A 48,327-nucleotide genomic window follows, 5' to 3' on the forward strand; every position below is an offset into this window, starting at 1 on the left:
AACTCAATACAAATCCTTCAAACCTTAACCCTAAAAGCCAAGATCTTCATCGTGTATCGCGTCGGGATGCTGCGTATTCTATACAGTTTTTAAACCAGCGCAACCCCTGAAAGCATTTATTTTCAATGGATGTGCTTTTTTTCGTCGATTCAGCCTTGAGCGTTCAACAAATGAACGTAAATTGATTATTCTTCAAACTAACCATAAAAAAAGTACACGCGAGCATGTACTTTTGGAGCGAATTGTATCTCTTGATGCTTTAGTGAATATGATAGTTACCCCTTACATCAATGACTTCTCGAATCATTTGTTGTCTACCCACATAGCTTTCCCCAAAGAAAAATACTTTTGCCCGATATGGGAGTCTTGACATGACCATGCTCGACAATTGGTAATTTTCAACAACATCTAATTTATCTAGATAATAATGCGCTAATAAATACTGTTCTTCTTCTATAGCGACTGGATCTGTGTCAAATAAAAAAGTGATAAGCCAATTGAGGTGTTGTTGATCAAATCCCATGGATAGCTCTCCTCTCGTTGTTTTTATTTACTAAATCATCGTATTACTGCATGAATATCTTTTTTACTGAATAAAGCTTGTCTAAATGTTATGGATAGATGTGAGGTTCTCCTTAAACATGCTGTTGAATTTTTTGTTTAATCTATTTATACCGTAGTTTTTTAAGTTGTACAGGATTTATTTGATCTTTAATCAGGCAATAAAACTGATTTTATTTTCAGTTTTGTTGGGCTTATTTTATGTATTTATGCTCAGAAACAAAGTGATACTCACCATAGTCGTACAGGTCATATTCATAATTTAACAAAGTTTTCACTTATATATAAATAAAAAGCAGACTTATCGTCTGCTTTAGATAACACTTGAAAAGTTATTCTGCTTTAGTCGGTAAATGTGACTCGAGCAATCGCTTTTTTGCCTGCCTGAATGATATAGGTCTTGTTTTCTTTGACAGAAAAATTGGCATCAATCACATTCCAATCTACTTTGACTGCCCCACGTGCAACAGCATCTTTAGCTTGAGCTGCATTTTTAGTCAGACCTGCCAAACGTAAAATAGAGGCGATAAAGATTTCTCCACCAAATTCACCACGAGAAATAATCACCTCTGGAGTATCTTCTGGAATTTCCCCCTCGGTAATAATATTTCCAGCACCTTTATGTGCATTGGCAGCTGCTTCTGTCCCATGAAAACGCTCAACCAACTCAACCGCAAGAATCTTTTTCAATTCCTGTGGATTACGACCATCAGCCATTTCTTTGAGCAGACCTTGAATCTCATTCATTGACTTGAAACTGAGTAATTCGAAATAACGCTCAATCAAGGTATCTGGCATCGAGAGGACTTTTTGATACATCGCACCAGGTGCATCAAATACGCCAATATAATTGCCCAATGATTTGGACATTTTATTCACACCATCCAATCCTTCAAGAATTGGAACCGTGATACACACCTGTGATTCTTGCCCATAGCGGCTTTGTAAAGTGCGACCCATGAGCAAGTTAAATGTTTGGTCTGTTCCACCAAGCTCTACATCTGCTTCGAGTGCAATCGAATCGTAGCCTTGAACCAGTGGATATAAAAATTCGTGAATGGCAATCGGCTGATGGTTGTTATAGCGCTTGGTGAAGTCATCACGTTCTAGCATGCGCGAAACCGTTTGCTGACTCGCTAATTGAATCAGATCAGCGGCCGATCTTTGATTAAACCATTCGGAGTTAAAACGAACTTTGGTTTTATTTGGATCAAGAATTTTGAAAACCTGTTCCTGATAAGTTTTGGCATTCGCCTCCACCTGTTCACGAGTTAACGGCGGACGTGTCGCACTTTTACCCGTTGGATCGCCAATCATGGCAGTATAATCACCAATCAAGAATGTCACTTCATGACCTAAGTCTTGAAAAGTTTTGAGCTTGTTGATCAATACTGTATGACCAAAATGCAAATCTGGTGCAGTTGGATCAAAACCCGCCTTAATTTTTAAAGGACGATTTTCCTTGAGTTTCTTAAGCAGATCCTCTACAGAAATAATTTCATGAGTTCCTCGTTGAATGAGGGCAAGCTGTTCTTCAGCAGGCAAGAAATTTGACATCACAAAACCTAAACACATCAGTTATTCAATTTGTGCGATATACTAACACTTTTTCAGCAGATTGCAGGCGAAGTTACTCATGACATCGATCTATATTGGGGTAATGACCGGTACCAGCATGGATGGGGTCGATTTCGTTGCTGCCTCATTTGATCCCTTACATCTTCATGCGACTTTAACCATTCCTTTTGAACCAGAGTTACGTGATGAATTAATGGCACTGACCCTGCCAGGGGATAATGAAATTGATCGAATGGGTAAAGCCGATGTAACACTTGCCGAGCTGATTGGTCATGGGATTAATGAGCTGATTGAAAAGAATCATTTGGATCGTAGTCAAATTAAAGCAATCGGTTCCCACGGACAAACGATTCGCCATCGTCCTGAACATGGATTTACCTTACAAATTGGCGACCCCAATATCATTACTGAAATTACCCAAATTCCTGTAATTTCTGATTTTAGGCGTCGGGATATGGCTGCGGGCGGTCAAGGTGCGCCATTGGTTCCTGCATTTCATCAAGCGATTTTTCAGCATTCCAGTATTCATCGTGTGATTTTAAACTTGGGCGGTATTGCCAATGTCAGTCTGCTTCCCGCAGGGCGACCAGAAGCCGTTTATGGTTTCGATACAGGTCCTGCCAATATTTTAATGGATGCATGGTGTGAGCGTTATACAGGCCATCCTTATGACGAAAATGGCAATTGGGCGGCTTATGGTCATCCCATTCGCGGTTTATTAGAACGCTTGCAAGCGCACGAGTTTTTTTCAAAAGAGCCTCCAAAAAGCACAGGACGTGAAGACTTTAATATTGACTGGCTAGATGATCAGCTTGCAGATTGGCGTAATGATGAAATGGAATATGATGAGCTAGAAGATACCCCTGAAAATGTACAAGCAACCCTGTTGAAACTCACCACACGCGCGATTAAAAAAGCAATTTATCGTTCTGATTTAGATACTGGTGAAGTGTATGTTTGTGGTGGAGGCGCTTATAACTCACATTTATTAGAACAACTTCGCTGGCGTTTACGCAAACATAATTGGTCAGTGCAAAGTACCAGTGTACTTGGATTATCACCAACATGGGTAGAAGCGACCGCATTTGCATGGCTTGGCATGCGCTTTATGAATCAACAAAGTGGTAACTTGCCTTCGGTTACAGGCGCTAAGGATTTTAGAATACTAGGAACAATAACCAGTGTTTAAATTGTTTGATGATTTGATTACGATCGCATAAAAAAATCCCCTATTGGGGATTTTTTATACATCAAATTTTAGATCGAAAATGAAGAACCACAACCACAGGTTGTTGTAGCATTTGGATTTTGCACGATAAAACGTGAACCCTCTAGGCCTTCAAGATAATCTACGACAGAACCAACAAGATATTGATAGCTTAATGAATCGACCAACATGGTGACATCGCCATTTTCAAACTTGGCATCATCTTCATTAGCACTTTCAGCAAAATTAAAACCATAAGAAAAGCCAGAACAACCACCACCTGTCACGTAAACACGCAGCATTAAATCCTGATTCCCTTCGCTGTCACGGAGTTGACGCACTTTTTTGGCAGCATTATCTGAGATAACAAGAGTTTGGGCATTCATGATGGGTATTCCTCAACCTAAATCTGATGTCTTATAAAGAAAAAGACCATATACAGTATAACATACACAATATATGGTCAGTTCTGGAAGTTTAAACTTTATTCAGAGTATTTGTATCAGGATTATTTATAATTCTCGTCCTGTAATGCACACTCAAAGTTTTTCGGATTTTCCTTACAACGGAATTGCCACAATAGTTTCATCATACGCTTATCATAAATCCCTTTTTTGGTCAGGTTTATACGCGATTCACGCATCAACTTTTGATAGCCAGGTTTATCTGCTTCAGGAACATCCATCCAGTACTTTTGAGGAATATCAGCCTTCATTTTACCTAAAATAGTAAAAGAACGCGGCAACTGGGTTTTAACCCAATCGCGTGATTTTTGACCAAATCCAGCAGGGAATTTATCGGGACGAATAATGAGATTTCCTGTGACCTGTAAAATAGGATAATTAACGATCGCGCCTTTGGTTCCCAAACCTTTATGCAACTCTAGCGCTTTAAAAGCTGCGGCTGGCGCCCCAATAATATCGACCTGATGGTTATTAAATTTTGCTCCAAAATTAGTGACATCCGCACTGACTGCTTGCGCACCAATTTGCTGAACCATTATTTTTTGTGCTTCATCGTAGTCTAAAACTGCAATTTTTTTGCCTGCGGCTTTGGCAACTGTATTGATATTGCGGTCATTAACCAATAAATACGCGTCACCAATAGGAATAACGCCAACGACTTCATATTGACCCTGAGTCATATATTTGGCAAATGTAGGACTAGATAGCCCCTGCATGATCTTCACTGCAAGCTTGAGATCTGTAATTGCTCCAATTGCATCAAGTGAACCCGTAAATGCATTAAATTGGCGACCACGTAAACCTGTGATACTCACTCCATCACATTTACCCGCTTTAAAATCATCCGCAATTACACTTTCATTCTGGCTGACTTTTAGCTCAATATCAGCCCCCCAGTTTTTAGCCGCGAGCTGATAGTCTTTCATCACACTATAAACGTCGCCATTTTTTCCGACCAAATCGAAAACACAAATGGTTTGCTTGGCCTGCACCCCCATTGATGCTGCAAATAAGCCAGTTGTGATTGCGAGCGTTTTTGTCCATTTCATATGCGTACCTTCCATTATTACCTTTGTTCTTTTTCTGATTGATAAGCATGCAAATGCAACCGCGCACTTTGTCATGTTTCAGTCCAGTTAAAATCTATAATTTCACATTTGTAATAAATAACATGTTTAAAACCATCTCTGGTTTCTAGTGTCACTCATCCATGTGAATTGTATAATTTGGTTTTAGATTATCAATTTTTAAATCTGCATCAATGGCTCAACTGACAGTATTTTAGAAATAAAAAAACTCGGAAATAATTCCGAGTTTTCTTAATCAAATCAATATTATTCGCCAGCCATTGAACATTCAAAATTGGCTTTATCTACTGAGCAACGCGCTTTTTTCAATACAGACATCATACCCGCATCGTACACACCGCGTTTCGTCAAATCGATACGACCGTCACGAAGAAGTTTTTGATATTTCAATTTGTCTTCTGCGGTTAGATTCATCTTGTATTTAGCAGGAATTTGCGCTTCAAGACGATTGATCATAGCAAAGCTTTTCGGTAATTGTTTAGTGAACCAATCACGAGATTTTTGACCAAAACCAGCAGGGAATGCATCAGGGCGAATCACCAAGTCAGCAGTAACATGCAGAACTGGGAAATTCATCATCGCACCATTCGTTCCTAACCCTTTATTTAACTCAAGTGGTTTGTAGGCATAAGCTGGTGCACCCACCATATCAACCTGACCATTGTTAAATTTTGCAGCAAAGTTAGAAATATCTGATAAAACCGCTTGAGCACCTACACGTTGAACCATGATTTTTTGCGCATCGTCATAACCCAATACTGCAAACTTTTTACCTGCTGCTTTTTCTACAGAGTTAATGCTTTTGTCACGTACGAAGATAAACGCTGAACCAAGAGGTGCAATCCCTGCGACTTCGTATTTTTTACCGCCTAGATTTGAAGTTAATTTTGCTGCATTACGCGCATCAAGCACATAAGTAATTGCACGTTGTGCAATCTGGTTATTTGGAACACCACCCAAAGAATCGATTGAACCTGCAAATTTATTGTATTGGCGGGCACGCATAGCGGTCATGCTTACTGCATCACATTTACCCGCTTTAAAATCATTATCTGCAACCGCTTCGTCCTGACGCGGAACCAAAGTAATATCAGCACCCCAGCCTTTAGCTGCCAATGCCCATTCTTCCATCATTTTATAAGACTCGCCCGATTTCCCTAGCAAGTCGAATACACATACTGTTGCGGCTTGAGCTGTTACCGAAAAACCAGCTAAAGTAGTTGCGGCCAGAGCAAATGCAATTTTTTTCATATTGTTGTTCCTTTGTATGTAGCAAATTTCCAGTTAGAAGTATCCTTACACGGCAAATATTAATCGGGTTATTTAAAAAAAAATAGAGTATTTACTCCACTTTTTGTGGAAAAATGAATATTTATTGTACAAAATCGTGAATGAATTCTTATTTTTGGTAATAATCACTAAAAAACATATGAACAAAAGATTAAAATATAAAGAGTTTCCTTGAACTATATTTTTTAATGTACGAAGAAAACTCTCAAGTCATTTTACTCTGGCTGTCTTATTCACCGCCAAGGGAGCATTCAAAATTGGTACGCTCTACAGTACAACGTGCCCGTTTGAGTACTGTCATCATATTTGGATCGTAAATCCCTTGTTTTGCCAGATCAATACGCCCATCACGTAATAATTTTTGGTATTTGACTTTTTCGTCATTACTTAAATTAATTTTGTATTTATCTGGGATACCTGCCTCTAAACGGCGAACCATTGCAAAATTTTTCGGTAATTGATTAAGAAACCAATTACGTGATTGTTGACCAAAATTGGTCGGAAATTTATTTTGTCGAATAATCAGATCGGCTGTAATATTTGCAACTGGAAAATTGATCATAGCGCCATTACTGCCTAAGCCCTTTTGAATTTCCAGAGGTTTATAGGCATAGGCGGGTGCAGGGACAATATCAACTTGTCCACTATTAAATCTGGCAACAAAGTTAGAAATATCAGACGCTACAGGCACAGCCCCAACACGTTGACTCATAATTTTCTGCGCTTCATCATACTGCAAGATCGCAATTTTCTTACCTTTGGCACGCTCAAGATTATTCACATTACGATCACGTACAAATAAATAAGCCTGACCAATTTGTACAATCCCTGCAACTTCATATTTGTCACCATCAATTGTCGTGGTAAGTCGATGATTATTGCGTTTGTCCAATACGAAGGTAATGGCTTTTTGTGCAATAGAGTTATTTGGAACTGCACCAAGTGCGTCGACTGAACCTGCAAATTTGTTATAAGGGCGCGCACGCATTGAGGTGATGTAAACGCCATCGCATTTACCTTCACGAAAATCTTTTTCAGCCTGTGCCTCATCCTGACGTGGAATAAGATTAATATCTGCATTCCATGCTTTGGCAGCCAATGCCCACTCTTCCAACATTTTGTAAGAGTCACCTGCCTTTCCCAACAAATCAAAAGCACAGACATTAATTTGGGCATGAGCCGTCGTGATACATCCCAACAACATTGTTGTACCCACGATCGAAAGTCCTTTTTTCATCATCGTATTCCTTATCCGACTTGTTTTTGCTTAGTTTTTGTTCTGTACTTATTACTATAGTAAGCTTGAATCAATAAAAATAGAGTTTTAGCTCTATTTAAACTAAAATCCTGTAAATTTTCTGACGAAATGCATGGGTTTTTAGACACAATTCATGTTTTTTAAAAGAATCAATAAACAAGTAAAACTTTGTCTTATTTTGCATATCCCTTTAAAATAACCCCCTTTCTTTATGATGTTGCGTGTTCATTTCCATGATTCAGCTTGAACAGTTTTCAATTCGCCGCGGCGGACGTGTTTTATTTCAAAAAGCATCGATGCAACTGCATCCAGGCTGGAAAATTGGTTTAACAGGCGTAAATGGTGCAGGAAAATCCACTTTATTTTCAGCATTATTGGGTGGGATTGAAGCAGATAGCGGTAGCTTAAGTCGTCCGAATGTGTGGACAGTGGCACACATGGCACAAGAAATTAAAGCCTTAGACATGAAAGCGCTTGATTTTGTGTTATCAGGAGATGAAGAATATTGGACGATTCAAAATCAACTTGATGATCCAGAACAATTAAATAATGATCAATTGGCTGATTTATACAGCCGCTTTGATGAAATTAATGGCTATTCTGCCTCAGCTAAAGCCTCTCAATTGATGGCAGGTCTGGGTTTTTTTGAACATCAATCACAATTAGATGTATCCAGTTTTTCAGGCGGCTGGCGTATGCGTCTCAATCTGGCACGTACTTTGATGAGCCGTTCAGATTTATTATTGTTGGATGAACCGACCAACCATTTGGATCTTGATGCGATTTTATGGCTAGAAGACTGGCTAAAGAGTTACGAAGGAACTTTGGTTCTCATTTCACATGACCGTGATTTTTTAGATGCGATCACTGATCATGTTTTACATATTGAAAATCAAGAACTTACACTTTACACAGGGAACTATTCAACCTTTGAAACAACGCGTGCCGAACGTTTAGCCCAACAACAACAGGCTTTTGAAAAACAGCAGGAAACTCGCGCACATTTACAAAAATATATCGATCGATTCAAAGCTCAAGCCACCAAAGCGCGTCAAGCTCAAAGTCGGATCAAACAACTAGAACGGATGCAAGAACTTGCACCTGCGCATGTAGATACCCCGTTTACCTTTAGTTTTCGTGAACCAACCAAAATGAGTTCACCACTTTTGGCATTGGAACATGCTGATATTGGCTATGCAGCTAAACTCATTGTGACCAATGTTAATTTACAAATTACACCCACCAGCCGAATCGGATTGCTCGGTATGAATGGTGCAGGAAAATCAACGCTCATTAAATCTTTGGTGGGCGATCTTCCACTTATTCAAGGGCAACGCTACGCATCAGAATTACTCAATATTGGTTATTTTGCGCAACATCAAATGGATGCATTGGATGGCAATGCCAGCCCGATGCTACAACTGTCACGCATTGCAGATAAAAAAATCAGTGATGCGACTTTACGTGCATTTTTAGGCAGTTTTGGTTTTAGTGGCGAACGCATGGACACGCCAAGTGAAAGCTTTTCGGGTGGCGAACGTGCGCGTTTAGCATTGGCACTGATTGTCTGGCAGCGTCCTAATGTTCTTATTTTAGATGAACCAACCAACCATTTAGACTTAGATATGCGTCATGCTTTAACCATGGCATTGCAAGACTTTGAAGGCGCGGTGGTTTTGGTTTCACATGAACGTCAATTGATTGCCAGTGTTTGTGATGAACTGATTTTGGTTCACAACGGTCATAGCAAAAGTTTTGACGGCGATTTAACCGATTATGCCAACTGGCTGCGTCAAGCGCGTAATGAAATGATCAAAAAAGGACAGCAACCTGCTGCGCCTATTGTTTCAGAAGTGATCGCGCAACCCGCAACGTCTAAACTCGATAAAGAAGCCTTACGAAAGGAAGCTGCTCAACGTCGTGAGCTAACTCGTCCTATTCGTAAAAATATTGAGAAATGCGAAAGTCAGATTGAAAAATTTCAGCCACGTTTAGCTGAAATTGAAGCATTACTTGGCGATAGCTCACTCTATGAAGCCGATCGCAAAGACGAGTTACTCAAACTCATGAATGAGCAAACTGAACTTAAACAAAAACTGGAACAAGCTGAAGAACAATTATTGGAACTGCTGATGCAACTAGAAGAACTTGAGGGTTCTTTTGGCGAATAAAAAATAAAAGTCGGGTTGTAAAATTTAAAACATTACAGCCCGATACATTTTATTGCTTAGCGTTACATCTCAAAAGCTGATCAAGCCCAATTCGACTTTGACAATATGCTCTTTTAATTAAGAATTTTTATTAAAAAAAATTAAGATACTGATTTTTATAAAAAATAAAACTTAACAAAGCAGCATATAAAGCTGCTATTTTTTGATTAAAACACTATAAAGCCTTACACAAGCACCGCACAGGCCACTCAAAAACTGAATTACTCTCATTTGCAAGGCACAGCATTGACGCTGTTTTAAGTTTGATTTACTGACTTGCCTACTTGATACAAAGATCAAGTCAATAACATGAAACATCATGAAAATATGAGGGATAATCTCATGGCAACTATCAATGTACAAGATATTCAACATCATGCCGAAGTGGTCGGATCAGATCATCAACATGTCGGAACAGTCGATCATTTAGATGGTCAAGATAAGATTAAACTGGCAAAAAATGATCAATCAGCCAATGGTCAGCATCATTATATTCCAACTCAATGGGTACAGCAGATTCAAGGTAATCAGGTAATACTCAATAAAACAGCTGATCAAGTTTTCCAGCAGTGGCAATAAACTCAGTTGCAGGAAGTTATAATGAATATGGAAATTCAAAAAAAACAGGCGCTTTGTGCGCCTGTTTTTTAACCTGACTTCTATAGTAAGATTAGGTATCAATATCCGCATTTAGTGCATTTTCTTCGATGAAGGCACGACGCGGTTCAACATCATCACCCATCAAGCAACTGAACATTCGATCTGCTTCAATCGCATCATCAATGGTGACTTGCAGCATATTGCGGTTTTCAGGATCCATGGTCGTTTCCCAAAGCTGCTCTGCATTCATCTCACCCAAACCTTTATAACGCTGGATCATCATCCCACGGCGTGAATCCTGCAAAATTTGCTGCCAGACTTGATGGAAATTATTCACATTAATCTTGCGCTCGCCTTTTTGCAAATACGCGCCTTCTTCAAGCAACTTAAACCAGCTCTTGGAGTTTTTCAGTAAACGCGCATATTCTGCCGAATTGAGCAAACCTGCATCTAACAGATAATGATGCGGCAAGTTATGTACATAGACAGTGACACGTGGCCAGCAGTGAATCGATTTTTCACCTGCGGGTGTTTCTCGCTCAAAGCTTTCCAGACTAATCTCTGGTCGTAAACTTGGCTGTAGTTTTTCAATGGTTACGCGTAACTGATCAGCCCATTGTTCCACATAAGGACGATCCTGACTCTGATCCGCCTTAAATGGTTCAACTTCTAACAGTGCATCTAACAAACTCGCAGGATAACGCTGAGTGAGGCGCTGTAAGCTCTTTTGAGAAACCTGATAATCTTCAATTACTTTTGCCAAAGCCTCACCATTGATGGCAGGTGCATCAGCACTGATATGCAATTCCAGATCATCAATCGCATTGGAAATCAGGAAACTTTCTAAGGCTTCATTATCCTTAATATATAGTTCCTGCTTACCTTTTTTCAGCTTATACAGCGGTGGCTGTGCAATATAAATATGACCACGCTCTACCAGTTCTGGCATTTGACGGAAGAAAAATGTCAACAATAGCGTACGAATATGCGAACCATCAACATCAGCATCGGTCATGATGATGATTTTGTGATAACGCAATTTATCAGGATTATATTCTTCACGCCCAATGCCACAGCCGAGTGCAGTAATCAACGTGCCAACTTCCTGACTAGAAATCATCTTGTCAAAACGAGCACGTTCTACATTCAGAATTTTACCTTTGAGTGGTAAAATTGCCTGCATTTTACGGTTACGACCTTGCTTGGCACTTCCACCCGCAGAGTCACCCTCGACCAGATAAAGTTCAGACAAGGCTGGATCTTTTTCCTGACAATCAGCTAATTTACCTGGTAAACCTGCAATATCAAGCGCACTCTTACGACGTGTCATTTCACGTGCTTTACGCGCTGCATCACGCGCACGAGCAGCATCGATAATCTTACCCGCAATAGATTTAGCTGCTTGTGGATTTTCCAACAAATATGCTGAAAATTCCTTATTCATTGCTTGCTCAACCGCAGGTTTCACTTCACTAGATACCAATTTTTCTTTGGTTTGTGAAGAAAACTTAGGATCAGGCACTTTCACCGAAATAATCGCGGTTAAGCCTTCACGAGCATCATCACCTGTCACATTGACTTTTTCTTTCTTGAGAATATTTTCATTTTCAAGATAACTATTTAAACCACGAGTCAGTGCTGCACGAAAGCCTGCCAAATGCGAGCCGCCATCTTTTTGCGGGATATTATTAGTAAAACAGCGTACATTTTCTTGGTAGCTGTCATTCCATTGCAACGCGACTTCAACACCAATTCCATTGTCTGCATCAGCAGTAAAATGAAAAATCTCGTTTAAATGGTTTTTACCTTCGTTAATGTATTTGACAAACTCAGACAAACCACCCACATAGTTGTAAATATGCTCTAGATTAATCCGTTCATCACGCAGGATGATTTTTACCCCTGCATTCAAAAATGAAAGCTCACGTAAGCGACGCGCCAAAATTTCGACATGGAAAACGGTTTGGCTGAAAGTTTCAGCGCTTGGCCAGAAACGCACAGTGGTTCCTGTCGTCGTGGTTTCACCTATAATTCGCAAAGGATATTGTGGATCACCATGCTGATATTCTTGCTCATGGATCTGACCCGCACGATGAATCGTCAATTGTAATTTTTTGGAAAGCGCATTTACAACAGACACACCTACACCATGTAAGCCACCTGAGACTTTATAACTATTATCGTCAAACTTACCACCCGCATGTAGAATGGTTAGAATCACTTCTGCGGCAGAAACACCTTCTTCAGGGTGAATATCGGTAGGAATACCACGACCATTGTCGGAAACACTGACCGATTCATCTTCATGAATGGTGACAATAATTTCATCACAATGACCCGCTAAGGCTTCATCGATTGCGTTATCGACCACCTCAAAAACCATGTGGTGCAAGCCTGTCCCATCATCTGTATCACCAATATACATGCCTGGACGCTTACGAACTGCATCTAAACCACGCAATACCTTGATACTAGAGGAATCATACGCCTTTTCATGTGATTGTTCTGTTGGAGAGGCAGATTGAGACTCTGAACTCATGGTTTCTCCCTAGCAAATTATGGATCGATCCCCAGAGGGGAAAAAATCATATGGGGACAGCACAAACCTGACCATGTTCCACATTGAACAATTGATAAGATACAGCCAGATCTTGCAGGTGCTGTTGTACAGCCTGTTGATCTAAAGTGGTAATGAAAACTTGACTACCTAACTGGCTTAATCGTTCAATTAATCGCCGCTGTGCGGCATGGTCTAATTCTGCTGTCAAATCATCTAATAATACCACAGTTTCCTTATTACTCGCATGTAACATTGCAATCTGTGACAGTTTTAAAGCCATCATCAGGAGCTTTTTCTGCCCCCGTGATAGCACATCATCCGCATCGCCCAATGGGGTTTTTAAACGCAAATCGGCACGATGTGGACCATATTCGGTGTAGCGTCGTTCTATATCTTTTTGATGATATTGAATCAAATCCTGCAACAGCCCATGTTCTTGATGGAATCCCGATTGATAATCGAGTTCAATCGATAATTCAGGCAAAAGCAGGTTTAAATCTTGTTGTAAAAACACCTGCCATTTTTCAATAACCACTGTACGTTGTGTATGTAAAATTTCGCCGTACAGTGCGAGTAATTTATTCCAAGGTTCAAGCTGTGCAAGCGAAACTTGTCGTGAATTTTTAAGTAAGCTATTACGTTGCTTTAAAGCACGCGAATACTGCTGCCATGTCGCATAAAAATCAGGTTCCACGTGAAACATCAGCCAGTCTAGCATTTGTCGTCGTGGTTTAGCTCCATGATCCAAAATATCTGTACTTTGTGGATCGATATGTTGTAAAGGAAGTAATTTTGCTAATTGACCTTGCGTTGCCACGGGATCGCCATTCACTTTAATCAACTGCTCGCCCGTGGCAAGTTTACGCATTCCTACTTTTTCAGTCGTCGACTGAGCAAAAACAATCGCATCAGGCGTACCATGTTGAATGTAATGTTTGGGTGTATAGGTACGAAAAGAGCGTCCAGTCGATAGCAAATGAATTGCTTCTAGCACTGAGGTTTTGCCCGAGCCGTTAGCGCCATAAAAAATATTAAACGGCTGCAACCCAGAAAGTGCAACCGTTTTTAAATTGCGCACACGCTCTATATTTAAACGTGTAATGTGCATCTGATCATCAGTTCTTTAGACACGCATCGGCATAACAACATAAGTCTGATCCGTATGAGTAGGATCCTGTACCAAGACCGATTGATTCGCTTCTGACATCGTCATACTTACATCATCACCATCTAATACACTCAATACATCCAGTAAATACTGGGCATTAAATGACATTTCCATAGAAGTGTTTTGATATTGAATGGCTAAATCTTCAATTGCCTCATCCTGTTCAGGGTTATTGGCACGAAGCTGTAATACATCAGGATTAAAGTTTAAGAAGACACCACGTAATTTTTCATTACTTAAAATTGCGACACGTTGCAAAGATTGTTTAAATACATCATGCGCAATTTGTGCGTGTTTATCACCACCACGAGGGATTACACGGCGATAATCTGGGAATTTACCATCAATCAACTTCGTGGTAAAACGAACTGTAATGTCACCCTGTTCTTTATCACGACTTGGTGTGGTAATCGTCACATTGAGCAATTCACGGCCAATCAGCAAACGTAATTGTTCATCTTCAATACTTAATAAACGCTGCAATTCACCAACCGCTTTACGAGGCACAATGGCTTGTACCAATTGAGTCGCATTAGAAGAAGCTAAAACTTCACACAGAGCCAGACGATGACCATCTGTAGTCACAGCACGTAGTTGATTTTCATCAATTTCTAGTAAAGTTCCAGTCAGATAAAAACGGACATCCTGAACTGCCATAGCAAAAGCAGTTTTTTCAAATAGGCGCTTGAGTTCACGTTGAGTGACCTGAACCTGTGTACCCTGACTATTTTCAGTATTGAGTAAGGGATAATCTTCTGCGGGTAAAGTACCCAACACAAAACGGCTATTGCCTGATTTTAAAATACAACGCTGGTCTTCTGTAATTTGCAGATCAATCAACGCCGCTGATGGTAATGATTTACAGATATCCATTAATTTACGTGCTGGAACTGTCGTTTCACCCGCTTGTAAACAAGCCCCTTCAGCCAATGTGGTACTGGCAACAAGTTCTACTTCCAGATCAGAACCAGTAATGGTCAAAGCCTGATCAGTCGCCTGAATTTTAACGTTTGAAAGAATATTTAAGGTATGACGACGCTCCACCGCTCCTACAACGTGGGACAGAACATTGACTAAACTTTCTTTAGCGATTTTCAAACGCACAATTCATTCCTCTAACAACTGAAGGCAATTATTTCATTTTTTAGCTGTGTACTATGCGGGAGTTGATACGACTTTGCAACTGCCCTGATGCTTAACTTTGCAGTAAACGCAACAAGTTTTTATAGTCTTCATTGAAGATCGGATCTTCATCTTTCAAACTTTGTACTTTTTCACAAGCATGCATGACCGTACTATGATCGCGTCCACCAAAAGCCATACCAATTTCAGGAAAACTATCCCCTGTTAATTCACGTGCCAATCCCATCGCCAGTTGTCTTGGTCGTGCATAAATTCGGGTACGTTTTGGCCCAATCAATTCTTTGAGCGGAATACGGAAATATTCACTGACCACACGCTGAATATTTTCCACACTAATGGTTCGTGCACGAATGGCTAGCACATCTTTTAAAGATTCTCTTACCACATCCAGATCAATTTGCGATCCCTTAAAACGGGCAATCGCCACCACTTTATTTAAAGCACCTTCTAGTTCACGAACATTAGCTACAACTTGTTGAGCAATAAACAAGGCACAATTACGCGGCAGATCTACACCACTATTTTCTGCTTTTTTGAGTAAAATCTCGATTCGGGTTTCAATATCTGGTGGTTCTACTCCAACAGAGAGTCCCCATGAAAAACGTGATACCAGACGTGGATCTAGCTCAGTTAACTCTTTTGGATAGCGATCAGAGGTCAGAATGATTTGTTTGGATTCATCCAATAACGCATTAAACGTATAAAAGAACTCGACCAGACTGGCTTCTTTACCTGCCAACAAATGAATATCATCGACCAAAAGCAAATCTAAAGAACGACAATTTTTCTTAAATTCTTCTACTTTGCCTTTTTGCAAAGAGGATACAAAATCTTGCACAAAACTTTCAGCAGTCATATACATGACCCGTGCATTCGGCTTGGCTTGTAATAACGCATTACCAACAGCTTGCATCAAGTGCGTTTTACCCAGACCCGTCGGACCATATAAAAATAATGGATTATGCTGCGATGCCCCGAGCTGGGTTAATACCTTACGACAAGTTTCTGCCGCCATCTGGTTAGAGCGACCTTCAACAAAAAGTGAAAAAGAAAATAACGGATTAAGTAAACGTTTTTTTGAATTCAAATTTTTAGCAGATGCCATTGGCGGTGTTTCAACAACATCTTTCTTAACCCGAGTCGGAGCCGCAACCGTATTTAAGGCAGCAGTGGTCGTCGCTGGTTGTTCTGTTGGGGATAAAATTGCCCCAGGACGTGAATCAACCAAAATATCAACCTGACGAACGCGCCCTTCAGATAACTGTTCAGCCAAAATTGAAATCAGTTCAAGGTGGTGTTCCTGAATATAACGTGTCCAATAAGGATTTGGCGCATATAAACGTAAGGTATCCTCCGCTTCCTCGGCAACCAAAGGGCGGATCCACATCGCAAAGACATTATCAGAGAGCTCTTGTCGCAAGCGATTTAAGCAGTCTGTCCACAGCATGTGATTCCCCTATCTCTTTTTTAAATTCAAAAAACAATATACACCCCCTTCCCAAACAAAGGGGCTGCCATTCTACCCAAGTTATCCACATCTGTCATGAACGAAACAAGTTGTTTTGTTCAAAAAGAGTGCTTTTGCTGTTTAAATTTAAATTCAAACCCACTGTGGATAAGTTTAACCACAAGCTGGGGATAGTTTTAAGCAACAAGTTATCCACAATCTATAAGTTTTATAAAAACAGAGTTATTCACAACCTAACAAGATGATTTTTAAATTTAAAGTTCGGGTTTCCACAGAAAAAACCGACCCTAATAAGAATAAATTTAAATTTTAAAATTTGAATTTATTTAATAGCATCCATGTTGCTGTGGATAATCTAGCGAGTTATGAATTTAAATTCAAACAATCTGATGATACTCATTGTTGCTTTTAAAATTGTTGATAAATATGAGAATAAGCTGTGGGTATCAAAAAAACAAGAATAAATTGAATGAATTAGATTGTGTATATTTTTTGTAGGCATGTTTCCATATTTTTATTCAAACTCATGGGTCGATCTACAAAGAGACTGAATAAAATGTAAACTTTTTGATTTTTCATTGACAGCGTGCGCGTTGCACCATAAAATCGCGAACCTTTACAGAAAGATCATATTTTGGGAGTTTCGATATGAAACGTACTTTTCAGCCCTCTGAACTAAAACGTAAACGTGTTCATGGTTTCCGCGCTCGTATGGCAACTAAAGCTGGTCGTCAAGTATTGGCTCGCCGTCGTGCAAAAGGTCGTCACAGCTTAACTGTTTAATTTATTTAAATCGTTATTACTACACGATCGGGTGTTATGACACTTTATAGCTTCGGTACAAATGTACGCTTACATTGCGCTGCTGATTTTAAAGGTGTGTTTGATGGTGCGCTTTTTAAAGTGCATCAACCCCATTTTTTATTTTTGGCAAAACCTTCTGAACAGTCTAAAAGCCGTTTAGGATTGGTTGTTGCCAAAAAAAAAGTGCGCCGTGCGCACGAAAGAAATCGAATAAAACGACTTGCACGCGAAAGCTTTCGTTTGCATCAACAACAATTAGCACTTATTGATATTGTTGTAATGCCAAAATTAGGCATTGAAGCGGTATCTAATGCTGATCTGGCTCAGCAACTTCAATTGGCTTGGCATAAATTAAACCGCCTTGCTCATAAGCATCAAAACACTGTCTCTTCCTCACTTCAAAAATAGAGATGACCAATGGTATTTATCCTGCATTGGTTGATTCGATTTTATCAAATTGCCTTGAGTCCTTTGTTTGGACCTCGTTGTCGTTATATGCCAACCTGTTCGCAATATGCACTGGAAGCAGTTCATACACATGGTGCAATGAAAGGAAGCTGGCTGGCGTTTAATCGTGTCTGTCGATGTCATCCCTGGGGGGGAAGTGGGTATGATCCTGTACCTACTAAAGCAATTCGTTTTATTTCATTTCAGCAAATAGATTCTCAAAAGCCTCACGTTGCTGTACCCTTTCGTGAGCGTTTATTAAACCAAAATCACTTTAACCACTTGGGATAATTGATATGCAACAATGGGCCAGGTTTGCGATTCTCGGAGCCATGTTTGTCACCGCATATTTGCTAATCTTGGCTTGGCAAAAAGATTATGGTCACAGCACAACTTCAGCTCAACCTGCGCCTGCCGCAGTCGTTGCATCTCATGAAGTTTCTGCGGACCTGCCGAATAGCCAGGCTACGGCGACATCGACAGATGTGCCACAAGCAAATATTGCGACACAGCAAGTTACAGATGCGACAGCACCTGTGAGTCAACAGCTTATTTCAGTACAAACTGACCTTTATCACCTCTGGATCAATCCTAAAGGTGGTGATATTGTGCGTATTGAATTACTCAATCACGATAAAGACAAAAACAGCGACCAGCCTTTTGTGATGCTGGAAAGTGATGCCAAACGCACTTATGTGGCACAATCCGGTTTAATTGGATTGAATGGCCCAGATAGTAGTCGTCAAGGTCGTCCGCAGTATGAAGTTGAAAAAACAACTTACACATTGTCAGATGCCAAAGACAGTCAAAATAAAGAAGGTAAAGCTGAAAAAGTTCTGACTGTACCTATGGTCTATAAAACGGCTGATGGTGTTGAAATCATCAAGCGTTTTACTTTCAAACAAGGTGATTATCCAGTTAATGTGAGCTATCAGGTTGTGAACCGTAGTGCGCAGAATTGGCAAGGTCAAATGTTTGGACAAATCAAGCGCGATAACTCTGAAGATCCAGGAAAATCTGATCAAGGTATCTTTACCTTAGGTACTTTTCTTGGGGGTGCATGGGGAACGCCTGACGAGCATTATAACAAGCTAAAATTTGCTAATTTCTCTGATGAAAAACTAAATGTGGATGCCAAAGGCGGCTGGGTCGCGATGGTACAACACTATTTTGTCAGTGCATGGATTCCAGGACATTTTGGTGATCAGGCTTATACAGCTAAGCTAGAATCACGAAAATCTGCCGATAATATGAACCTAATTGGCTTTACCTCACCGACAATTAATGTCCCTGCGGGTAAAACCATGACTGTTGATGCAACTTTCTACTCTGGGCCAAAAATCCAGTCAGAGTTGAAAGATCTGGCAGTTGGTTTAAATCAAACCGTTGATTACGGTTGGTTATGGCCGATTGCGAAACTATTGTTTTTAGGTTTGCAATTTTTCCATAGCATTGTGGGTAACTGGGGTTGGTCAATCATTCTTTTGACCATTTTAGTAAAGCTTATCTTGTGGCCGTTATCTTCAAAAAGCTATCGCTCAATGGCGAAAATGCGTGTCATTGCACCTGAAATGCAACGTATGAAAGAAGAGTTTGGCGAAGACCGTATGCGTTTCTCTCAGGAAATGATGGCGCTTTACAAACGTGAGCAGGTGAATCCGCTTTCAGGTTGTTTGCCCCTTCTGCTGCAAATGCCTATTTTCCTTGCTCTGTATTGGGTACTCATGGAAAGTGTGGAGTTACGTCACGCACCGTGGATGCTTTGGATTCAGGATTTATCTGCGATGGATCCATGGTTTATCTTGCCACTTTTGATGGGCGCGACCATGTTTATCCAGCAAATGCTGAACCCACAACCTGCGGATCCAATGCAGGCTAAAGTGTTCCGCCTGATGCCGATCATTTTCACTGTATTTATGCTGTTCTTCCCATCGGGCTTGGTGTTGTACTGGATCGTGAACAACAGTATTACGATTCTTCAGCAATGGTTTATTAATAAAAACGTTGCTAAAAATCGTCCAGCGACGCCAGAAGCGAGTTCTTAACTCACCTTCTGAGTTACAAAAGCTGATAAAATCCGCTCAAGATGCTAATCTTGAGCGGATTTTTTATTTCTGTTTTCTTGCAATATTTAGGTTGTTGTTATGCTTGCACAAACCACCATTACTGCTATTGCTACCCCTCCTGGTCGTGGTGGCGTGGGTGTGATTCGTCTTTCTGGCCCTAAAGCTTTTGTGATTGCGCAGGCTTTAACGGGAAAAACCTTACCTGAGTCACGTATGGCAGGCTTTCGCCAGTTTTACGATGCTGATGGTGAAGTGATGGATGAAGGTTTGGTGCTATGTTTTCCAAATCCACATTCATTTACGGGCGAAGATGTGGTGGAGTTACAGGGACATGGTGGACCTGTCATTCAAAATGCATTACTGGGTCGCTTATTTGAATTAGGTGCAAAAGCCGCGAAAGCGGGTGAGTTTTCCATGCGTGCTTTTGAAAATGGAAAACTGGATTTGGTACAGGCGGAAGCCATTGCAGATTTGATTGATGCGACTTCACAAGCTGCTGCACGTTCAGCGGTGCGTTCATTGCAAGGTGCTTTTTCGAATAAAATTAATACCGTTTTAGAAAAATTAATTCATTTACGCCTACATGTTGAAGCGGCGATTGATTTTCCAGAAGAAGAAATTGATTTTCTGGCAGATGGTAAAATTTTGGCTTTGCTCGATGAGGTTAAACAATCAGTTCACGCTGTACAGCAATCTGCACGACAAGGTCAGTTGTTGCGAGAAGGCTTACAAGTCGTAATTGCGGGCAAGCCTAATGCAGGTAAATCAAGCTTACTCAATGCTTTGGCGGGCAATGAGCGTGCGATTGTGACTGATATTGCAGGAACCACTCGTGATGTACTGCATGAAAAAATTAGCTTAAATGGCTTGCCGATCACTTTGACGGATACTGCGGGATTACGTGAAACAGGTGATATTGTCGAAAAAGAAGGGATTCGCCGCGCGATTAAGGAAATTGAACAAGCAGATCTGTTGCTGTTGGTTTACGACTTAAGTCATGGTGATGATCCATTACAGCTTGCTCAGGAATATTTCCAAGATCATCTTGATCCTAAACGTTTAATCCTCATTGGGAATAAGTCTGATTTGCTGGAGCAGACAACATTTGATGATCAATATCAAGGTTTTCGTCATGTTAGGGTTTCGGCCAAACAGGAAACTGGCGTAGAAGGACTCATAGAGACGATTACAGCGCATGCGGGCTTTCATCCAGAGGAAGACACCTTTATTGCCAGAACTCGTCACTTAGACGCAATGAAGCGCACTCAGCACTATCTAGATGAGGCACGCGAACAGCTTATAGTTTTCCATGCAGGTGAGTTGGTCGCTGAATCTTTACGTTTGGCGCAAAATGCATTGGGTGAAATTACAGGCGATTTTAGTGCGGATGATCTATTAGGTAAGATTTTTGGTTCGTTTTGTATTGGAAAATAAAAAAACACTCATGATCTTTCGGTCATGAGTGCGTGGAGAGTTTCGGAATTTATTCAGCTTAAACCTAATTTTGACTCGGTTACGTATAATTTATGTGAAAACGATTTTAATTTAAAAAATCTATCTTATAAACATCGCTAAGTTCATAAAAAATGTTTCACGTGAAACATCTGACTCAAGGTCTAAGATTCAAAGAAAATATAACAGAGCTGGTCTGTGTTTCTTTTACAATACAGCTTTGTTTTGGTTGAGTACGATGCAATGTATAAAATTTTACTGGCAGCTTTAATAAGTACATGGGCTTTTTCAAGTCAAGCCAGTGTGGAAAGTGTGCAGATTCAACTCAAACAAAAGTATCCCAAGTTAAATATTGAAAATATCCAGAAAACCGAAATGCAGGGCCTATATAGCGCGACACTGGATAATCAGATTATTTACGTCGGTGAAAATGCAGAACATATCCTAATTGGTTCTATGATTCGCTTAAAAGATCAGCATAATTTAACAAAGGATCTGGTGGTAAAAAACAAAACGATTAATTGGAATCAGTTGCCTTTGCAGGATGCAATTAAAACTGTAAAAGGGAATGGCAAACGTCAAATCGCGATTTTTTCCGATCCCAATTGTCCGTATTGCAAACAATTAGAAAATCAGCTCGATCAACTGCAAAATGTCACGATCTATACCTTTATTTATCCCATTCGCAGTCAATCGGTACAGCCTTCCAAACAAGTCTGGTGCGAAGCAAACCGTACTTATGCATGGAATAATCTGATTCGTAAGGGCATTGTTCCACAAAGTACAGTTCCCTGTGCAAATCCGATTGATCGAAATTTAAAGTTAGGTCAAACACTAGCAATTGAAGGTACACCAACTTTGATTTTTTCTAATGGATTTAAGGCGGCTGGCGTGGTTTCGGCTGAACAAATAGAATCGTTGTGGAAAGAATTTAAACTGAATTAAGCTACAAATTTCGTTTTCAATTCGAAAGGCTGATATGTCTATCAGCCTTGAATCAAATTTAAAAGATGAGTAATTTTTGTAGAGAAATTACCACCTTTATTTATATCTAGAGAAAATTTAGGCAGTTTTTTTGCTAATCAGATTATAAATAAACAGAATAATAATGGCGCCTACAACCGAGGCGATAAAGCCCGCACTGGAGTTTTCGGGATAAAGCCCTAAGGCGCGTCCGCCATAAGTTGCCAAGAGTGAACCTGCTATTCCGAGTAATGTTGTGACAATGAAACCTGCTTTATCTTCACCTGGATGAATAGCACGGGCGATTAAACCTGCAATAAAACCGACGACAATGGCAACAATAAATGACCACATAAGACGTTCTCCTTGTTTTGCTTATTCTGGTTTTACAAGTACTTGTTTTATTATAGTGAACTGTTTCAAATGATACTGATAGTCGATGATTGCTAAATCATGTTGCGTTTTTGTGCCATTTTTCCGATAAGGAATCTGCCATAAAAAATGACGCAAAACGCGCCATTTTTTGGTTACAGACCAATTTCACCAATGAAGGGTAAGTGGCGATATTTTTGGTCATAATCCAATCCATAACCCACAATAAAGCGGTCTTCAACCTCAAAGCCTAAAAACTTAACTTCTAGTTCAATTTCACGGCGAGAAGGTTTACTTACCAATGTGCAGAGTTCGATAGAATTCGGTTCACGAGTCTGTAGTATCTCCATGACCTTACTTAAAGTGTTACCTGAATCAATAATATCTTCGACCACCAACACATCTTTACCGCGAATTTCGCCATCAAGATCTTTTAAAATTTTAACGTCGCGACTCGAAGTTGTACTGCTGCCATAGCTGGAAACGGTCATAAAATCCAGTTCATGTGGTTTTTCGATGGCTCGGCATAAATCTGCCATAAAAATAAAGGAGCCGCGTAATAAACCAATCAATACCAGATCTTTTTGGCTATTGGCATAGTGAGCATTAATTTGTTCACCGAGTTGTTTGACTTTGGCTTGAATGTCTTCAGTTGAGATCATCACGCTCATTGCAACGGTCATGGGGTAGATACCTAAAACGCAAAAGTTAAAAATAAAAAAGGTGTTGACCTGCAACACCCTGAAATCTTCAATTCATCTGTAAATTTTAAAACAAAAAAGCAGATGATGCATCCCTTCTCAAATGATTAACTGTAACTATGGCTTCTTTTTGACAGGTTGATCACGCTTTAACATTAAGCCACATGCCACAGTTAGAATCATCCATTTCAGCCACGGTCTAGGTTTCACTTTTGATTTATTCGGTTTTTTGGTAGGCACATTGTCCATAAATATAAGTCGCCTCGATATTACGATCATCGCCCATAGTAAACAGCGCAAACAAGGCATCATCTAGAGATTTCGCGCGAGATTGACGCAGACTTTGCAAAGCGGTGGCTTTTAAATTCAGTACGACAAAATCTGCTTCTTTACCGACATTAAAGTTACCCAATTGATCTTGTAAATCGAGTGCTTTTGCACCGCCTATCGTGGCATGGTAAAGCGCTTCATAAGCAGATAGTTTATCGCCTTGTAGCTGTTGAACTTTATAGGCTTCACTTACGGTTTGTAAGAGATTAAAAGATGTACCGCCGCCAATATCTGTACCCAAACCAACTTTAACGCCTTGTTCCCAAGTCTTTTTCAATGGAAACAAACCACTACCTAAAAATAAGTTTGAGGTCGGGCAAAAGGCAATGGCTGAATCTGTTTGATGCATACATTGCCATTCATCTTGTTCTAAATGAACACAGTGCGCAAATACAGAACGTTGACCTGTCAAACCATAATGATGATATACATCGAGATAGCTTTTTTGTTCAGGATAAAGTGATTTTACCCACGCAATTTCATCTTTATTTTCACTTAAATGGGTATGCACATAGACATCAGGATATTCCTGTTTGAGTTGACCTGCTTTTTCTAATTGTTCTGGCGTCGAGGTCGGTGCAAAACGTGGCGTAATTGCATATAGAGCCCTGCCCTTACCATGCCATTTTTCAATCAGGGTTTTAGAGTCGTCATAAGCGCTTTGTGGCGTGTCACAAAGACCGTCTGGCGCATGACGATCCATAAGGACTTTACCTGCAATCAAACGCATCTGGATACGCTCTGCGGCTTCAAATAAGGCATCAACGGATTCAGGATGAACTGTACAAAATACCAATGCTGTCGTTGTTCCATTTTTTAACAGTTCTTGCACAAAAAAATGGGCAATGTTTTGTGCATATGCTGGGTCTTTAAACTGAAGTTCAGTTGGGAAGGTATAAGTATTTAGCCAACTGAGAAGTTGTTCACCATACGCACCCACCATTTCAGTTTGTGGATAATGGATATGGGTGTCAATGAAGCCGGGTACGATCAGTTGTTCAGGATAATGTTGAATTTCAATATTTTCAGGAAGATGAGGCTGTGCATCTTGCCATGTGCCAAACCATTTAATTTTACCATTTTCGCTAATAAGAACGCCGTCCTCAAGATAACGAACCTGATCAGGAATTTGTTGAGCCTGCTTAACTAAAGACTGGATATCTAAAAAACGACCACGAACAATGGTGGTTTGAGCAGAAGATGACATCTAAAAACCTATAACTTGTAATTTTTTCGATTGATTGTAACGTATTTCCTTCGCATTGCAGTGTTTATATGAAAAGCAAAACAAGGATTATCGAGAATTAAAGATAAGAGATTTAAGGACTCAATCAAGAGTCCTTAAATCTCGGCTTTTTTTCTGGATAAGATGCAAGGAACTTGCCAAACTGTATAAATTTAGTTCAAAACCTAGGTGATATGTCAAAATTTAACAATATTTCAGCATTTTATGATCAAGAAATTAAATCTCTGATTTTTAATCATGCATCGCTTTTTCAACGTTTAAAAGTATTACGCACCATCAATGAACACTGTTATCTGAGTGCGGGTGTGATTCGGCAATTGGTATGGTCTGAATTGCATCATCATCAATATGATATTGAACAGTCGGAAATCGATATTATTTTTTATGATTCCGATGCAGATGTGCAGCATGAGCAACACATTCAACAGGCCTTGCATAAACAATTTCCTTTAAATGACTGGGATGTGGTGAATCAGGCATACGTACATCAGTGGTATTTAAATGAAAATGGAAACAAGATACAAGCTTACACCTCATTGATTGATGCACTCTCGGCATGGCCCGAAACAGCAACAGCAATTGCAGTGCGCCTCACTGAAAATGATCTGCTTGAAATCATTGCACCCTTTGGATTAACAGATTTATTCGAGCTAAAACTACGTTGGAATCCACGTTTGGTTTGCTATGAGACTTTTTTACAGCGAGTAATACAAAAACAATGGCTTCAGCGTTGGCCAAAGCTTAAATTGATTGAATCTTTCAAATAAAAAGCCCTTTTATCTTGCTGACAAAAGGGCTAGATCAATCAGAATCGAGATTAAGATTGAGCTTGTTTTTTATTGTGGCGAATCGATAACCACGCGGTAATACCGAGCACCAATACGATAAAGCTCAAGGAAATCCAGATTGGCATATGGAATACATCTAGCATCAACATTTTAAAGCCGATAAATAGCAAGATGATGCCTAAACCATAGGGTAGATAATGCATTTTTGATGCTGTTCCTGCCAATAAAAAGAACATGGCACGCAAGCCCAAAATCGCCATCAGATTTGCCGTAAGGACAATAAACGGATCGGTTGTGACTGCAAAAATTGCGGGAATAGAATCTACCGCAAAGATCACATCAGAAAATTCAACCAAAATCAGTACAATAAACAATGGAGTTGCCCAAAGAACGCCTTGCTCTTTCACAAAGAAACGATCACCTTTAAAACTTGGTGTGATACGCATGTGTTTACGTAACCATTTCAGAAGTGCCATTTCTTCGATATTCGGGGTTTCTTCGCCTTGACCTTTTAAGAATTTAAAGCCTGTATAAACTAAAAAGGCACCGAAAATATATAAAATCCAAGAAAACTCCTGAACAAACCATGCGCCAATAAAAATAAAGATTGTTCTTAAAACAATCGCGCCCAACACACCATACAGAAGGATTTTACGTTGTAAGGATGGTGGAATTGCGAAAGCAGCAAAAATCATCAACCAGACAAAAACATTATCAATCGCTAATGATTTTTCCAGTAAATAACCTGCCAGATATTCCATGGTTTTTTGATTGGCAATAGCCAGCCCTGCTGTTTGTTGCAGGTATAGCCACAGTCCACCTGCAAATAGCATGGCGACTGTGACCCACGCCACGCTCCAGGCTAGTGCCTGTTTAATGGGTACAGATTGGTCTTTTTTTTGTTTAAAGCCAAGAAAGTCGATCAATAACATCGTAAAGACGATGCCAAAAAAGACCAGATAAAGCCAAATATTACCGATAGAGTCCATAAATCTCTCCACATCTGGCAATTGGCCATAAAAAAACCTTGACCTGTTGCCAGATGAATATAAAAAACATCTGTATCAACATGATCAAGGTCTTGCCTACATCAAATTATATTTGATGCTCAGATACCGACTTTTTGCAAAGTGTACTGACGATATCTGACACGCTATAAAGTAATTTTACAGATTACATCTTATAACGTTTGGAGGAGGCTACTCCCCTTGTCTATAAATTGGGTTTTGGATCAAATCCAAATCTGCGCTTAGCATCGCATATTTATGTTGTTTAAGCAAATCGGATCTGTTTTTCATCTTGCATATATCTAAAAAAGCCATTAAAACATTTAGAAGGTCATTGGCAATAAATAGCACAATCAATTGTGAAACAGTTGCATGTGCTGAGGTATTGAAATCATGAAACAATCCTAATTTTCATTTGATAATCATCCTTGCCCTGCGGCAAAACCTCAAAGTAAATAGTTGACCATGATCAAAATACTTTCAAAAAATCACGATGCTAGATCATTCCTCAAAATATAGCCATCAGTATCCTTTATATTATAAATCTATTCAGATCTGCGGGTTAAAACGATAAATTGACATACACCATATCACGGTAGGTACCTGCTGGAACCTGTATTGACGGACGATCTTCTAGTCTGACCGAAATGATGTATTTATTATCTTTGTGGGTGTTGGCAGTCAGTGGAACATTCCATAAATTATCCACGGGACCTGCTACGGTTAAACGTGTTCTTAATTTATAAGGGCCGTTGGTCACAAAACTTGAACCATCTGTGCTACGCAAATTCATACTATTAAAACGAATGGTGTAGGCACTATCACAATTGACATGAAATGATGTCGCAGCTTGGCTTTGATAGTAACTTCCCAAACGCATGCGTGGTTCGGTAATTTGTCCCATAGAACATTGGCCTGCATAGAGGCTGCCTAAAGCACAATATGCAATGATGCCAAGTAATATTTTCATTGCCTTTCTCCTTATTTACAAGTCAACTCAATGACTTGACGGGATGTGGTGGTACTGGTTTTTTCTGAAATTTGTAATTGGCTATGACAAGCCTTGTCTCCTTGAGTACTGAGTTGATAGGTTTTGGGTAAAAGACCGTACAGATAAACGTTACCTTGTTGGTCGACTGGATATACTTGATCTGTATTTTGATCCAGATAAACAGGCGTCGCTCTGGAAAGTAAATTTCCATTTTTATCGCGTAATTTTACGATCACTTGTTGGGTATGAGTAACTGGAAAATCAATGTAATAGCCGCGTTGATTCAGTGCGACCATTTTTTTGGATGAGTAATCAATTTTATCTTCAATTGGAAGTTGATCCTGATCAAAAGATAAATCGTAAGAAATATAAGGCAAAATATCATGGATAAAGAAATAGCCATTTTTATTGGTTCGACCAACAGGAGATAAAGAACGCATCACATCAACATCTTTATAATCACCAACTTTGACCAATGCAAAGGCGCTATCGACAGATTTTGTCAGATTTACCTGATTATTCAGCCAAACCAGTGCGCCACGATACGATACGCGTGAATCATAAGAGTCAGAGTTTTGAGTATGTTGTAAAGTCAAATCACCAATATCAGTTTTAAATAAACCAAATCCGTTATAAGTCATTTCACCATCACGACGTTCTGCACCTACAGAATAGTCAAAGCCTGTCTGTTCAGGTGAGCTTTTCGCAAAGGTTAAACGTGTATCACCATCAGTGGTTTGATCTAGATAAATATTTTTATTGTCATCCCAATTGAAAATAAGGGAGAAAAAAGCGCCAGAATCATTAAAATCCCCAAAATCTTTAAAATAGGACGCAGTAAAAGATAAACGTCTTGAAAAGCTTTTTGAGATTCCTACTGTTAATAATTTTGAGTTATTTCTAGGAACCTCATCATCTGGGTAATAACGCCGTTCCACATAGTTCAAATTAACACTATTGACATAAGGCACTTTAAAAAAAGATAAATACGCCAATGAATCGATACGAGGGTTTCGAAAATCTTGAGTATATCCAAGTGATTGATAGTCTTCAGAAGAATAACGAGTGCTCAGTCCCATCGAAAAGCTATTAAAACTATTGCTTACAGAAGCACCTACTGAATAACCATCATTTCCATAAGCAGAACTTCCTGCTGCATTTACATCTAACAAGGCATAGCGCCCTAATGATTGTGTCCACATCAATCCTAGATTTTTTACATCATCACTATATGATCCATTAAAACCGAGGGTGGTATTGGTGCTAAAGCCACGGCGATAATAGACATTGGTAAAGAAATCACGATAGTCATTACTGTCATAATCGTAATTAAAACGTAATTTACCTAGAGAGACGTTATATTCATTTAGTCCAACTTTGAGTAAACGATTGTTAATCAAAACAGGAAAATTTTGCACTGAGCGATTGCCTAAAATATCTTCAACGACAATTTGGGCATTGCCTGCTTGTTGGATATTTGCACCCGTTTGTAAGGTATAGTCTCCAGGTGTCACATTTTGTCGATAGATACTCACGCCATTTATATATAAATCAATGGTTGAAGGAACAATTGCACTTCCTCGTAAAATAGGTGTGTTCCAGTAAATAAAATCAGAACGTTCGCTAAAATTGGTCCCGAAGCTAATCCCACCGAAGCGAAATGAATCAATCAGTGAATTATATATACTAGTATTATCACCCAGCGTCAGTCTGGTAAAATGCTGAGGAAAATCTATGCTCAAAGAACTGTTTAAACGAATCACTCCTGTACTATCATCGTCTGCATCATTTTTTCTATAAATCAAAGAGTTATTTAACAACCAATAATCTTTGAAAATCCCTAGTTCGTAAAAATTATTAAATTCATAACCTTGATCAAATTTGTCATAAAAGAAGTCATAATTGAGAAATGCTCCCAAAGACGCTTTGTCGGGTTGTAACATGCTATTTTGGTTAGAAAAACCGAGAAAATATTCAGCTGGAAAATCAATTTTGAGTGATTGGCTGGCATTATCAAAACTGGAATGGATTTGATCATTACTTACTAGACAATATTGTTCTTTAGTGGCGTGTTTTTGTAATAGAAATACTTTTAAACTAAGTGAATTAAGAATCTGACATTCAACGTAATATTGATTATCCTGTTGTAAAACTAAGGCCTCTGTATTCCGATCGAGTCCATTAATCCAGAGATTGGATAAAATGACATTGTCAGCCGCATGGAGATGTGTAAATGCACATATTAAGCAGATATGTGCAGAAAGTGTCGATATTTTCATACAGATCACTCCTTAAGACTATATTCATAAGGCTGATCTTGTTTGTCTGTCAGAACGAGAAGTTTATAATGGTTATTATTCAGATTAATTTTTTCAAAATTAAAATCTTGTGCTGTATTTGGAAGTAAATATTTCATTTGACTTAAGTTTGCAACTTCTTTTTTTGAAGCATCTACCAACGTCAATTTTAAAATCTGAATATGTGAAGGAGAATTATTCTTAATATTGACGACTAAATTGTTGTCAACCGTTTTCGGTATGACATTTATATTGACTGGATTGAGCTTACCCACAAATAAAGGGACAGAAATATTAAATAAAAACGTTACCGAATCAGTGTCAACAGGTGGAGCCACTTCTTGAAAAATAATACGCCAGGTTTTTTCCTCATTTGTGGTGATTCCTGCTAAAGGTTGATTAAATCCAACACGAATGACCTGTTTTGAATTAGGAGCAATAATAAAGTTTTTGGGGTTAATAATGATATTGGGATCTGGTTCATAGACATCCTCTCCTTTGTCATTTTGTGACCATTTCACGGCGGTTGCTTCAAAGGTTTTAGTGTCCTCCATGTCTTTTGAGTCCATGGTGACCGTTGCGCTACGTTGCTTGGTTTTATCTGTAATATAGAGTTGGATTGGACTAATCGATAAACCTGCCCATACCATATGGATATACCCACATAAACCAAGTATTAATATTAAAAATTTTCTTTTCATAACCCACCCGTGTATTATTTATAAGTAATTAAATTTTGTATTCAATGATATTTTTTATAATGTGATTGGACTTGAAGTAATGAAGTTGGCTCCATTGCTAGAATAGAACCAACTTTTTGAAACAGTAAATGAATTAGAAGTAAACTGAAATGTTATATTTGTCAGTATAAGTTCCAGCGGGTTTGCTAATACCTAAAGGACCAGTGGTTTGTACTGTGATGCTATAATCATTAAGTGAAGAAGTACCAGCAGTCATTGGTTCATTATATTTGACTGCACCGAGATTTACGTTATTGGAGCCACGTTTAGTAGTGACTGTAGTCGGAATAGAATAAGTTCCATATTTTAATGCAGAACTGTTAGTTCCTGATGTGCGATTATCGGTATCAACCAATAGGTTATATGCTGCATTGGCACCCACACTAAAACTGCCAGTACCAGCGCCCGTAGTACCATTTAGGGTGATTTTGGTAGTTACATTTTTGAGTTCGCATACTTTTGGAATTGTGATTTCTATAGGAATAGACTTGCTTCCACAGAGTTCTGTACAGCCTTCAGGGTGCTGCGAACCGCCTCCACCACCCCATAAGCTCGCCGTTTCTACCTCTGCATGAGCAATACCAACCAATCCACCAAAAGCCATAACTGACAATATTGTTTTTACAAGCTTGTTCATAACGTATCTCCCATCTTTTATTATTAAGATGCTGTTTGTTATTTATAAATTTACAATTATGAGATCTGAATTTTTTGAAAAAATCTTCTATTCACAACTGTTCTTTAATCATAGTTTAATCACAATAATAAACAATAATGTGACTTATTTCACATAAAATTAAATTTTTAAATTTTTTATTTAGTTTAAGCTGTTGTTATTTAATATGTTTGGATTTTAATCCAAGTCAATTAACCCCTGAAATAAATCTGATTAATTTATTCATAAAAAATAGTTGATTTTTCATTAAAATAAAAATTATTTAAAATTAATAACTTAATATCATTAAAAAATCAAATATTTTTATATTTTGATATAAATTGTTACGTGTTATGAACTTTATTTGCGAAATTGTATTTATTATTGTCATTTATACTCAAAAAATATTTTTTTTAATCTCTATATCTATAAAAGAATGGATATTTCCATTATATTGCGTTTTTTATATTTACAATTGAATCGATGCTTAGTTTTTATTTAATAGATATTATATGAATAATCACATTTAAAAAATCTTTTTTATAGCTTTTTATTTTCTAAATTACTGGGATTCAGGTCAATATTTAATAAAATATGAATTAAAAAATATTGATTTAACTGATCAAATTCAATCTATTTATCCCTCAATAATATTGATAAAATTAAGACATTAAGGAAGGAAAAAATTAAAAAGAGTCCAAAAAAGGACTCTTTTTAATGGTATAACTTGAGCAAAATTTATTTTAAGGTATTTAGAAGTTTCTGATGTAAGCCCCCAAAGCCGCCATTTGACATAATCACCACAGCATCACCCTCACCTGCTTCGTTCACAATACGATTGATAATTTCGTCCAATGAACGACTGACTTGAGCATGATTGGTCGCAGCTTCGACCACAGGTTGTAAATCCCAATCCAGCCCTTCGGGTTGATACCAAATGACTTCATCAGCCAAACGTGCTGAATGTGCAAGCCCTTCTTTATGGCTGCCCATACGCATGGTGTTGGAACGTGGTTCAATAATTGCCCAAAGTTTACGTTCGCCCAAACGTTTACGTGCGCCGTCTAGCGTGGTTTCAATTGCGGTTGGATGATGGGCAAAGTCATCATAAACTTCAATTCCACGAACTGTTCCAAGCAGTTCCATACGGCGTTTCACCCCTCCAAAATTAGATAAGGCATGACAAGCTTGTTCGATACTGACACCGACGTGTTGTGCAGCAGCAATCGTCGCTAAAGCATTGGCGACACTATGTTGGCCTGTCATATTCCATTGTACTTCACCTTTGACCACACCGTGTTCTAGTACTTTAAAATGACTGCCATCCGCGCTAAGTTGTTCTGCACTGAATGCAACATCAGGATTATTGTTTAAACTGGTACGGACAACTGGTGTCCAACAGCCCATATCTAGCACCTGATCAATATTGGTTTCAGTAATCGGTGCAATAATACAGCCCTCACTTGGAATGGTACGCACCAAATGATGAAATTGTTTCTGAATAGCGGCCAGATCATCAAAAATATCGGCATGGTCAAATTCAAGATTATTTAAAATCGCGGTCTTTGGATGGTAGTGAACGAACTTCGAGCGTTTATCAAAGAAAGCCGAGTCATATTCATCTGCTTCAACACAGAAATACTGACCTCCACCCAAACGCGCGCTTTCGCTAAAACCAAGTGGTACACCACCAATCAAGAAGCCAGGATTGAGTCCCGCCTGATCCAATACCCAAGCTAACATCGTGGTTGTGGTGGTTTTACCATGCGTCCCTGCAACACCCAATACATGTTTACCTTGTAAAACATGATCAGCCAGAAACTGTGGACCAGAGATATATGGCAGACCTTGGTTGAGCATATATTCAATCGCATCAATGCCACGTTTCATTGCATTGCCCACAATCACCAGATCAGGATGTGGCTGTAAATGACTGCGATCGTAGCCTTGCATGAGTTCAATGCCAGCATTTTCTAATTGGGTCGACATGGGTGGATAGACATTGGCATCTGAACCCGTAACTTTATGTCCCAAATCGCGAGCTAAAAGTGCCAAAGAACCCATAAAAGTGCCACAAATACCCAAAATATGCAGATGCATAACTCGTCTACTCCACTGCCCTGAGCTGGCCTTTTATTTATATACGCCAACGTCAAATATCAATTCAAATTGACAGCAACGATAACAAGGCTGCCTCTGAAAAGATAGTCATAAATCATGCTATTCGGGTGTTTTGCTGTTGCTTTTGAGTGAAATGACAATGATTAAATTTTGATGAAAGAATTATTTTTTTAAATTTACCTTTTATAATTAATTTTACTGTTCTCATACTGATTACGGTTTATTGTGATCAAGGATATTCATTTGAATCCAACATTTATTGCGCTTGGCTGTTTAATTATTTCAAATTGCTTTATGACCATGGCGTGGTATGGACACTTAAAATTTTTACACCATGCGCCTTTGTGGCAAGCGATACTGTTTGGTTGGCTGATCGCACTGCTGGAATATAGCTTTATGATTCCTGCAACACGATATCTGGATCAACAAGGTTGGACACTAGGCGAAATGAAAATCACCCAAGAAGTGGTGACACTGATTGTATTTGTTCCTTTCATGCTATTTTTATTCAAACAACCCTTCAAACTGGATTATTTATGGGCGATGTTATGTTTGATGGGATGCGTCTATTTTGTGTTTCGTGGGCAATAGAGTTTTTTTAGTTTAATTTTTTAACAAATATCTACTTTTTCTCTGCTGAGGCTTCTCTCATCTAATTTGTAATATCGTAAAAACTTAAAAGTGGAATTTACAGTGAGATGAAAACACAGTCTTTGATTGCAGCATTAATCCTGACCACAGCTTTATCAGCGTGCGCTACACATGATGTTCATTCTCCTTCAGTTGCCCTACAAGGAAAATGTGATCAAAAATTTAACTATTCGATTCAGAGCACCCGATTTGACGAAACTGCACAACAGATTTCACACGCGACAGGATGTTTTATTCAGACCGACCTAAGCAAAACTGCTGATATCCAAACCCAGCCGGTTCAAGGTGAGTTTAGTCCTCGTGAAGCGATTCAAAAAGCGATTACAGGCACGTCTTTAAAAATCGTTCAACAGAGTGCGAATCGTATTGTCATTCAATAATTGAGATCTCTATTTTAAAAATCAAGAAAGCCCGACATCCTGTCGGGCTTTCTTATATCTTGCTTCTAGGTATAACTCCTGTTGTACCTCACGATCCTGATGGAAGAACTTATAATTTTTTGTTTTGTGTTCTGGAACTTCCTGTTCCTGATAAAACCAATCATAAGACAAAATAAAAAACAGACATAGAAGCAATTTTCTGAGAATTTCGTCAGTAAATGCTTACAGCACTCTATCTCCAAGTTCTGAAGCAATCAGCCATATTTTTTTGCTTAATTTTGCTCAAAACCCCGTAAAAGTATCAAACTTGATCAATTCATATCAAATTATTCCAGAGTTTTGGAGCTGTTGAAAAAAAACGCTATAATGCCGCCCATTCTCTTTTCTTTCTTGGTGTAAGCCGAGATCTCTATTTTTATCTTTGATACTTTGGAAATGCCAATGAACGCGGTCGCAGCGAAAGATGCTCAACCCTTAGTCGGAATTATTATGGGTTCTCAATCGGATTGGGCAACGCTAGAACATACTGCCAATATGCTCAAACAACTCGGTGTGCCTTTTGAGGCTGAAGTTGTTTCGGCACATCGAACACCCGATCGTTTATTTGAATATGCAGAAACCGCGCGTGAACGTGGCATTCAGGTGATTATCGCAGGTGCTGGCGGCGCGGCGCATTTACCAGGCATGTGTGCAGCCAAAACAGATCTGCCTGTACTTGGGGTTCCTGTAAAATCTTCGATTTTAAATGGTGTTGATTCTTTACTTTCAATTGTACAAATGCCAGCGGGTATTGCTGTGGGAACTTTGGCGATTGGCCCTGCGGGTGCAACCAATGCTGCGATTATGGCGGCACAGATTTTAGGTCTACATGATCCTGAAATTGCTAAAAATGTGGCTGATTTCCGTACTGCGCAGACCGATAAAGTCGCAAGCAACAATATTCCTGGTCAAGTATAACGAGGCAATCATGGATAAAACCATCGGGATATTTGGTGGTGGTCAATTGGGTCGCATGATGGCTCAAGCTGCATTACCATTAAATATTCAATGTACTTTTTTTGAAGCCCAGCAAGATTGTCCAGCCGCGGCGCTTGGACAGGTTTTTTCAAGTCAGGCAGAACATGGTTTAAGTGCTTTTATTCAAAGTGCCGATGTATTTAGTCTTGAGTTTGAAAATACGCCGCTTGAAGATGTGGATGCTTTAAATCAGACTAAAGCGATTTATCCACCGCGTCAGGCATTAGCGATTGCCCAAAATCGACTCTCGGAAAAGACCCTATTTAATCAGCTTGATATTCCAGTTGCACCGTTTAAAGCGGTCGATAGTCTAGACTCACTGAAACAAGCTGTGTCCGAGCTAGGCTTGCCGATTGTATTAAAAACCGCGACAGGTGGTTATGACGGTAAAGGACAGTTTGTTTTGCGTGAGCAAGAACAGCTTGAACAAGCTTGGGCTGAACTGGGGCCAGCAAAATCATTGATTGCTGAAAGTTTTGTGACTTTCTCGCGTGAAGTGTCCATTATTGCGGTACGTGGACAAAACGGTGAAGTGAAAACTTGGCCTTTGGCTGAAAATCATCATCATCATGGGATTTTATCACATTCGATTGTGCCTGCACCGAACAGCATTGATTTGCAACCTGTTGCACAGGATTACATTACTCGGCTACTGAATCATCTAAACTATGTCGGTGTATTAACACTCGAATTGTTTGTGACAGAACAGGGTTTATTTGCCAATGAAATGGCACCTCGTGTGCATAATTCAGGGCATTGGTCGATCGAAGGTTCGGTGTGTTCTCAGTTCGAAAATCATATTCGTGCTGTAGCGGGCTTGCCATTAGGTTCGACAGATGTCGTGCGTCCAACCGTGATGGTGAATATCATCAGCCAACATCCAAAATCTGAGGATGTTTTAGCTTTAAATGGTGCGCATTTGCACCTCTATAATAAGACAGAGCGTGAAGGCCGCAAACTTGGTCACATCACCTTAATGCCAGTAAATTCTGCTGATTTGGTGAGTTTATGTCGCCAATTGGCTCAGATTTTACCTGAACCATTGGCACTTAAAGCCGATATGGCATTTCAAATCAGTTGAGTTTTAGCTATAAAAAAAGCGATCAGTTTTCTGATCGCTTTTTTATTGATCTTATTTTAAATAGCGCTTATTCCTATCTGACCTTTTATCTCATTCTTCTGTTCAAATGGCGTTAAATTGTCTATTTTTTAACATCATTTCTAAAATAAAAAACGAAATAGTTTCGGCATAAAAGATTAAAAAATTTGAATTCAAAATATGGATATATTTCATAAGTTATTTTTTGAATTCAAAAAACATGGGTGAGTTTTGAATTTAAAAATAAGTCGCTCAAAGTTTTTAACTTTAAATTCAAAAACCAGAATAAACTTATCCACAGGTTGCTTATTGAGCTTTATTTGAATTTAAAATTTATGAAAAGGATATAAGTATCATTTGAATTCAAAGATATCTATCCCTATAGAAGATTTTTATTGATATAACCTATTATTTATATTAATAAAAATTAGAGCTGGAGAGGTGTAGTTTTTACTTTTTAAGCAAATCTATGGATATTTTGAATTTAAAATAGGCGCTGTGGATAAGTTTGAATTTAAAATGACATGGTGAATATGAATTTAAAACCAGAAGAATGAATTCAAAGTTACGAATCTTATCTGTCATCACACCATCTAAATGCTAAGGTAAAATCAAATTTTGAATTCAAAAATGGTGATGATAACAATGCGACGTTTGTCTTTATTCTTTTCTTCTTGTTTTTTTCTTGCTGCTCAAGCCCAAGCTGAACTCATTATGAATGGTGCAACGATTTCTGCAACAACAACTACACCAGCATCTAGCGGTTTTTCACCACAAAATGATTTCCAAAGTTGTATTGCCAATTTGCGTTCACAGGCGATTGCTTCAGGTGTGAGCGCAGCAACTTATGATCGTTATACACAAAATTTGAGTCCTGATTATTCAGTGATTGATAAATTAAATTATCAGCCTGAATTTTCAACACCAATTTGGGACTACCTTTCTGGCTTGGTGGATAATGAACGAGTACAGTTAGGCCAGCAGAAAATGGCACAGTATCGAGATGTTCTTAATCGTGCCTCACAAATCTATGGCGTGCCGCCAGAAACGATTGTTGCTGTTTGGGGAGTAGAAAGTAATTTTGGTGATATTTCTGGGAAATATCCGTTACTACAGGCTTTGGGAACATTGAGTTGTGAAGGTCGCCGTCAGAATTATTTTAAAGGTGAATTTTTTGCCACCATGCGAATTTTACAGCGTGGTGATTTGACTGAAAATCAACTAAAAGGTTCGTGGGCTGGGGCGTTTGGACATACTCAGTTTATGCCATCAACCTACGAACGTTTAGCTGTCGATTTTGATGGTGATGGTCGTCGTGACTTGGTATCAAGTGTGCCTGATGCACTCGCTTCAACAGCTAACTTCTTAAAACAAGCGGGTTGGCAAACAGGAATGCCATGGGGCTTTGAAGTCAAAATTCCAGACAGTATGTCAATCAGTGGAGAAGGGCGCCGTAATAAAAAGCCATTAAGTAGTTGGGAACAGCGAGGTCTCACTCGAATGGATGGATCACCTCTAATACAGGGAAATCTCACCTCATCCACACCAGCAGGTCTCATGACACCCGCAGGAGAAAATGGTCCAGCTTTTCTTGTATTTAAAAACTTTGATGCGATTTATAGTTACAACGCTGCCGAAAGCTATGGTTTAGCCATTGCACATTTATCAGATCGTTTAAAGGGTGGCGGTCCTTTTATTGCTTCATGGCCAACGGATGATGCAGGAACTTCACGTGCCGAACGCCGTGAAATTCAACGTTATTTGGTCAGTCGTGGTTATGATATTGGTGAAGTAGATGGTTTAATTGGTGATAAATCTCGTCAAGCGATTCGTAATGAACAAACACGATTGGGTTTAAATCCAACAGGACGGGCAGGGCAGCAAATTTTAAAAGCAATTCGTACTCAACAAGCTGTGAGCATGATGCAGTAGTATTTTTGAGAGTATGTCTTATGAATAAAAGGTCTGCGGATGACCTGTAGACCTTTTATTTGATTAAAATGAAAGTGATTATTCGATCGGAGAATCATCTAGTTTGACAGCTTCCAGAATATCCATGATTACAGTAGTCACATCCTGACTGAGTTCACGGTCATTAAAAATCTCATAAGCTGTAATGGTGACATCAGTATCACTTGGCAATAATTTTTGTTCTTCTTCAATCAAATGTTCAATGGGTAACAGTGTTTGTTTGACCTCTAAATGTAAAATATCTTTAAATTCGACATTTTCATCCTCAAGTTCAATTTCCTGCTCATTAAAATAAGGCAATAAAATCGAATGGAGATAAGGCTGAATCTCAATGATGTCAAGGATTTCGATATCCCGTGTTTGCTCAATCGTACTGATTAGATCATTCACTTCAATCAAGATATGATAATAACTCACGTCGATCTCCATTACCTGTTCATTAGACTAATCTAGCACAATAGCATGAATCTGAATGCTATTTCGATGATCATATTGAAATAGCATTCTAATAACTTAACTTCAGCACAGAATAAAATAAAAAATTGGTTTTATTAAAATAAATTTTAAAACCCTAATTCAATTATATTCTAACAAATTATATTAATGTGGAAGCATGGCAAGATCTGCGGGTTGTAGTTTAAAACTTTGCATATCTTGTTGTTTTAAAATAGGATACATTAAGGCTTTCGGGTCTTGGTTATGCCGAAGACCCAAAGCATGACCTAACTCATGTGCTAAGGTTAAAATTAAATCTTGCTGCGATTCAAATTCATAAATATTAATGTGTTTTCCATCAAATTCACCTTTATGGAATAAACGACCCTGAAATTTGTGGTTATAAGTTTGAATGTTCTGATTGACTTGCTGATTGATCTGGTTGACTGAGTCGACATTACGATTAATATGCTCCACATTAAAATTATGGGTATCAATTGCCTGCTGCAATTGTGCTTGTTGCTGTTGTAGGTTTTGTTTTTGTTGATCCAATCCTATGCGCTGTTCAGGCGTCGCGCCACCATTTTGATTGATTCGCTGAACCATTGCATTATATTGTTCAAGACTGTTTTGAAAATCAGCTTTTTGCTGATCTAATGATTGCAGCGAACTATTCAACTGTTGCTGTTGGTGTTGAAGATGCTGTTGTTCAATTGAATGAGATTGCTGTTGTTGCTTAATTTCTTGAAGTTGTTCAAGACGAAGCTTGGTTTCAGCTTGTCGTGCGTCGTATATAAAGTTTATATCAAGCTGCGCATTAGGATCATAAAGAAATAAAGATTTCCCAGTGCCATTCTGCCAGATAGAGCTGGCTTGTTGACTCAAGGCGATAATTTGTTGTTCATTTAGACCAAAGCGTGGATCAACTTGGCCAATTTTATAGTGAATTCTTGAATCAAAAGGTTGCTGAGTTATCGTCTTTTCTTTTTTTAGATAGAAAAAGAGTATACATAAAATTGAAATTAAAATGAGCCAGCGCATCTCTCAATGATTCTTTAAAAGTAAATATTATGAGAGTTTTATAACCGTTTTTTTAAAGTTTATTCAATCACTTTAATGGATGTTATAAAAAAACCGCGCTTTCGCGCGGTCTTTTTAAAGAGACAAATTATTTTTTGTCATCTTTTACTTCTGTGAACTCAGCATCTACAACGCCATCGTCCGCTTTTTGTTGTTGACCTGCATCACCACCTTGGAATGCATTTGGATCAAAACCTTCTGCGCCGCTAGCACCTTGTGCTTGTTCATAAGCACGTTGCGTGATTGGCATCAAGATGTTTTGTAAAGCTTCAGTTTTCGCTTTGATGTCATCCACATCGTTTTCTTTAGTCGCTGCTTCAAGTTCAGAAACCGCAGTTGCAATGGCAGTTTTCTCATCTTCAGTGACTTTATCACCCAGATCTTTGACTGCTTTATTTGAGCTAGAAACTAAAGCATCCGCTTCGTTACGTGCTTTTGCTAACTCTTCAAACTTACGGTCTTCTTCAGCATTCGCTTCAGCATCTTTGATCATGGCTTCGATTTCAGCATCAGACAAACCTGAGTTTGCTTTGATCTGGATCGATTGCTCTTTACCAGTGCTCTTATCTTTAGCCGATACTTTCAAGATACCATCCGCGTTGATGTCGAACGATACTTCAATTTGCGGTACGCCACGTGGAGCGGGTGGAATATCACCTAGTTGGAAGTTACCCAACAATTTGTTTTGTTGAGCCATTTTACGTTCACCTTGGTAAACCGAAATGTCCACCGCAGGTTGGTTATCTGCTGCTGTAGAGAACACTTGTGATTTCTTCGCAGGAATCGTGGTGTTCTTCTCAATGATCGGAGTTAATACACCGCCCATTGTTTCGATACCAAGTGTTAATGGTGTAACGTCTAATAATAGAACGTCAGTTTTGTCACCAGACAATACTGCACCTTGAATCGCAGCACCAATTGCAACTGCTTCGTCAGGGTTCACGTCTTTACGTGGCTCTTTACCAAAAAATTCTTGTACTTTTTGTTGTACAAGTGGCATACGAGACTGACCACCAACCAAGATCACGTCAGAGATATCAGAAGTCGAAAGACCCGCATCTTTAAGCGCAATACGGCAAGGCTCAATTGTACGAGCAACCAACTCAGCCACTAAACCTTCAAGTTTTGCACGAGTTACATTGATCACTAAGTGTTTAGGACCAGTTGCATCAGCCGTGATATATGGAAGGTTGATTTCAGTTGCATTGGATGAAGAAAGCTCAATTTTTGCTTTTTCAGCCGCTTCTTTCAAACGTTGTAATGCAAGTGGATCATTTTTCAGATTTACACTTTGCTCTTTTTTGAATTCTTCAACCAAGAACTCAATCAAGGCATTATCAAAGTCTTCACCACCCAAGAAAGTATCACCATTGGTTGATAACACTTCGATTTGTTGGTCGCCATCCAGATCTGCGATTTCGATGATTGATACGTCAAATGTACCACCACCTAAGTCATAAACCGCAATTTTACGGTCGCCTTCTTTTTTGTCCATACCGAACGCAAGTGCCGCAGCCGTTGGTTCGTTGATGATACGTTTAACATCAAGACCTGCAATTTTACCTGCATCTTTAGTCGCTTGACGTTGTGCATCATTAAAGTAAGCAGGAACGGTAATGACAGCTTCAGTAACCGTTTCACCTAAGTAGTCTTCGGCAGTTTTTTTCATCTTTTTCAAGATTTCAGCAGAAACCTGTTGTGGAGCAAGTTTCTTGTCGTTGACTTCAACCCAGGCATCGCCATTATCTGCTTTGATAATTTTGTAAGGGACAAGGCCAATATCTTTTTGTACAGCTTGGTCTTCATAACGACGACCAATTAAACGCTTGATCGCGAATAATGTATTTTTAGGATTCGTTACGGCTTGGCGTTTTGCACTTTGACCGACCAAGATTTCACCATCTTTATAGGCGATAATCGAAGGAGTAGTACGTGTACCTTCCGCATTTTCAATCACTTTAACTTTATCGCCTTCAAGTACTGCAACGCATGAGTTGGTTGTACCCAAGTCAATACCAATAATCTTTGCCATGTGGTGTATTCCTCAAATTTTTTGAATCCCCTAATTTCCCCTTTGGTCAAGGGAAGTTAAAAGGGGATTTGCTTGTTATTCGATATGAGAGTTAATCGTTTTTTTTCAAGGATTTTTATGAAAAAAATCAAAAAAATCTCAAATAATAGTCATTATTGACCAACCATGACCATAGCAGGGCGTAATAAACGTCCATTTAAGGTATAGCCTTTTTGTAAAACAGTACCAATCTGGTTGGCTTTGGCATTTGGATCGATACCAACCGCTTGATGTAAATCGGCGTTAAAGCCATTTTGAGTGTTTGCTTCAACTACGCCAAATTTTTCAAGGGTGGTGAGTAGTGATTTTAAAGTGAGTTTGACACCTTCAAGTAGGGGTGTTTCTTGATCGCCTGCAGCCTGAATTGCGCGCTCCAAATTATCGACAGAGTCCAATAATTCTTTGGCAAATTTCTCAAGCACGGTTTCTTTATGTTTCTCTGACTCACGTTGAATGCGCTCAACACTTTTTTGAGCTTCGTAAACAGCATTCGCTGTGCGTGCTTTTTCTAATTTCAAACTTTCTTCAAGTTTGCTGATTTGCGCTTTTAAATCTTCAACGCCAGCATCTGCGACTTGCTCGATATCTTCAGCCTGAAATTGCTCATTATTTTGTGCAGCTTGCTCTGAAGATAAGTCTTGAGCTTGCTCGTTTTGCTCATTAGCCATTGATGATCTCCGTTTAAATGGGTTTTTAAACATGTACAGTCCTTTAGTTACCAGTGTTTGCAACTGCATCATGCTGAACTGCCATATGAATAACGGATGAGGTATGGGCATCCTTTAAAAATTCAAGCATACAGTTATATTTAAATCTCTTTAATTTTCTTTATTTAAGTAAAAATCGAGGTGTTCAATTAAAAATGCAATAAATTGCTGAATCATTCTGGGTAAATGTTGTCGGGACACATAGACCAAAGATAGCGTCAAATCGGAGGCAGAAAAATCAGCTAATACTTGTATTAATTGTCCACGAATCAAATCATTTTGCACCAATCGCGTGGGTAACATGGCAATCCCTTGCGCATTGATACACATATCATACAAAGCATTTACGTCATTACTTTTGAAGGTACTATTAAGAGGATAATTCTGAGGCTGCTGTGCTGCGTTAAACAACGTCCAATACTGACTGGCATGATGATGAGTAATACAGTCGTATTGTAAAAGTTGGCTCGGATGTAATAGAGGAGGGTGTTGAGCTAAATAATCAGGATGCGCACAAAAAATAGATTCGATGTTATAAACAGGTCGAGCAATTAAACCATCAGCAACTTTTTGGGTAATACGCAAGGCTAAATCAACCTGACTGTCAATCAGATCAACCGTATTTTCAGTGAGAATAATTTCAAATTGAACTTGTGGATGCTGTTGTTTAAAAGCACGTAGGCATTCATTTAAGCCCATCTGATATAAAAATAACCCACACGTCAGACGAATAGTTCCCGTTTGTTGTTCGTGGGCAGCCAGATCAAACAGTAAACTTTGCTGCTGCAAAATATTTTCACAGTAACGTAACGCCTTTTCACCCGCAGGAGTCAGAGAGATTTTACGGGTATTACGCTGAAATAAGCGTACTGAAAAAGTTTGCTCTAAATGATCCAGATAACGTGACACCATTGCTCGAGAATAATTGAGTTGCTCTGCGGCACGGCTGAGGCTGCCTTGTTCTGCAATACTAACAAAAACTTGTATTGCTTTAATGGTATCCATAGAAAGATGTCTTATTGTTGCAATATTTGCAATAGTTTATCTTGAATAAACAGCTTTATCTGACACAAATTGCAAATTAAAGTTGTATTTATTTATCTGGATTGGATCATGAATAGTTTTAAAACGCGGATAATATTTGCGCTAACCACTGCTTTTTTTTCTCAAATGGCGATTGCGCAACCATTGGCCATACAAACTTTTTTAGCACAACCGCAAAACTTTGGTGTGACTTCGACTCTGATTGAAGGAGATAAAGAAGTGATGTTGGTGAATGCACAATTTTCCAAGTCAGAGGCTCTTCGGGTTGCTGCCGATATTCTGGATAGCGGTAAAATTTTAAATACAATTTTTGTTAGCTATGGCGATCCAGATTTTTATTTTGGTCTAGATGTATTCAAGCACTATTTTCCAAATGTCAAAATTATCGCGACTCCAGAAACGGTAAAACATATTCAAGATACAAAAGCCTTAAAACTTAAATACTGGTCACTGCAAATGGGAGCCAATGCACCTGAGAAAATTATTGTTCCAGAGATATTTACAGCGAAAACGCTGAAATTTGAAAATGAAAATATAGAAATCAAGGGTCATGATGAATTGACTTATTTGTGGATTCCTTCAATCAAAACAGTGGTGGGAGGCATTCCCGTATCTTCTGGTATTCATTTATGGATGGCAGATACACCAAGTACCCAAGATCGAGCTAAAGTCATTAAAACGCTGGAAAACATCAAGGCATTACAACCTCAGACTGTTGTACCTGCACACATGGTACAAAATGCACCAGAAGGTTTAGCAGCTGTCAATTTTTCACTTAATTATCTGAAAAGTTATGAAAAGGCAGTTAAAACCAGTAAAACCTCGCAACAACTTGCTCACACCATGCAGCAAAAATATCCAGAATTAAAAGAAACGGGAACCCTAGATTTTGGTGCAAAAGTAGTAAAAGGTGAAATGAAATGGCCTTAGCACAGGCGCAACACCGAAATACTTAGTCAAAAGACCGTATAAAAACCTTTATATAAAACCAATGTATTTGTATAACGACTAGGCTCATTCTCTAAGAATGGGCTTTTTTCTTGATAAGAAAACACAAAAAACGGGTGAAATTACCATGTAACTATTTATAGTTGTTTTACGAGATTTATATAACTTTAAAACTCTGATTTAACACTTAGTGTGTTTGTTAGGAACTTAAAAAATAAAAGATGTGAGAATAAGTTAGCGGGTTAATCGCATTCATTTAACCTAATTTTAGTGAAATTGGCCTGAGTTAAAAAAAATTGCAGAACATGTACGTCTATCTCTATAAACACCAACCAATGATGTGAGTTTGTCCTAAAAAAATTGTGAATGATAGGCAGCGCAAAGTTGGACTTTGCAATTTTTTGTCATAATGAAAGGAAAGAAACATGAATAAACTTGGTCTATTGTCTTTGGTATTGGCAGGCGTTACTTTTACAGCAGTAGGTTGTGCCTCTGAAGCTGGTTTACATGCCTCTGGCTCTACGCAGGCTTCTGCAAGTCCACAAGCGGCGACTGAAGCTCAGGGTGGTGTTGCAGTACAAGCTGATGCTGCTACACAAGCTCAACCTGTACAGGCATCTCCTGAAGCGCCACAAATTACACCTGAGTCAGCTCCGATTCAATAATATCTTGATCTGAATTGTCATCAATGAACGCATGAAAGTGATGATTGGATGCCACCATAACACTGGATTTTATATCAGCTGCTACTGATGTGAAACGTTCAAAACAGACAATCAGCGAAGATATGACGTACAAAAACATAGGTTGATTGCTCTCGAGTCCGCTCTAAGTGATCTATTATATTATCTTCCATAGTGAACAGGATGTTCCAAACTGGTCGTACTGGAAATGGCAGGATGCCAAAGTACGTTCCAAACAAAAGCCTAAATCTCCATAGATTTAGGCTTTTGTTTATTTAATACTTGCAACCTTAGTTATGATCACGATCAGCGTATCTCCAATGTCCGTCTGCATGACCCCAACGATGTTCATCTCTATCATTTTGATCATTATGGTTTCTATCATAACCGTAGCGATCACCATGTCGATGATCATGGTCTTCTGGTAAGACAATACAGCCTACTGCAAGAAATGCCGTTACAACTGAGATAAAAATTACTTTCATTTTACTGCTCCTCATTTTGTTTAAACCAATGGCAAAACTATCCAATGCCATATAACGTTTGAGTCAATGACTTTTATTTTGGTTGGTATTAGCGTAGGAAAAATTAAGGAAATGTAACTTGATTAGGTGTCTTGTATGCGCATATAGTCAAGACACAATCGAATATGTAGAAAAAGTGAATAAGACAGACATTTTAAGGGAGAGAACGAGTGAACGTATCGCAGCAAAAGCTTCAGGCATTATTAGAAAAAGGGCAGGGGCCAGCAGCACGTGCACTAGACAAACTCCCTGCTTTTGTTCAAGAGTCGCTAGTTAAGTTACTGGCTTATCCCTATCAATACCCACAACTCGACAGCTTTACCAAATGTTTAGTAGCGGTACAACTGAAGCAAGGCTATTCAGGTTTTATTGATGAGAATGTAGATCGATCACGTCAGATGTTTGAGTTGCAAATGCAGTCAATCCGACGTAAACCAACACCATTAGAATTTGTAGAAGATATTCGCCTACCTTTACAAAGCGGTACAATTTTTGCCAGACACTATCATCCACATCCGAATAAAAAGCTGCCGATGATCGTGTTTTATCATGGCGGCGGCTTTGTAGTGGGGAATGTTGACACTCATGATGAAGCTTGCCGCATTATTGCTAAATCAGCTAATGTGCAAATATTAAGTATTGAATATCCTTTAGCTCCAGAATTTTCTCCTAAGCATTTAATTCAGTCTTGTGAAGATGCATTGGCATGGGTCTACCAAAACCGACGCTATTTCAAAATTCTTAAAAATCGTATTGCTGTTGCGGGTGATAGTGCAGGAGGAAATATCAGTACTGTGGTGGCTCAACGTACAGTAGGAAAATCTTATGCACCGCAGGCACAATTTTTGATATATCCAGCTGTAGATTTTAAAAGTCGTCATCCATCTTTTTATGCCTATAAAGATGGATTAGTGCTAACAGGTCGTGATATTGACTACGTGACGGATTACTACGCGACTCAACATCATATTGAATTAACTGATCCCATTATTTCACCAACCTATGGAAATTTGAAAAAAATGGCACCCGCTTATGTGGTGACTGCTGGGCATGACGTTCTTCATGATGAAGGTGAAATTTATAGTCATAAATTACGTCAAAGTGGTGTAAAGGTTCAATACGATGAATATCTGGATCAGACGCATGGTTTTATTAACCTGACACCTGTTTCCCGTAAAGCCAAAGCCAATTTAGTACAAATGAGTAAAGCGTTTAGAAAATTTTGGGATAAACACGCATAATATCGACATCGGTATAGCAACAGCAAAAAGGTGTTTCACGTGGAACACCTTTTTTATTACACAAACAACAATACTTTAAAAATACAGCATACACATACTATGCTAGTGTGACAGCGAATTGATCGTTATAGATGATAAGGAAAAAACATGTTCAAAAAGGTAGCTTTGCTGGCAGCAGGATGTTTAATGAGTATAAATGTATTTGCTAATACTTTGGTTGAGATGAAAACTTCTATGGGTAATATTGAAATCGAACTTTTCAATGATCAAGCGCCCATCTCCACGAAAAATTTTGAAACCTATATAAAAAGCAACTTTTATACAGGAACCATTTTTCATCGAGTCATCCCTGGCTTTATGATACAGGGTGGCGGTATGGATACCAACCTAAAAGAAAAAGCAACTCGACCAGCAATAAAAAACGAAGCGAGTAATGGTCTTAAAAATACACGCGGTACTTTAGCAATGGCACGCACCAGTAATCCAAATTCTGCAACGAGCCAATTCTTTATTAATGTCGCAGATAACGACTCCCTTAATGCTTCTCCTGTAGATGCAGGATATGCGGTCTTTGGTAAGGTCACAAAAGGCATGGATGTGGTCGATAAAATTGTCAAACTCCCAACAACCACTATTGGTTCTTATCAAAATGTACCTAAACAACCCGTTAAAATACTAAGCGTTCAAATTAAGCCACAAAAAAGTGTCAAATAATAAACAATAAAGCAGAAATGTGACATAGATATTTCTGCTTTATAATGAAATGGTTACAGTGATTTTGAATACAATATGAACTTAAATGGTGCGCAAAAATAGAACATGCAATAAAACAATGGGTTAAAAGCGCTTGCTTGTGTAGGAATATGCCCTATAATGCACTCATCCCGACGCGATACACGAT

At 38.9% G+C, this 48,327-nt stretch carries 44 protein-coding genes; 19 read left to right on the top strand and 25 right to left on the bottom strand.

Features of this window, described 5'->3' with window-relative positions; all coding sequences use genetic code 11:
* Positions 1-259 precede the first annotated feature (259 nt).
* Together A7A69_RS05375 and tyrS are read right to left on the bottom strand one after the other, a co-directional pair.
* Entirely contained in the window at positions 260-523 is a 264-nt protein-coding gene (locus A7A69_RS05375; RefSeq protein ID WP_120371121.1) for a hypothetical protein, read from the bottom strand.
* Between the two features lie 380 nt (positions 524-903).
* Positions 904-2,136, bottom strand: coding sequence for a tyrosine--tRNA ligase (gene tyrS, locus A7A69_RS05380; protein ID WP_171500786.1), 1,233 nt, complete (start codon positions 2,134-2,136; stop codon positions 904-906).
* Positions 2,137-2,197: 61 nt separating this feature from the next.
* Here tyrS and A7A69_RS05385 point away from each other — a divergent pair, with 61 nt between their 5' ends.
* The gene (locus A7A69_RS05385) at positions 2,198-3,328 is read left to right on the top strand and encodes an anhydro-N-acetylmuramic acid kinase (protein WP_152876519.1); all 1,131 of its coding nucleotides are present in this window, start codon (positions 2,198-2,200) and stop codon (positions 3,326-3,328) included.
* A gap of 68 nt (positions 3,329-3,396) precedes the next feature.
* Here A7A69_RS05385 and erpA read toward each other — a convergent pair whose 3' ends face one another.
* From erpA to A7A69_RS05405, 4 genes are all read right to left on the bottom strand, one after another.
* Positions 3,397-3,732 carry an iron-sulfur cluster insertion protein ErpA gene (gene erpA / locus A7A69_RS05390; protein WP_120371123.1) on the bottom strand — a complete coding sequence of 112 codons (336 nt, stop codon included), beginning with the start codon at positions 3,730-3,732 and terminating at the stop codon, positions 3,397-3,399.
* A gap of 122 nt (positions 3,733-3,854) precedes the next feature.
* Positions 3,855-4,859 (bottom strand): putative solute-binding protein, encoded by a 1,005-nt coding sequence (locus A7A69_RS05395; protein WP_151982298.1) that lies wholly within the window; start codon positions 4,857-4,859, stop codon positions 3,855-3,857.
* 285 nt (positions 4,860-5,144) lie between these two features.
* Positions 5,145-6,149, bottom strand: a complete 1,005-nt coding sequence (locus tag A7A69_RS05400) for a putative solute-binding protein (protein WP_120371125.1) — start codon at positions 6,147-6,149, stop codon at positions 5,145-5,147.
* 268 nt (positions 6,150-6,417) lie between these two features.
* Positions 6,418-7,425, bottom strand: coding sequence for a putative solute-binding protein (locus A7A69_RS05405; protein ID WP_171406812.1), 1,008 nt, complete (start codon positions 7,423-7,425; stop codon positions 6,418-6,420).
* Positions 7,426-7,679: 254 nt separating this feature from the next.
* Here A7A69_RS05405 and A7A69_RS05410 point away from each other — a divergent pair, with 254 nt between their 5' ends.
* Together A7A69_RS05410 and A7A69_RS05415 are read left to right on the top strand one after the other, a co-directional pair.
* Positions 7,680-9,617, top strand: a complete 1,938-nt coding sequence (locus A7A69_RS05410; protein ID WP_152876538.1) for an ATP-binding cassette domain-containing protein — start codon at positions 7,680-7,682, stop codon at positions 9,615-9,617.
* Positions 9,618-9,998: 381 nt separating this feature from the next.
* Positions 9,999-10,235, top strand: a complete 237-nt coding sequence (locus A7A69_RS05415; protein WP_120371128.1) for a DUF2171 domain-containing protein — start codon at positions 9,999-10,001, stop codon at positions 10,233-10,235.
* Between the two features lie 91 nt (positions 10,236-10,326).
* Here A7A69_RS05415 and gyrB read toward each other — a convergent pair whose 3' ends face one another.
* From gyrB to dnaA, 4 genes are all read right to left on the bottom strand, one after another.
* Positions 10,327-12,795 carry a DNA topoisomerase (ATP-hydrolyzing) subunit B gene (gene gyrB / locus A7A69_RS05420; RefSeq protein WP_152876520.1) on the bottom strand — a complete coding sequence of 823 codons (2,469 nt, stop codon included), beginning with the start codon at positions 12,793-12,795 and terminating at the stop codon, positions 10,327-10,329.
* A 46-nt stretch (positions 12,796-12,841) separates the two neighbouring features.
* A complete protein-coding gene (gene recF / locus A7A69_RS05425) occupies positions 12,842-13,924 on the bottom strand; it encodes a DNA replication/repair protein RecF (protein ID WP_120371130.1) in 1,083 nt (360 codons plus the stop codon).
* Between the two features lie 15 nt (positions 13,925-13,939).
* Entirely contained in the window at positions 13,940-15,088 is a 1,149-nt protein-coding gene (dnaN, locus tag A7A69_RS16775) for a DNA polymerase III subunit beta (RefSeq protein ID WP_120371131.1), read from the bottom strand.
* A 91-nt stretch (positions 15,089-15,179) separates the two neighbouring features.
* Positions 15,180-16,574 carry a chromosomal replication initiator protein DnaA gene (dnaA, locus tag A7A69_RS05435; RefSeq protein ID WP_120371132.1) on the bottom strand — a complete coding sequence of 465 codons (1,395 nt, stop codon included), beginning with the start codon at positions 16,572-16,574 and terminating at the stop codon, positions 15,180-15,182.
* A 669-nt stretch (positions 16,575-17,243) separates the two neighbouring features.
* Here dnaA and rpmH point away from each other — a divergent pair.
* The 6 genes from rpmH to A7A69_RS05465 all read left to right on the top strand — a co-directional run bounded on the left by rpmH (position 17,244) and on the right by A7A69_RS05465 (position 22,309).
* On the top strand, positions 17,244-17,378 hold the full coding sequence (gene rpmH / locus A7A69_RS05440) for a 50S ribosomal protein L34 (RefSeq protein ID WP_000831329.1): 135 nt from the start codon (positions 17,244-17,246) through the stop codon (positions 17,376-17,378).
* Between the two features lie 36 nt (positions 17,379-17,414).
* Positions 17,415-17,807, top strand: coding sequence for a ribonuclease P protein component (gene rnpA / locus A7A69_RS05445; protein WP_120371133.1), 393 nt, complete (start codon positions 17,415-17,417; stop codon positions 17,805-17,807).
* A 9-nt stretch (positions 17,808-17,816) separates the two neighbouring features.
* Positions 17,817-18,137 carry a membrane protein insertion efficiency factor YidD gene (gene yidD, locus A7A69_RS05450; protein ID WP_152876521.1) on the top strand — a complete coding sequence of 107 codons (321 nt, stop codon included), beginning with the start codon at positions 17,817-17,819 and terminating at the stop codon, positions 18,135-18,137.
* Positions 18,138-18,142: 5 nt separating this feature from the next.
* Positions 18,143-19,891, top strand: coding sequence for a membrane protein insertase YidC (gene yidC / locus A7A69_RS05455; RefSeq protein WP_152876522.1), 1,749 nt, complete (start codon positions 18,143-18,145; stop codon positions 19,889-19,891).
* A gap of 99 nt (positions 19,892-19,990) precedes the next feature.
* A complete protein-coding gene (gene mnmE, locus A7A69_RS05460) occupies positions 19,991-21,346 on the top strand; it encodes a tRNA uridine-5-carboxymethylaminomethyl(34) synthesis GTPase MnmE (protein ID WP_152876523.1) in 1,356 nt (451 codons plus the stop codon).
* 261 nt (positions 21,347-21,607) lie between these two features.
* A complete protein-coding gene (locus tag A7A69_RS05465) occupies positions 21,608-22,309 on the top strand; it encodes a DsbC family protein (protein ID WP_152876540.1) in 702 nt (233 codons plus the stop codon).
* 117 nt (positions 22,310-22,426) lie between these two features.
* Here the strand turns inward: A7A69_RS05465 and A7A69_RS05470 are convergent, their stop codons facing one another.
* From A7A69_RS05470 to guaD, 3 genes are all read right to left on the bottom strand, one after another.
* Entirely contained in the window at positions 22,427-22,681 is a 255-nt protein-coding gene (locus A7A69_RS05470) for a GlsB/YeaQ/YmgE family stress response membrane protein (protein WP_004986215.1), read from the bottom strand.
* A 173-nt stretch (positions 22,682-22,854) separates the two neighbouring features.
* Positions 22,855-23,382 (bottom strand): hypoxanthine phosphoribosyltransferase, encoded by a 528-nt coding sequence (gene hpt, locus A7A69_RS05475; RefSeq protein ID WP_120371138.1) that lies wholly within the window; start codon positions 23,380-23,382, stop codon positions 22,855-22,857.
* Between the two features lie 235 nt (positions 23,383-23,617).
* Positions 23,618-24,937 carry a guanine deaminase gene (gene guaD / locus A7A69_RS05480; protein WP_152876524.1) on the bottom strand — a complete coding sequence of 440 codons (1,320 nt, stop codon included), beginning with the start codon at positions 24,935-24,937 and terminating at the stop codon, positions 23,618-23,620.
* A gap of 212 nt (positions 24,938-25,149) precedes the next feature.
* Between guaD and A7A69_RS05485 the strand changes: the two genes are divergently transcribed.
* A complete protein-coding gene (locus tag A7A69_RS05485) occupies positions 25,150-25,743 on the top strand; it encodes a nucleotidyltransferase family protein (protein ID WP_152876525.1) in 594 nt (197 codons plus the stop codon).
* A 50-nt stretch (positions 25,744-25,793) separates the two neighbouring features.
* On the opposite strand, the gene A7A69_RS05490 is transcribed toward A7A69_RS05485, so the two are convergent.
* The 6 genes from A7A69_RS05490 to mpl all read right to left on the bottom strand — a co-directional run bounded on the left by A7A69_RS05490 (position 25,794) and on the right by mpl (position 33,554).
* On the bottom strand, positions 25,794-26,753 hold the full coding sequence (locus A7A69_RS05490; protein WP_120371141.1) for a TerC family protein: 960 nt from the start codon (positions 26,751-26,753) through the stop codon (positions 25,794-25,796).
* Positions 26,754-27,333: 580 nt separating this feature from the next.
* Positions 27,334-27,741: a hypothetical protein gene (locus A7A69_RS05495; protein ID WP_044437410.1), complete on the bottom strand. Its 408-nt coding sequence runs from the start codon at positions 27,739-27,741 to the stop codon at positions 27,334-27,336.
* A gap of 11 nt (positions 27,742-27,752) precedes the next feature.
* Positions 27,753-30,041, bottom strand: coding sequence for a fimbria/pilus outer membrane usher protein (locus A7A69_RS05500; RefSeq protein WP_152876526.1), 2,289 nt, complete (start codon positions 30,039-30,041; stop codon positions 27,753-27,755).
* Between the two features lie 5 nt (positions 30,042-30,046).
* Positions 30,047-30,760 (bottom strand): fimbrial biogenesis chaperone, encoded by a 714-nt coding sequence (locus A7A69_RS05505; RefSeq protein WP_152876527.1) that lies wholly within the window; start codon positions 30,758-30,760, stop codon positions 30,047-30,049.
* Positions 30,761-30,893: 133 nt separating this feature from the next.
* Positions 30,894-31,436 (bottom strand): hypothetical protein, encoded by a 543-nt coding sequence (locus tag A7A69_RS05510; protein ID WP_152876528.1) that lies wholly within the window; start codon positions 31,434-31,436, stop codon positions 30,894-30,896.
* A gap of 756 nt (positions 31,437-32,192) precedes the next feature.
* Positions 32,193-33,554 (bottom strand): UDP-N-acetylmuramate:L-alanyl-gamma-D-glutamyl-meso-diaminopimelate ligase, encoded by a 1,362-nt coding sequence (gene mpl, locus A7A69_RS05515; RefSeq protein ID WP_152876529.1) that lies wholly within the window; start codon positions 33,552-33,554, stop codon positions 32,193-32,195.
* 249 nt (positions 33,555-33,803) lie between these two features.
* On the opposite strand from mpl, the gene A7A69_RS05520 reads away from it, so the two are divergent.
* The 5 genes from A7A69_RS05520 (at position 33,804) to A7A69_RS05540 (ending at position 38,654) form a co-directional block, all read left to right on the top strand.
* A complete protein-coding gene (locus tag A7A69_RS05520) occupies positions 33,804-34,166 on the top strand; it encodes a DMT family protein (RefSeq protein ID WP_151982432.1) in 363 nt (120 codons plus the stop codon).
* 107 nt (positions 34,167-34,273) lie between these two features.
* Complete coding sequence (locus A7A69_RS05525; RefSeq protein WP_152876531.1) at positions 34,274-34,606, top strand: STN domain-containing protein; 333 nt, start codon at positions 34,274-34,276, stop codon at positions 34,604-34,606.
* A gap of 441 nt (positions 34,607-35,047) precedes the next feature.
* Positions 35,048-35,563 carry a 5-(carboxyamino)imidazole ribonucleotide mutase gene (gene purE, locus A7A69_RS05530; RefSeq protein ID WP_005005447.1) on the top strand — a complete coding sequence of 172 codons (516 nt, stop codon included), beginning with the start codon at positions 35,048-35,050 and terminating at the stop codon, positions 35,561-35,563.
* 10 nt (positions 35,564-35,573) lie between these two features.
* Positions 35,574-36,704, top strand: coding sequence for a 5-(carboxyamino)imidazole ribonucleotide synthase (locus tag A7A69_RS05535; protein WP_151982418.1), 1,131 nt, complete (start codon positions 35,574-35,576; stop codon positions 36,702-36,704).
* A gap of 663 nt (positions 36,705-37,367) precedes the next feature.
* A complete protein-coding gene (locus tag A7A69_RS05540) occupies positions 37,368-38,654 on the top strand; it encodes a lytic murein transglycosylase (RefSeq protein ID WP_120371159.1) in 1,287 nt (428 codons plus the stop codon).
* A gap of 78 nt (positions 38,655-38,732) precedes the next feature.
* On the opposite strand, the gene A7A69_RS05545 is transcribed toward A7A69_RS05540, so the two are convergent.
* From A7A69_RS05545 to A7A69_RS05565, 5 genes are all read right to left on the bottom strand, one after another.
* Complete coding sequence (locus A7A69_RS05545; protein ID WP_120371147.1) at positions 38,733-39,122, bottom strand: hypothetical protein; 390 nt, start codon at positions 39,120-39,122, stop codon at positions 38,733-38,735.
* A gap of 171 nt (positions 39,123-39,293) precedes the next feature.
* Entirely contained in the window at positions 39,294-40,169 is an 876-nt protein-coding gene (locus tag A7A69_RS05550; RefSeq protein WP_152876532.1) for a matrixin family metalloprotease, read from the bottom strand.
* Positions 40,170-40,296: 127 nt separating this feature from the next.
* Positions 40,297-42,240 carry a molecular chaperone DnaK gene (dnaK, locus tag A7A69_RS05555; protein WP_152876533.1) on the bottom strand — a complete coding sequence of 648 codons (1,944 nt, stop codon included), beginning with the start codon at positions 42,238-42,240 and terminating at the stop codon, positions 40,297-40,299.
* A 152-nt stretch (positions 42,241-42,392) separates the two neighbouring features.
* Positions 42,393-42,947: a nucleotide exchange factor GrpE gene (gene grpE / locus A7A69_RS05560; RefSeq protein WP_152876534.1), complete on the bottom strand. Its 555-nt coding sequence runs from the start codon at positions 42,945-42,947 to the stop codon at positions 42,393-42,395.
* 150 nt (positions 42,948-43,097) lie between these two features.
* Positions 43,098-43,991 carry a LysR family transcriptional regulator gene (locus A7A69_RS05565; RefSeq protein ID WP_152876535.1) on the bottom strand — a complete coding sequence of 298 codons (894 nt, stop codon included), beginning with the start codon at positions 43,989-43,991 and terminating at the stop codon, positions 43,098-43,100.
* A 108-nt stretch (positions 43,992-44,099) separates the two neighbouring features.
* Between A7A69_RS05565 and A7A69_RS05570 the strand changes: the two genes are divergently transcribed.
* Positions 44,100-44,960 carry an MBL fold metallo-hydrolase gene (locus A7A69_RS05570; protein WP_421721581.1) on the top strand — a complete coding sequence of 287 codons (861 nt, stop codon included), beginning with the start codon at positions 44,100-44,102 and terminating at the stop codon, positions 44,958-44,960.
* Positions 44,961-45,403: 443 nt separating this feature from the next.
* Positions 45,404-45,643, top strand: coding sequence for a hypothetical protein (locus A7A69_RS05575; protein ID WP_152876536.1), 240 nt, complete (start codon positions 45,404-45,406; stop codon positions 45,641-45,643).
* 308 nt (positions 45,644-45,951) lie between these two features.
* On the opposite strand, the gene A7A69_RS05580 is transcribed toward A7A69_RS05575, so the two are convergent.
* Positions 45,952-46,161 (bottom strand): hypothetical protein, encoded by a 210-nt coding sequence (locus A7A69_RS05580; protein ID WP_241675216.1) that lies wholly within the window; start codon positions 46,159-46,161, stop codon positions 45,952-45,954.
* Between the two features lie 194 nt (positions 46,162-46,355).
* Here A7A69_RS05580 and A7A69_RS05585 point away from each other — a divergent pair, with 194 nt between their 5' ends.
* The gene (locus A7A69_RS05585) at positions 46,356-47,426 is read left to right on the top strand and encodes an alpha/beta hydrolase (protein ID WP_120371154.1); all 1,071 of its coding nucleotides are present in this window, start codon (positions 46,356-46,358) and stop codon (positions 47,424-47,426) included.
* A 147-nt stretch (positions 47,427-47,573) separates the two neighbouring features.
* Positions 47,574-48,140: a peptidylprolyl isomerase gene (locus tag A7A69_RS05590; protein ID WP_152876537.1), complete on the top strand. Its 567-nt coding sequence runs from the start codon at positions 47,574-47,576 to the stop codon at positions 48,138-48,140.
* The last annotated feature ends 187 nt before the right edge of the window (positions 48,141-48,327 follow it).

Source organism: Acinetobacter guerrae (assembly GCF_009372255.1).
GTDB lineage: Bacteria > Pseudomonadota > Gammaproteobacteria > Pseudomonadales > Moraxellaceae > Acinetobacter > Acinetobacter guerrae.

Bases quoted from the DNA above. Each gene is read 5' to 3' on its own strand.
- A7A69_RS05375 (WP_120371121.1), bottom strand. From the start codon at position 523: ATGGGATTTGATCAACAACACCTCAATTGGCTTATCACTTTTTTATTT.
- tyrS (WP_171500786.1), bottom strand. From the start codon at position 2,136: ATGTGTTTAGGTTTTGTGATGTCAAATTTCTTGCCTGCTGAAGAACAG.
- A7A69_RS05385 (WP_152876519.1), top strand. From the start codon at position 2,198: ATGACATCGATCTATATTGGGGTAATGACCGGTACCAGCATGGATGGG.
- erpA (WP_120371123.1), bottom strand. From the start codon at position 3,732: ATGAATGCCCAAACTCTTGTTATCTCAGATAATGCTGCCAAAAAAGTG.
- A7A69_RS05395 (WP_151982298.1), bottom strand. From the start codon at position 4,859: ATGAAATGGACAAAAACGCTCGCAATCACAACTGGCTTATTTGCAGCA.
- A7A69_RS05400 (WP_120371125.1), bottom strand. From the start codon at position 6,149: ATGAAAAAAATTGCATTTGCTCTGGCCGCAACTACTTTAGCTGGTTTT.
- A7A69_RS05405 (WP_171406812.1), bottom strand. From the start codon at position 7,425: ATGAAAAAAGGACTTTCGATCGTGGGTACAACAATGTTGTTGGGATGT.
- A7A69_RS05410 (WP_152876538.1), top strand. From the start codon at position 7,680: ATGATTCAGCTTGAACAGTTTTCAATTCGCCGCGGCGGACGTGTTTTA.
- A7A69_RS05415 (WP_120371128.1), top strand. From the start codon at position 9,999: ATGGCAACTATCAATGTACAAGATATTCAACATCATGCCGAAGTGGTC.
- gyrB (WP_152876520.1), bottom strand. From the start codon at position 12,795: ATGAGTTCAGAGTCTCAATCTGCCTCTCCAACAGAACAATCACATGAA.
- recF (WP_120371130.1), bottom strand. From the start codon at position 13,924: ATGCACATTACACGTTTAAATATAGAGCGTGTGCGCAATTTAAAAACG.
- dnaA (WP_120371132.1), bottom strand. From the start codon at position 16,574: ATGCTGTGGACAGACTGCTTAAATCGCTTGCGACAAGAGCTCTCTGAT.
- rpmH (WP_000831329.1), top strand. From the start codon at position 17,244: ATGAAACGTACTTTTCAGCCCTCTGAACTAAAACGTAAACGTGTTCAT.
- rnpA (WP_120371133.1), top strand. From the start codon at position 17,415: ATGACACTTTATAGCTTCGGTACAAATGTACGCTTACATTGCGCTGCT.
- yidD (WP_152876521.1), top strand. From the start codon at position 17,817: ATGGTATTTATCCTGCATTGGTTGATTCGATTTTATCAAATTGCCTTG.
- yidC (WP_152876522.1), top strand. From the start codon at position 18,143: ATGCAACAATGGGCCAGGTTTGCGATTCTCGGAGCCATGTTTGTCACC.
- mnmE (WP_152876523.1), top strand. From the start codon at position 19,991: ATGCTTGCACAAACCACCATTACTGCTATTGCTACCCCTCCTGGTCGT.
- A7A69_RS05465 (WP_152876540.1), top strand. From the start codon at position 21,608: ATGTATAAAATTTTACTGGCAGCTTTAATAAGTACATGGGCTTTTTCA.
- A7A69_RS05470 (WP_004986215.1), bottom strand. From the start codon at position 22,681: ATGTGGTCATTTATTGTTGCCATTGTCGTCGGTTTTATTGCAGGTTTA.
- hpt (WP_120371138.1), bottom strand. From the start codon at position 23,382: ATGACCGTTGCAATGAGCGTGATGATCTCAACTGAAGACATTCAAGCC.
- guaD (WP_152876524.1), bottom strand. From the start codon at position 24,937: ATGTCATCTTCTGCTCAAACCACCATTGTTCGTGGTCGTTTTTTAGAT.
- A7A69_RS05485 (WP_152876525.1), top strand. From the start codon at position 25,150: ATGTCAAAATTTAACAATATTTCAGCATTTTATGATCAAGAAATTAAA.
- A7A69_RS05490 (WP_120371141.1), bottom strand. From the start codon at position 26,753: ATGGACTCTATCGGTAATATTTGGCTTTATCTGGTCTTTTTTGGCATC.
- A7A69_RS05495 (WP_044437410.1), bottom strand. From the start codon at position 27,741: ATGAAAATATTACTTGGCATCATTGCATATTGTGCTTTAGGCAGCCTC.
- A7A69_RS05500 (WP_152876526.1), bottom strand. From the start codon at position 30,041: ATGAAAATATCGACACTTTCTGCACATATCTGCTTAATATGTGCATTT.
- A7A69_RS05505 (WP_152876527.1), bottom strand. From the start codon at position 30,760: ATGAAAAGAAAATTTTTAATATTAATACTTGGTTTATGTGGGTATATC.
- A7A69_RS05510 (WP_152876528.1), bottom strand. From the start codon at position 31,436: ATGAACAAGCTTGTAAAAACAATATTGTCAGTTATGGCTTTTGGTGGA.
- mpl (WP_152876529.1), bottom strand. From the start codon at position 33,554: ATGCATCTGCATATTTTGGGTATTTGTGGCACTTTTATGGGTTCTTTG.
- A7A69_RS05525 (WP_152876531.1), top strand. From the start codon at position 34,274: ATGAAAACACAGTCTTTGATTGCAGCATTAATCCTGACCACAGCTTTA.
- purE (WP_005005447.1), top strand. From the start codon at position 35,048: ATGAACGCGGTCGCAGCGAAAGATGCTCAACCCTTAGTCGGAATTATT.
- A7A69_RS05535 (WP_151982418.1), top strand. From the start codon at position 35,574: ATGGATAAAACCATCGGGATATTTGGTGGTGGTCAATTGGGTCGCATG.
- A7A69_RS05540 (WP_120371159.1), top strand. From the start codon at position 37,368: ATGCGACGTTTGTCTTTATTCTTTTCTTCTTGTTTTTTTCTTGCTGCT.
- A7A69_RS05545 (WP_120371147.1), bottom strand. From the start codon at position 39,122: ATGGAGATCGACGTGAGTTATTATCATATCTTGATTGAAGTGAATGAT.
- A7A69_RS05550 (WP_152876532.1), bottom strand. From the start codon at position 40,169: ATGCGCTGGCTCATTTTAATTTCAATTTTATGTATACTCTTTTTCTAT.
- dnaK (WP_152876533.1), bottom strand. From the start codon at position 42,240: ATGGCAAAGATTATTGGTATTGACTTGGGTACAACCAACTCATGCGTT.
- grpE (WP_152876534.1), bottom strand. From the start codon at position 42,947: ATGGCTAATGAGCAAAACGAGCAAGCTCAAGACTTATCTTCAGAGCAA.
- A7A69_RS05565 (WP_152876535.1), bottom strand. From the start codon at position 43,991: ATGGATACCATTAAAGCAATACAAGTTTTTGTTAGTATTGCAGAACAA.
- A7A69_RS05570 (WP_421721581.1), top strand. From the start codon at position 44,100: ATGAATAGTTTTAAAACGCGGATAATATTTGCGCTAACCACTGCTTTT.
- A7A69_RS05575 (WP_152876536.1), top strand. From the start codon at position 45,404: ATGAATAAACTTGGTCTATTGTCTTTGGTATTGGCAGGCGTTACTTTT.
- A7A69_RS05580 (WP_241675216.1), bottom strand. From the start codon at position 46,161: ATGAGGAGCAGTAAAATGAAAGTAATTTTTATCTCAGTTGTAACGGCA.
- A7A69_RS05590 (WP_152876537.1), top strand. From the start codon at position 47,574: ATGTTCAAAAAGGTAGCTTTGCTGGCAGCAGGATGTTTAATGAGTATA.